The sequence below is a fragment of the Streptomonospora halophila genome, assembly GCF_039542725.1.
Lineage (GTDB): Bacteria > Actinomycetota > Actinomycetes > Streptosporangiales > Streptosporangiaceae > Streptomonospora > Streptomonospora halophila.
In genome coordinates, this window is record NZ_BAABIK010000006.1 from 171219 (window position 1) to 227111 (window position 55893).

General features: G+C 68.7%; 61 protein-coding genes (2 of these 61 running past the window's edge). 28 read left to right on the forward strand and 33 right to left on the reverse strand.

Annotation, left to right across the window (positions count from 1 at the left end):
• From ABEA15_RS07570 to ABEA15_RS07585, 4 genes are all read left to right on the forward strand, one after another.
• Window positions 1–1113 carry the final stretch of a type IV secretory system conjugative DNA transfer family protein gene (locus ABEA15_RS07570; protein WP_345556024.1) on the forward strand. 1203 nt of this gene lie to the left of the window's left edge, so the window shows 1113 of its 2316 coding nt (coding positions 1204–2316); the start codon falls outside the window, past its left edge; it ends in the stop codon at window positions 1111–1113.
• Between the two features lie 14 nt (window positions 1114–1127).
• Complete coding sequence (locus tag ABEA15_RS07575) at window positions 1128–2027, forward strand: replication-relaxation family protein (protein ID WP_345556025.1); 900 nt, start codon at window positions 1128–1130, stop codon at window positions 2025–2027.
• Window positions 2020–3081, forward strand: a complete 1062-nt coding sequence (locus ABEA15_RS07580; RefSeq protein ID WP_345556026.1) for a C40 family peptidase — start codon at window positions 2020–2022, stop codon at window positions 3079–3081. The genes ABEA15_RS07575 and ABEA15_RS07580 overlap by 8 nt, the downstream gene beginning before the upstream one ends.
• 103 nt (window positions 3082–3184) lie before the next feature.
• Window positions 3185–3337: a hypothetical protein gene (locus ABEA15_RS07585; RefSeq protein ID WP_345556027.1), complete on the forward strand. Its 153-nt coding sequence runs from the start codon at window positions 3185–3187 to the stop codon at window positions 3335–3337.
• A 431-nt stretch (window positions 3338–3768) separates the two neighbouring features.
• Here ABEA15_RS07585 and ABEA15_RS07590 read toward each other — a convergent pair whose 3' ends face one another.
• From ABEA15_RS07590 to ABEA15_RS07710, 25 genes are all read right to left on the reverse strand, one after another.
• On the reverse strand, window positions 3769–4368 hold the full coding sequence (locus ABEA15_RS07590) for a hypothetical protein (RefSeq protein ID WP_345556028.1): 600 nt from the start codon (window positions 4366–4368) through the stop codon (window positions 3769–3771).
• Window positions 4365–4562, reverse strand: a complete 198-nt coding sequence (locus tag ABEA15_RS07595) for a hypothetical protein (protein ID WP_345556029.1) — start codon at window positions 4560–4562, stop codon at window positions 4365–4367. The genes ABEA15_RS07590 and ABEA15_RS07595 overlap by 4 nt, the downstream gene beginning before the upstream one ends.
• 160 nt (window positions 4563–4722) lie before the next feature.
• On the reverse strand, window positions 4723–5238 hold the full coding sequence (locus ABEA15_RS07600; protein WP_345556030.1) for a hypothetical protein: 516 nt from the start codon (window positions 5236–5238) through the stop codon (window positions 4723–4725).
• A gap of 56 nt (window positions 5239–5294) precedes the next feature.
• Window positions 5295–6203, reverse strand: coding sequence for an N-6 DNA methylase (locus ABEA15_RS07605; protein WP_345556031.1), 909 nt, complete (start codon window positions 6201–6203; stop codon window positions 5295–5297).
• A 72-nt stretch (window positions 6204–6275) separates the two neighbouring features.
• Window positions 6276–6611: a hypothetical protein gene (locus ABEA15_RS07610; protein ID WP_345556032.1), complete on the reverse strand. Its 336-nt coding sequence runs from the start codon at window positions 6609–6611 to the stop codon at window positions 6276–6278.
• A gap of 79 nt (window positions 6612–6690) precedes the next feature.
• Entirely contained in the window at window positions 6691–7590 is a 900-nt protein-coding gene (locus ABEA15_RS07615) for an ArdC-like ssDNA-binding domain-containing protein (protein ID WP_345556033.1), read from the reverse strand.
• 99 nt (window positions 7591–7689) lie between these two features.
• Window positions 7690–8922 carry a DNA polymerase III subunit beta gene (dnaN, locus tag ABEA15_RS07620; RefSeq protein WP_345556034.1) on the reverse strand — a complete coding sequence of 411 codons (1233 nt, stop codon included), beginning with the start codon at window positions 8920–8922 and terminating at the stop codon, window positions 7690–7692.
• A 109-nt stretch (window positions 8923–9031) separates the two neighbouring features.
• On the reverse strand, window positions 9032–9289 hold the full coding sequence (locus ABEA15_RS07625) for a hypothetical protein (RefSeq protein ID WP_345556035.1): 258 nt from the start codon (window positions 9287–9289) through the stop codon (window positions 9032–9034).
• Between the two features lie 278 nt (window positions 9290–9567).
• Window positions 9568–9846 carry a hypothetical protein gene (locus ABEA15_RS07630; protein WP_345556036.1) on the reverse strand — a complete coding sequence of 93 codons (279 nt, stop codon included), beginning with the start codon at window positions 9844–9846 and terminating at the stop codon, window positions 9568–9570.
• A gap of 103 nt (window positions 9847–9949) precedes the next feature.
• On the reverse strand, window positions 9950–10309 hold the full coding sequence (locus tag ABEA15_RS07635) for a hypothetical protein (protein WP_345556037.1): 360 nt from the start codon (window positions 10307–10309) through the stop codon (window positions 9950–9952).
• Between the two features lie 34 nt (window positions 10310–10343).
• Window positions 10344–10697, reverse strand: a complete 354-nt coding sequence (locus ABEA15_RS07640) for a hypothetical protein (protein WP_345556038.1) — start codon at window positions 10695–10697, stop codon at window positions 10344–10346.
• Between the two features lie 104 nt (window positions 10698–10801).
• Window positions 10802–11101 carry a DUF8033 domain-containing protein gene (locus tag ABEA15_RS07645; protein ID WP_345556039.1) on the reverse strand — a complete coding sequence of 100 codons (300 nt, stop codon included), beginning with the start codon at window positions 11099–11101 and terminating at the stop codon, window positions 10802–10804.
• A gap of 753 nt (window positions 11102–11854) precedes the next feature.
• A complete protein-coding gene (locus ABEA15_RS07650) occupies window positions 11855–14248 on the reverse strand; it encodes an OmpA family protein (protein WP_345556040.1) in 2394 nt (797 codons plus the stop codon).
• A 17-nt stretch (window positions 14249–14265) separates the two neighbouring features.
• Window positions 14266–14673, reverse strand: coding sequence for a pilus assembly protein TadG-related protein (locus tag ABEA15_RS07655; RefSeq protein WP_345556041.1), 408 nt, complete (start codon window positions 14671–14673; stop codon window positions 14266–14268).
• The gene (locus tag ABEA15_RS07660; protein ID WP_345556043.1) at window positions 14670–15080 is read right to left on the reverse strand and encodes a TadE/TadG family type IV pilus assembly protein; all 411 of its coding nucleotides are present in this window, start codon (window positions 15078–15080) and stop codon (window positions 14670–14672) included. Before ABEA15_RS07660 ends, ABEA15_RS07655 begins: the two co-directional genes overlap by 4 nt.
• Window positions 15077–15478, reverse strand: a complete 402-nt coding sequence (locus ABEA15_RS07665) for a TadE/TadG family type IV pilus assembly protein (protein WP_345556044.1) — start codon at window positions 15476–15478, stop codon at window positions 15077–15079. Before ABEA15_RS07665 ends, ABEA15_RS07660 begins: the two co-directional genes overlap by 4 nt.
• Before the next feature lie 2 nt (window positions 15479–15480).
• On the reverse strand, window positions 15481–15669 hold the full coding sequence (locus tag ABEA15_RS07670; protein WP_345556045.1) for a hypothetical protein: 189 nt from the start codon (window positions 15667–15669) through the stop codon (window positions 15481–15483).
• A 42-nt stretch (window positions 15670–15711) separates the two neighbouring features.
• Complete coding sequence (locus tag ABEA15_RS07675; protein ID WP_345556046.1) at window positions 15712–16599, reverse strand: type II secretion system F family protein; 888 nt, start codon at window positions 16597–16599, stop codon at window positions 15712–15714.
• Complete coding sequence (locus tag ABEA15_RS07680; protein WP_345556047.1) at window positions 16596–17462, reverse strand: type II secretion system F family protein; 867 nt, start codon at window positions 17460–17462, stop codon at window positions 16596–16598. The genes ABEA15_RS07675 and ABEA15_RS07680 overlap by 4 nt, the downstream gene beginning before the upstream one ends.
• Window positions 17459–18808 (reverse strand): TadA family conjugal transfer-associated ATPase, encoded by a 1350-nt coding sequence (locus ABEA15_RS07685; RefSeq protein ID WP_345556048.1) that lies wholly within the window; start codon window positions 18806–18808, stop codon window positions 17459–17461. The genes ABEA15_RS07680 and ABEA15_RS07685 overlap by 4 nt, the downstream gene beginning before the upstream one ends.
• The gene (locus ABEA15_RS07690; RefSeq protein WP_345556049.1) at window positions 18805–19548 is read right to left on the reverse strand and encodes a hypothetical protein; all 744 of its coding nucleotides are present in this window, start codon (window positions 19546–19548) and stop codon (window positions 18805–18807) included. Before ABEA15_RS07690 ends, ABEA15_RS07685 begins: the two co-directional genes overlap by 4 nt.
• Window positions 19548–20267: an SAF domain-containing protein gene (locus tag ABEA15_RS07695; RefSeq protein WP_345556050.1), complete on the reverse strand. Its 720-nt coding sequence runs from the start codon at window positions 20265–20267 to the stop codon at window positions 19548–19550. Before ABEA15_RS07695 ends, ABEA15_RS07690 begins: the two co-directional genes overlap by 1 nt.
• Before the next feature lie 29 nt (window positions 20268–20296).
• The gene (locus ABEA15_RS07700; protein WP_345556051.1) at window positions 20297–21121 is read right to left on the reverse strand and encodes a hypothetical protein; all 825 of its coding nucleotides are present in this window, start codon (window positions 21119–21121) and stop codon (window positions 20297–20299) included.
• Window positions 21115–21489 carry a hypothetical protein gene (locus ABEA15_RS07705; RefSeq protein WP_345556052.1) on the reverse strand — a complete coding sequence of 125 codons (375 nt, stop codon included), beginning with the start codon at window positions 21487–21489 and terminating at the stop codon, window positions 21115–21117. Before ABEA15_RS07705 ends, ABEA15_RS07700 begins: the two co-directional genes overlap by 7 nt.
• 502 nt (window positions 21490–21991) lie before the next feature.
• Complete coding sequence (locus ABEA15_RS07710; protein WP_345556053.1) at window positions 21992–22507, reverse strand: ATP-binding protein; 516 nt, start codon at window positions 22505–22507, stop codon at window positions 21992–21994.
• Between the two features lie 165 nt (window positions 22508–22672).
• Here ABEA15_RS07710 and ABEA15_RS07715 point away from each other — a divergent pair, with 165 nt between their 5' ends.
• Both ABEA15_RS07715 and ABEA15_RS07720 read left to right on the forward strand, forming a co-directional pair.
• Window positions 22673–23554 (forward strand): helix-turn-helix domain-containing protein, encoded by an 882-nt coding sequence (locus tag ABEA15_RS07715; protein ID WP_345556054.1) that lies wholly within the window; start codon window positions 22673–22675, stop codon window positions 23552–23554.
• A 6-nt stretch (window positions 23555–23560) separates the two neighbouring features.
• Window positions 23561–23752, forward strand: coding sequence for a DUF397 domain-containing protein (locus ABEA15_RS07720; RefSeq protein ID WP_345556055.1), 192 nt, complete (start codon window positions 23561–23563; stop codon window positions 23750–23752).
• Window positions 23753–23848: 96 nt separating this feature from the next.
• Here ABEA15_RS07720 and ABEA15_RS07725 read toward each other — a convergent pair whose 3' ends face one another.
• Window positions 23849–24385: an NUDIX domain-containing protein gene (locus ABEA15_RS07725; protein ID WP_345556056.1), complete on the reverse strand. Its 537-nt coding sequence runs from the start codon at window positions 24383–24385 to the stop codon at window positions 23849–23851.
• A complete protein-coding gene (locus ABEA15_RS07730) occupies window positions 24382–25740 on the reverse strand; it encodes an NsdA family TPR-like regulatory protein (RefSeq protein ID WP_345556057.1) in 1359 nt (452 codons plus the stop codon). Before ABEA15_RS07730 ends, ABEA15_RS07725 begins: the two co-directional genes overlap by 4 nt.
• A gap of 168 nt (window positions 25741–25908) precedes the next feature.
• Between ABEA15_RS07730 and ABEA15_RS07735 the strand changes: the two genes are divergently transcribed.
• The 9 genes from ABEA15_RS07735 (at window position 25909) to ABEA15_RS07775 (ending at window position 37270) form a co-directional block, all read left to right on the forward strand.
• Window positions 25909–26865 carry a thymidylate synthase gene (locus ABEA15_RS07735; protein WP_345556058.1) on the forward strand — a complete coding sequence of 319 codons (957 nt, stop codon included), beginning with the start codon at window positions 25909–25911 and terminating at the stop codon, window positions 26863–26865.
• Between the two features lie 8 nt (window positions 26866–26873).
• Window positions 26874–28592, forward strand: a complete 1719-nt coding sequence (locus ABEA15_RS07740; protein WP_345556059.1) for a carbamoyltransferase family protein — start codon at window positions 26874–26876, stop codon at window positions 28590–28592.
• Window positions 28589–29650: a glycosyltransferase family protein gene (locus ABEA15_RS07745; RefSeq protein ID WP_345556060.1), complete on the forward strand. Its 1062-nt coding sequence runs from the start codon at window positions 28589–28591 to the stop codon at window positions 29648–29650. Before ABEA15_RS07740 ends, ABEA15_RS07745 begins: the two co-directional genes overlap by 4 nt.
• A 72-nt stretch (window positions 29651–29722) precedes the next feature.
• Window positions 29723–30235: a P-loop NTPase family protein gene (locus tag ABEA15_RS07750; protein ID WP_345556061.1), complete on the forward strand. Its 513-nt coding sequence runs from the start codon at window positions 29723–29725 to the stop codon at window positions 30233–30235.
• Window positions 30236–30266: 31 nt separating this feature from the next.
• Window positions 30267–31112, forward strand: coding sequence for a class I SAM-dependent methyltransferase (locus ABEA15_RS07755; protein WP_345556062.1), 846 nt, complete (start codon window positions 30267–30269; stop codon window positions 31110–31112).
• Entirely contained in the window at window positions 31109–31867 is a 759-nt protein-coding gene (locus tag ABEA15_RS07760) for a phosphotransferase (protein ID WP_345556063.1), read from the forward strand. The genes ABEA15_RS07755 and ABEA15_RS07760 overlap by 4 nt, the downstream gene beginning before the upstream one ends.
• A gap of 231 nt (window positions 31868–32098) precedes the next feature.
• A complete protein-coding gene (locus tag ABEA15_RS07765; protein WP_345556064.1) occupies window positions 32099–33175 on the forward strand; it encodes an NAD-dependent epimerase/dehydratase family protein in 1077 nt (358 codons plus the stop codon).
• Between the two features lie 546 nt (window positions 33176–33721).
• Window positions 33722–35605, forward strand: coding sequence for an ABC transporter ATP-binding protein (locus ABEA15_RS07770; RefSeq protein ID WP_345556065.1), 1884 nt, complete (start codon window positions 33722–33724; stop codon window positions 35603–35605).
• A 132-nt stretch (window positions 35606–35737) separates the two neighbouring features.
• A complete protein-coding gene (locus tag ABEA15_RS07775; protein ID WP_345556066.1) occupies window positions 35738–37270 on the forward strand; it encodes an NsdA family TPR-like regulatory protein in 1533 nt (510 codons plus the stop codon).
• On the opposite strand, the gene ABEA15_RS07780 is transcribed toward ABEA15_RS07775, so the two are convergent.
• Window positions 37271–38191, reverse strand: coding sequence for a phosphotransferase enzyme family protein (locus ABEA15_RS07780; protein ID WP_345556067.1), 921 nt, complete (start codon window positions 38189–38191; stop codon window positions 37271–37273). It abuts the gene before it with no gap.
• A 319-nt stretch (window positions 38192–38510) separates the two neighbouring features.
• Here ABEA15_RS07780 and ABEA15_RS07785 point away from each other — a divergent pair, with 319 nt between their 5' ends.
• The 10 genes from ABEA15_RS07785 (at window position 38511) to ABEA15_RS07830 (ending at window position 47756) form a co-directional block, all read left to right on the forward strand.
• On the forward strand, window positions 38511–39935 hold the full coding sequence (locus ABEA15_RS07785; protein ID WP_345556068.1) for a cytochrome P450 family protein: 1425 nt from the start codon (window positions 38511–38513) through the stop codon (window positions 39933–39935).
• 86 nt (window positions 39936–40021) lie between these two features.
• On the forward strand, window positions 40022–41014 hold the full coding sequence (locus tag ABEA15_RS07790) for a cytochrome P450 (RefSeq protein WP_345556069.1): 993 nt from the start codon (window positions 40022–40024) through the stop codon (window positions 41012–41014).
• Between the two features lie 24 nt (window positions 41015–41038).
• Window positions 41039–41173, forward strand: coding sequence for a hypothetical protein (locus ABEA15_RS07795; RefSeq protein ID WP_345556070.1), 135 nt, complete (start codon window positions 41039–41041; stop codon window positions 41171–41173).
• Window positions 41170–41742 carry a hypothetical protein gene (locus ABEA15_RS07800; protein ID WP_345556071.1) on the forward strand — a complete coding sequence of 191 codons (573 nt, stop codon included), beginning with the start codon at window positions 41170–41172 and terminating at the stop codon, window positions 41740–41742. Before ABEA15_RS07795 ends, ABEA15_RS07800 begins: the two co-directional genes overlap by 4 nt.
• A 52-nt stretch (window positions 41743–41794) precedes the next feature.
• Window positions 41795–43171, forward strand: coding sequence for a cytochrome P450 family protein (locus tag ABEA15_RS07805; protein ID WP_345556072.1), 1377 nt, complete (start codon window positions 41795–41797; stop codon window positions 43169–43171).
• Window positions 43172–43173: 2 nt separating this feature from the next.
• Complete coding sequence (locus ABEA15_RS07810; protein WP_345556073.1) at window positions 43174–44298, forward strand: cytochrome P450; 1125 nt, start codon at window positions 43174–43176, stop codon at window positions 44296–44298.
• A gap of 185 nt (window positions 44299–44483) precedes the next feature.
• A complete protein-coding gene (locus ABEA15_RS07815; RefSeq protein ID WP_345556074.1) occupies window positions 44484–45317 on the forward strand; it encodes an SAM-dependent methyltransferase in 834 nt (277 codons plus the stop codon).
• A 351-nt stretch (window positions 45318–45668) separates the two neighbouring features.
• On the forward strand, window positions 45669–45848 hold the full coding sequence (locus tag ABEA15_RS07820) for a hypothetical protein (RefSeq protein WP_345556075.1): 180 nt from the start codon (window positions 45669–45671) through the stop codon (window positions 45846–45848).
• Between the two features lie 108 nt (window positions 45849–45956).
• Window positions 45957–46835: a CPBP family glutamic-type intramembrane protease gene (locus ABEA15_RS07825; RefSeq protein WP_345556076.1), complete on the forward strand. Its 879-nt coding sequence runs from the start codon at window positions 45957–45959 to the stop codon at window positions 46833–46835.
• A 108-nt stretch (window positions 46836–46943) separates the two neighbouring features.
• A complete protein-coding gene (locus tag ABEA15_RS07830) occupies window positions 46944–47756 on the forward strand; it encodes an endonuclease/exonuclease/phosphatase family protein (protein ID WP_345556077.1) in 813 nt (270 codons plus the stop codon).
• On the opposite strand, the gene ABEA15_RS07835 is transcribed toward ABEA15_RS07830, so the two are convergent.
• The 3 genes from ABEA15_RS07835 to ABEA15_RS07845 are packed head-to-tail and all read right to left on the reverse strand — an operon-like array spanning window position 47696 to window position 49012.
• Window positions 47696–48223, reverse strand: a complete 528-nt coding sequence (locus ABEA15_RS07835) for an NUDIX hydrolase (protein ID WP_345556078.1) — start codon at window positions 48221–48223, stop codon at window positions 47696–47698. The genes ABEA15_RS07830 and ABEA15_RS07835 overlap by 61 nt on opposite strands.
• A gap of 16 nt (window positions 48224–48239) precedes the next feature.
• Window positions 48240–48536, reverse strand: coding sequence for an NUDIX hydrolase (locus ABEA15_RS07840; protein WP_345556079.1), 297 nt, complete (start codon window positions 48534–48536; stop codon window positions 48240–48242).
• Window positions 48536–49012, reverse strand: a complete 477-nt coding sequence (locus ABEA15_RS07845) for an NUDIX domain-containing protein (protein ID WP_345556080.1) — start codon at window positions 49010–49012, stop codon at window positions 48536–48538. The genes ABEA15_RS07840 and ABEA15_RS07845 overlap by 1 nt, the downstream gene beginning before the upstream one ends.
• A gap of 392 nt (window positions 49013–49404) precedes the next feature.
• Between ABEA15_RS07845 and ABEA15_RS07850 the strand changes: the two genes are divergently transcribed.
• Genes ABEA15_RS07850 through ABEA15_RS07860 form a run of 3 tightly spaced genes read left to right on the forward strand, consistent with a single transcriptional unit; the run spans window position 49405 to window position 52846 of the window.
• Window positions 49405–50637, forward strand: coding sequence for a methionine adenosyltransferase (locus tag ABEA15_RS07850; protein ID WP_345556081.1), 1233 nt, complete (start codon window positions 49405–49407; stop codon window positions 50635–50637).
• Window positions 50634–51539, forward strand: coding sequence for a sulfatase-like hydrolase/transferase (locus ABEA15_RS07855; protein ID WP_345556082.1), 906 nt, complete (start codon window positions 50634–50636; stop codon window positions 51537–51539). Before ABEA15_RS07850 ends, ABEA15_RS07855 begins: the two co-directional genes overlap by 4 nt.
• A 14-nt stretch (window positions 51540–51553) precedes the next feature.
• Entirely contained in the window at window positions 51554–52846 is a 1293-nt protein-coding gene (locus ABEA15_RS07860; RefSeq protein WP_345556083.1) for a nucleotidyl transferase family protein, read from the forward strand.
• On the opposite strand, the gene gltX is transcribed toward ABEA15_RS07860, so the two are convergent.
• Both gltX and ABEA15_RS07870 read right to left on the reverse strand, forming a co-directional pair.
• On the reverse strand, window positions 52807–54231 hold the full coding sequence (gene gltX, locus ABEA15_RS07865; protein ID WP_345556084.1) for a glutamate--tRNA ligase: 1425 nt from the start codon (window positions 54229–54231) through the stop codon (window positions 52807–52809). The genes ABEA15_RS07860 and gltX overlap by 40 nt on opposite strands.
• 127 nt (window positions 54232–54358) lie before the next feature.
• Window positions 54359–55893: the end of a DEAD/DEAH box helicase gene (locus ABEA15_RS07870; RefSeq protein WP_345556085.1), read on the reverse strand. The gene runs 3319 nt beyond the window's last position; only the last 1535 of its 4854 coding nucleotides appear in the window; its start codon lies off the right edge, out of view — the gene reads right to left on this strand; it ends in the stop codon at window positions 54359–54361.

Genomic DNA, 55893 nt, shown 5'->3' on the forward strand with positions numbered 1-55893 from the left:
ACCACCCTGCTGATGAACATGGCCCTGGACGACATCGCCAAAGGCCGCGGGCTGGTGATGATCGAACCCAAGGGCGAGTCCGACCTGCTGCTGCCCCGCATCCCCGAGGAGGCGATGGGCCGGGTCGTGCTGATCGATCCCGACGACGACGCCTCGCCGCCCGCCCTCAACGTGCTGGCCGGCACCGATCCGGTGCGTACCGCCGACACCATCACCGGGGTGTTCCAGCGCATCTTCGCCGACTCCTGGGGGCCGCGCACCGACGACATCCTGCGCTCGGCCGTGCTCACCCTCGCCGGAACCCCCCAGGCGAGCTTGGCCAACATCCCCAAGCTCCTCGACCAGCCGAGTTTTCGCCGCCGCGCCACCGCCCACCTCGAAGACACCTCCGTTTTGGCCGGGTTCTGGTCCTGGTACGAGGGCCTGTCCGAGCCGGCCCGGGCGCACGCCACCGCCCCGTTGATGAACAAGCTGCGCGCGGTCCTGCTGCGCGACTTCGCCCGCGACCTGCTGGCCGCCCGCCCCCACCACAGCCTGAACCTCGCCCGCGTGCTCGACAAGGACGCGATCATCATCGCCCGCCTCCCCAAGGGCGTGCTCGGCGAAGACACCAGCTCCCTGCTGGGTTCGCTCGTGCTGGCCCAGGTATGGCAAGGGGTGCTGGCCCGGGCCGCCCAACGGGAGTCCGAGCGGCGCGACATGGCGATCTACCTCGATGAGGCGCAGAACTTCCTCACCCTGCCCTACGGGCTGGGCGACATGCTCGCCGAAGCCCGCGCCTACCGCGCCGGACTCACCCTCGCCCACCAGGACCTGGCCCAACTCCCCCGCGAGCTACGCGAGGCCACCTCCACCAACGCCCGCTCCAAGATCTTCTTCGACGTCTCCCCCGAAGACGCCCGCGCCCTGGCCCGCCACGTCCACCCCGAACTCGGCGAACACGACTTGAGCCACCTGGCGCGGTTCCAGGCCGCCACCCGTCTGGTCGCCCACGGCGCGCTCACCCCCGCCTTCACCCTGCGCACCCAACCCCTGCCCGCACCCATCCGCGGGCGGGCCACCGCCGTGCGCAAGGCCGCCCGCACCAACCACGCCCCACCCGCCCGTTCCTGAAGGAGGCGAACCCGTTGTCTGTCGTTCTGCGCCCCGACCACCACGCCCCCATCCGGCCCCGCAGCTCGCCGGAGGTCATCAAGACGCTCGTGGCTCGCCTGACCGAGCGGGATCGGCGCATCATGCGCTTGATCTGGCGCCACAAGGTGCTGACCACCGACCAGCTCACCGCCCTGGGCTGGAACTCCTACAACACCGCCAAACAGCGCCTGGCCACCCTGCACCGGCTGCGCGCCCTGGAGCGCATCCGCCCATGGAACCCCCGCGGCGGCGCCCCCTGGCACTACGTCCTCGACACCCCCGGCGCCGAAATCCTCGCCGCTGAACACGGGCAGACACTGCGCGAGTTCGGCTACCGCCGCGACCGCGCCCTGAACCCGGTCACCTCCGCGGCGCTGGGCCATCTGCGCGGCCTCAACCAGGTCTTCGTCGATCTCTACGCCCACGCCCGCACCGAGGCCAACGACGCCCACCTGGACTGGTGGACCGAGGCCGAGTGCGCCGACCTCTACGGCGACATCGTCCGCCCCGACGGCGGCGGCACCTGGACCATCGCCAACCGCCACGTCGGCTTCTTCCTCGAATACGACATGGGCACCGAACGCCTGCGCCGCCTGGTCGACAAAATCGCCGCCTACGGCGAACTCGCCGCAACCACCGCCACCACCCCCGTTGTGCTGTTACACCTGCCCAACCGGCGCCGCGAGGCCCACCTGCGCCGCGCCCTCGGCACCGGCCCCGCGGTGACGGTGGCCACCGCCACCCACGACGCTCACCCGGCCGAAGCGGTCTGGGTGCGCGCCGACGACCCCCATCTGCACCCGCGCCGCCTCATCGACCTGGCCCCCGACGGCAAGACCGCCCACCAGCCGATGCTGCCCGCCTGGGACGACGAGGAGGAGGACGTTGGCTAGCCTCGGCTGCGGCGCCGCGCTGGGCGCCGCAGCCCTACTCGCCCCTGCCCTGGCCTTCTCCGCTCTCACCGCCATCGCCGACCCCGCCACCACCGCGGGGGCGCCCGCCGACGTCGAAGGGGTGCCCGACCGGCTGCTGAACGCCTACGCCAGCGCCGCAGCCACGCTGCACGAGACCCAGCCGCAGTGCTCCGGGATGCGTTGGCAGATCCTCGCGGGCATCGGCAAGATCGAGTCCTCACTGCTGGCCGGCCACGACATCGCCCCCAACGGCGACGTGTCCCCTCCCATGATCGGCCCCCGCCTGGACGGCTCCGGCGTCGGCGGCAATCTGACCCCGCACTACGACACCGACAACGGCACGTGGGACGGCGACACCGAATACGACCGCGCGGTAGGCCCCAATCAGCACCTGCCCTCGGGCTGGGACACCTACGGCGCTGACGGCAACGGCGACGGCGTCAAGGACCCGCACAACGCCTACGACTCGGCGCTGGCCAGCGCGCGGGAACTGTGCCTGAGCGCCGGCCAGGGCGGCGTCGACTTCACCGACCGCGAGGCGCTCGCCGAAGCGCTGTACCGCTACAACCACAGCGACCAATACGTGGCGGACGTGCTGGAGGCCATCGACCGCTTCGACGCCATCCCGGTATCCGCGGGAAGCGGCGCCGGCAGTTCGCAAGGCCGGGCCGCGGTCCAATGGGCGCTGCGCCAGGTCGGCAAACCCTACGTCTGGGCCGCCGAAGGCCCGGCCGCCTTCGACTGCTCCGGACTCACCATGTGGGCATGGCAGCAGGCGGGCGTGGACATCCCGCGCGTGACCACCGACCAATACCGCATCGGCACCGCCGTTTCCCTCGACGAACTTCAGCCCGGCGACCTCCTCTTCTACGACACCGGAGGCCCCGGCGCCCCGCCCGCACACGTCACGATGTACGTCGGCGACGGGAAGATGGTCAACGCCCCCTCCACAGGCAAGAACATCCGTGTGGAGCCGGTGTCCTCGGACTACTACAGCCCGTTACTCATGGGGATCCGGCGCCCCGAAACGTAGGATTAACCCCCTGGGCCCCATCTATGAAAGCCGTAGTTGCGACCTACCGGAGACGTAATCGGGTCACGTGGTCATCGCTGGTGCACCTCGGCTGGTGAGTGCGATGCCGGCATCCAGCCCGGGCAGCGAAGCCAGCCCCGTAGCCGCGGTCAAGCTCAGCCCTCAAGTGGGTGCGCCCCCGGCATCGCCGCAGCCGACCGACCGGCCGGTGGGTGTGCGCACCGCCGGCGCACTGCCGCTGGACCACACGGTCTGACGCATCGCGGACCGGCACACCCGTTGTTAGGCGGCGATCGAGTCCGCCACGTTCGTGATGCGCTATTCACGAGCTTTGTGGGATCCCGCAACTGCCGCCGAATGCGCTAACATAAGAGCTGGCCATATCACCTTTTGCCTAGTCAACAAATGGTACTGGCCAGGGAGTGGTCGGTCTCGTCCGGCCACTCCTTTTATGTGCGGTCTGCTGCGCAGCGGCGCGCACGCGCAGCGAATGGCAACGCCGCCTTGCACTACAGGATGGCGCCTGGTTCGCTATCTGAGCGTTTCCGCGATTGAGAGTGTCCTTGTGGCTCGTCTCTGTGGACCCACCCGGAACCGCGCCGTGGTGTTCCGCGGCTGGTGCGTACGCACGACGCGCCTCGTGCGTACGCACCACGGCCTCCCTTCGGACGCCCAGGCCGTCGAGCGTCAATCGGATGAGGCCCGCCGGATGGGCGACCCCGCGTCATCGCCCACTGGGCGGGCTCCGGTGCGCACGGCCTGTTCCACGCGGCGCCAGTCCGGTTCGGGCTCGTCCCACAGGACACGGTCCACGAACCGGTGAACGGGCCCCTGGACAGGCTGATCGGGGATGTGGGAGGTAACCACCCACATCTCCTCCGCGGTGAGTACATAGGCCCACTCGATGCCGGCGGGCCCGCAGCCGCTGGGCTCGTGTGGGCAGCGGCACTCCAGGAGCTGGGCGCCTTCGCTGCGCTGACCGTGGCAGTAGCAGGCCGGGTAGTGGCCTCGGATCGGCGAGGTGGCGCTGACGAAGCCGCTGAGGTCGAACTCGGCGCGGGTGAAGGGCCCGTGGGCGTCGGCGCCGGAGTAGAGCAGGCATGACCAGCCGGCCGGGTGGTCGGCGATCAGTGTCTGCGCCATGGCGGTGTGGTCGCAGTCGAAGGTGTGGTGGTAGAGCCGGTACAGCTCGCGCCCGAGGCCGGCGGGGTAGCTGTCGGTGTGGTGGTAGCGGCCCCACCAGCTGCCCTGCTGGGTGGGTAGGGCGATGGCTCCGCGGGTGCTCACTGGTCACCACCTCCGTCGAGGTCGTCGGCGGCGTCTGCGGCGCGTAGGAGCTGGGTTGCCAGCTCCCGGGCGCGCTGGGCAGGCAGGGGTACGAGGTGGGCGAGTTGGCCGGCCGGGGCGATCCAGGCCATGACCTGGCCGGTGGCCGGTTGCACGGCCGCGCCCACGGCGGGTGGTGTCGGTACGCTGGGCATGCTTTGCCTCCGGTTCTTGCGCGTGTGTTGTGTCGGGGACTGTTGGGGGTGAGGCAGGGGTCGACCTGCGGCTTTCAGGTCGGCCCCGCTCGATCGAGGTACGCGGGGCGTTGAGCCCTCGGGGATGTGTGCGCTGCCGGGTATTGGGGATCGGCGGGGGTCACCCGGAGCGGTAGAACTCCTCCCACCGGTCGCCCATCCACAGTTCAGCGCGCACAATGCGCGGCCCCAGGGCCAGGTGGGGTGCGCTGGCGCGGGCCAGCGCGTAGTCGAAGGGCCTCCCCGGCCTGGTGCGGAACTCGAACACCTGAGGGATGCCGGAGGCGTCGAACCCGCGCACCACATGGGTGCGGTCGGCGTCGGCTTGGGCCACGAGCGCGGCGTATTCGTACTCGCCGTCCAGCGCGTCGAGCACCGCTTCCTCGTCGACGGGTTGGCCGTCCCCACTGCGACACGCGGTGACGAACTCCTCGACCACGTGGCGCGCCTGCGCGCTGGCGGGGGTGAACTCCGTGGGACCGCCGTGGCCGGTGTTGGAGATGGTGCCCAGCAGGGTGGAGTCCTCGCACAGCCGAGCCGTCCAGGCGATGCCGCGCGGTGTTTCGAGCTGGTCGACGTGGGTGACGCGGATGCGGGTGTGGGGCACCTGCAGACCGGTGTGGACAAGGGTGATCACGACTTCCTCCGTTTCCTGGTTGTGCGGTCGCTGTCGGGGTGGTGGGTCGGTGGTACTCACGCGGCGTCGCCGCGGGTGAGCCGGTCCAGGGCCTGGAGCATCGCCTTGTCGCGGCGGATGTGGCCGGCCAGGTCGAGGGTGTGGCGGCGCTGGGCCTCAGCGGCGGCGATCCAGTCGTCGGTGAGGATGTCGCCCACGCCCAGCAGCACGCGGGGTCCCAGACCCCACAGCAGCGCGTTGGCCGCCAGGCAGGCGATGGCCAGCGGATCGACATCGACGGCGGCCCACGTGACGGTGGCGGGGTCGCGGCCGTGGTGGCGCATGGCCTGGGCCAGGGCGCGCAGCATCCCGCCGGTGCCGGCGGTGGGCTCGTGCATCTGCGTGCCTTCTTCGGGGGCGCCGAGCATGTGGGCCATCGCATCGGCGACACCGGGAGCGGTGTAGAACGCGCTGTGGGCGGTGGCGGCCTTCCGGCCACGCAAGGTGGTCAGCACGTGGCCGAGCAGGTCGAGAGAGCACCGTAGTTCGGGTTCGGCGCTGAGGTGCCACAGGCCGCGCTGCAGCGCCGCCTTCGCGACCCGCTGGGCCGCGCGCACCGTCGGGCCCGTGATGGCGTTCTCGCCATCCCAGACGCTGACCAGCGGCCAGGCGGGGGTGATCAGGTCGGGGCGGGCGTTGACGAATTGGCCCCATTGGGCGCGCATCAGGTGGGTGAAGACGTCGTTGTCCAGGGCGGCCACCTGGGCGGCGGCGCGGTCGCGCTTGTCCGGCGGTGGGGCGATCAGCGCCAGGGTGGCCACCACCGAGACGGGCACCTGCCAGTCGCCGTGGCCGTGGTCGTTGTGCCAGGTCTCGTCGACGGCCTCGGCGATACGGGCGGCGTAGGAGTGGATGCTGCCGGTCGGCGGGGCGATGCCCAGCGGGTTGTGGGAACGCCCCGCGGGCTGCTTGCGGGACTGAGTCATGGTGATCCCTCGCATCGGATCGCAGCGGTCCGGGCGGCGCCGGAAGACCGCCCGGGCGTGACGGCGGAGAGGTCAGTTGTCGCCGGCGTGGATGCAGGTCGGGCCCGCATACAGGCCCCAGTCCGCGAAGAACACCGGTTCGGCGGCCATGGCCAGGCTGAGTTCGTGGGCGATGGCCTCGGTGGCGGGGACGGCCGAGCACGCCAGGCACAGGGCGTGTATGGTCACGCCGCTCTCGAAAGGGGTGAGGGTGCAGTCGACCACCACGAGGTTGTCGCCGCCTTCGCTGGTGCGCAGCGGCGCTATCGCGTCGGTGAAGCGGTGGCCGATGGTGTCCTGCTGGGCGACGGTCAAGGGGGTGGTGGTGTCGTCGGCGAAGGCGAAGAGTTCCACGGTGAGCACAGCCATCGGGCGGGCTCCTTTGCACACGAGGGGACGGGCCCGGGGCCAGGGGCGGTGCCTGGCCCCGGGGACCGAGATAGCGGTGTTAGGCCGCGGTGCTCTCGGAGTCGGCGGCCAGCGCGGCGGTGATCTGATCGGCCGCGGCGATGACGGTGTGGGCGCTGGCGTGGGCGGTTGCGGCATCGCCGGCCCAGCCGGCGACGTAGGGCACCGAGTAAGGCAGCGAGTCCAGCCCGGCTACATCGGCGACCAGGCAGGCCACCGATTCGGCTTCGACTTCGCGCAGGTTGCGGGACGCGTCGGGGCGTGTGGCGTGTCCGCAGACGATGTGGGCCAGTTCGTGAACCAGCGTCTTGACCGCTTGGGCCGGCTCCACATCAGCGCGCACCCGCACGGTGCGTTTCGCGAACTTGACCCAGCCGTAGGCGGGTCCGCAGTCGCCGCGTTCGATCTCAAAGCCGCGGCTGGTGATCAGGCCGGCGACTTGGTCCCACAGCGCGTCGGGGGCCAGCCCGCGCAGCTCTTGAGGGCGCGCCGGCTCCGTGTCGGGCAGCTCGGCCCCCTCGGTTTGGGCGACGTCGAAGACGCTGACAAGGGTGAACCCCCGCACCTGCCTGCCCGGGCGCTCTGTGGGGTCAGTGTTGTCCGTGTCGGCGGTGTTGTTGGAGTCGTCGGTCTCGGGGGAGGTGCGGTAGCGCACCGGAGCCAGGATCTTGATGGCCTTTTCACCTTTGCGGACATGCCGGCCGGCCTGCTTCCACTGGTTCCAGGGGCGCACGTCGGTGGCATTGGGGCACTGTTCGGTGATCAGCAGGAGATTGTTCAGCGAGTAGCGGCGCAGCCAGGCGCGGGCGGCCAGCATGGACCGCCACCCCTGGCTGCTGGTCAACTGCTCCACGGCCGACTGGAGCTGTTCGTGGGAACGGTTGAGACGTTCGCGGCGCTGCTCGGGGGTGAGTCCGCGCCGGTTCGACGGCTTGGCCATGGCGGATACCTCGCAACAGGAAACACAGGGCGACGTTCCCGGGGCGGGGCCGTGCCCGCGGGTCCGGCCGCGGGCACGGGCACGCGCGTCCCGGGCCGCCTAGGACAGGCGGATGGGCATCAGCAGGTGGCGATAGGCCGTGGGATCGCCGATGCCCTCAGGGGTGTCGGTGAGCAGCACCGGCTTGGTGGCCTTGGTGATGTGCAGCGTCACCATCTGGCCGGTGAAGCTCTCCAGCGCGTCAATCACGTAGCGCGAGGTGAGCCCCACGCAGACGGGGTCGGTGATGCCGTCCACGTCCGCCGACAACGCAGGGGTGCGCACCCGGTCGGAGTTCTCGGCCAGGTGCGGCGCGGCAGTGACCGCGTGATCGGTGAGGGTGAGGGTCACGGGGTTGGCGCGGTCCCCCTTGGCTTCCAGCACCGCCGCCGCCCGGGTGATCTGCCTCAGCAGCGCCGCCCGATCGACCACCACCGTGGCCGCGGCGCTGCGCGGAAGGAACCGGTCGTAGGCGGGAAAGTCCGCGGGCAGCGCGCGCTGGACCACCGTCACCGCTCCCGCGGCCAACGACACCAGTTCGATGTCGCCATGTGCCACGTAGCCCAGCTCGACTTGGTCGCCGGCGAACTGGGGCAGCGTCTTACCCAGCTCACGGCCCGGAACCAGGATCCCCGCGGCGGGGAACCGTTCCCGGTCGACCTCAGCGCCAACATGCGCCACGGCGATGCGGTAGCGGTCGGTCGCGGCCAGCGTCAGCCCATCGGCCCCGGGGTCGATCTTCACGCCGGTCAGCATCGGCAGGGTGTCATCGTGGCCGCACGCGCGCAGCACGCGGCGGCACTCCGCAGTCAGTTCGGTGCATGCCACGCGCGCCACCAGCGGCGGCGTATCGGGCAGAGTCGGGTAATCCTCAAGCGGCAGCAGGTTCAGCGGAACCGTGGTGCCGGCAATCTCGACGGTGGCAGTTGCGCCGTCGTCGGCGCGCAGCGTCACCGAAGCGCGGTCGGCTTCCCGCTTGCCCAGTCCCTTCACGAGAGCCTTGAGCAGCTTGGTCAGTTCCGCGTGGTTGACCAGCAGCCGCCCGGGCGCAACCGCGGCCCCGGTCAGTCGGACGCTGACGGCAGTGTCGTAGTCGTAGCCGCGCACCACCACGTCGGCGCCGTCGGATTCCAGCAGCACACCGGCCAGCACCGGAACGGCCGGCCGCTGGGATATGGCGATGCCGACGGTGGCCAGCGCGGACACCAGTTCCGCACGGTTCGCGATGAGCACCGCCGCGGGCGTTGCGGGGATCGCGGTCGTCGCCGGCGTCGTCTCGGCAATGGTCGTCACAGCAACCTCCCGAAAAGCGGGGATCGGGTTCGGAACCGCGGTCGTGGTTCCGATTGCGGGCCGCAGAACCGGTGTCTGCGGCCCACAAACGCAGCCACGCACCACCGCGCTAAGGGCTTTCGGGCTTCGTGCCGAGAACGAGGAGTTTCCGCAGCTCGCACAGGTCCTGGTGGTAGTACACGCGCGTCTGCCATTCGCCGAGATCGGTAGCGGCGCGCATGCGCGCGCAGTTCTCCGTGATCTCCTGCTCGATCTCGCACAGCGGTCGGTTCCAGTTGTTCCGCTGCACTTGATCCAGTAGCCGGAACACGTCGCGCTCACTGATGAACTCGTGCGCCGATAGGTCGAGTCGCGTCAACGCGTCCATGATCGCCTCCCTACTCTCCGATGATTCGGATTCCGATGCTGTGGCATGCAGGGCACAACGCTTCGCTCGTGTCAGGGTCGGTGGCCACGTCGCACAGTTGGCACACGAAAAAGCCGCACCCCGGGCAGTCACCGAACTGCAAATCGTTGTTCCGGGTTTCGCTGAGATCTTCGCGGCACACCCGGCACTCGGGTGGCGGAAGCGGCTGGTTGCGTGTCGGTTGGAACACCGTCATTGATCGCAGCTCCCACGGTCGCGACAGCGGTTGTCGGGGCCGGCTACACCAAATCGCGGACCGTGGCGAACACGTCATCCCAAACACCGTCATAATCCGGGCAGCAGTTGACCCGGTTGTCGTAAGCCTCGATCACGCCCACCATTTTTCGGTCGAAGTAGACGTTGTAGATATCGCACAGTCCGTCGTTGTCGACACGCTCAACCAGACCGCGCCGTTTGTCACCCCACGTGCGACTGCCACGGGAGTAGATGTGCACCACTTCGGTGATGTCGAAATCGTCGACTTCCACGATCTCTGCGTACAGGTCACCGACCGGCATTGTGCTACTCCTTGTATCGGACGGTTTCTAGCGGGCATGGCGGACGCTCCCGGCGGGAGCGTCACCGAACGCGCTAGCAACCATGGGACTGGTACCGCGATCGTCAGAACGTCTCGGTATGGACACCGAAGCGCGGACCGAAACTCAGCCGGTAGGCAGGGTCACCGACGTACGCCCACCCTTTGCGCCCGGGATCCGGCAGCACCGGATACAGGTCGATATAGGCGTCTTCCGTGACAGAGAAAAACACCTCAGCGTCACACTCGTAGTTGTGTGTGGCGACCATCCCGTCACAGGAGATCGGGTAGGTGTAATGGCACCGGGTTCCGTTGCGTGCGGCCCGCGCGCGCAGCTTACTTTTGGCGTCCTGCAGTGAAAAGAACACTTCGCCTTCAGACGCCACATCACCGAACACGATGTGATCGCGATCGTGGAAGAAACCGACGTATCGAACGATGGACATGACACGCCTCCCATCAACGGAGCGGGTGAAACGGTTAGGCGTCGGCGCGGTAGCGCGTGAGCGTGTCGACGTCGCTGCCGTCGCTTTCGAGCAAGGCCAGCGAGAGGTATTCGGCGCAGGAGTCCAGCCACGCGCGCTGTTGGCCGGTCAGTGGCTCCCGTGCGGATTCGCATTCGTCGGGATCGAGCGTTGCCCAGAACAGCGCGTGCGCGGCAACCTTGTCCTCACACCAGCCGGCCGGAGTGCAGAACTCGCGTTCGGTGAAGATCAGTGCATCGCCGCACCACAGGTGGAAGCGCCACCGTTCGCCACCGGAGAACACTCCGGCCGGCTCCACACTGAGTGTGTGGTCGGCGCTGGTGAATTCGGAGAGGAAAAACGTGCTCACAAAGATCATCCCCTTTGTGTGCGGATATAGCCCTGCAGTGGGCACCACGCATCATGCGGAGATACGTGCTGCGTGGTGCCGGACAACAGAGCCAGGGAACGTGGCTAGTCCAGCCACCCGCGGCACAGTTTTTGATGCCGCGTAGTGGTCACCGAATAGCCCACATCGGGAACGACATATTCGCCGTCGCAGCGCACCCACGCAATCGGGGTCGCATAGGAGTAGACGACGTACGAGATTCCGGGTTCGTCTCGATCAGAACGGTAGGCCGCAACCCACTCGGGCGGCATGCGTCCTGTTTCGGAACGGGGGAAGTCATCGGCGCGCAGAGCGCCGTGCGAGCGGAAGGGTTCGCGCGCTGAGAGCAGGCGGCGCGCATCATTCCGGATCGATGCGAGTGCCATCTGATCACCTTTCTCCTAGTCACTTACTAGGATACCCAAAATGCGCGCACCCATAAACACGGTGACAGCAAATCGGCGGTGATTTTTCCGGGGCAATGCAGGTGCCACGGAACTCACTTAAGCGAACACGGGAGAGCACGGTCATTGCTGGTCAGCATGCAACAACCAGGAAACCCAAACACCCGCAACAGCGAAACCCGAAAGAGAATACAGGGAAACACGAAAGGGGCATTAAAAATAAAGCCCGCTCACACAGAGACGTAAACACAAACCCTAGTACTCAGATAGAATACGAAATTTCCGCGACTCCCCGCCAATTTGTAGCCGCGGCGGCGGCACTAGTCCGGGGATGCGCCGGCCAGGGGGATATCACCCGTGACCTGGGGTTTTCCGGTCGAACGACCTGGCCAGCCAGGATGGCTAGGGGGCGGGCCAGGGGCACGGCTCCCCCAACAGGAACGCTTCGCAGGCGGCCACCCAGAGCACCATACCCCGAATTAATCTAATGAAATGCGAAACACGTTTCCTCGTAAGGGCCCGTAGTTCTTCCCTTGGGGTTCCGCGCCGGATTTTGTGCTCGCCGCGTCGCACCCACCAAAATTAGGGCCCACTCCTGTTCATGACCGTTCACTCCTGCAACAATTATACGGTCCTTCGTATCACACTAGAAGGGAGACACCTCACCATCCAGTCAGGTCTCCCGGATTCGCACGCGAGTTTTTGGATATATCGCTATAGGAGCTGCGGGGCCGACTATTTCGCGTTGGCGAGGAGGTCGCGGATGCGGGCGCTGGGTTCGATATCGATTTGTCGCATGGCGGACTCGTACTGGCGGTACGTCTCGGTGGCCGCGTGCGTGTCGCCGTTGTCCAGGTGCAGCCGGATGAGGGCGTGGTGGGCGTCCTCGCTGTAGGGGTCGATGGCGATCGCCTGCGTGAGGAGGCCGTGGGCGCCGTCGTCGTCGCTGTCGGCGGCGCAGCGCAGTAGGGCGTTGAGCATGCGCCGACGCAGGTGGCGGCGGTGCTCCTCGGCCCAGGGGTAGTCGGCCTCAGCGGCGAAGTCGGCGAAGCCGGCCGCGGCATGGTGGAGCTCTGCACGGGCGCGCGCGTCGGAGGGGGTGGTCTCGACCGTTGTAAGCAGGCTCTGCAGCTCCCACACGTCCACCGTCACCACGGCCGGGTTGAGGCGGTAGCGGCCGTTCTCGTACAGAACGAGCTGATCGTGGTTGGTGACAACGCTGCGCAGGGCGCTGGTGGCGTCGTGGAAGCGGCGATTGGCGCGGTGGGTGGATTCGCCGGGCCACAGGTCTTCGACGGCGCGCTCCAGCGTGGCTCCATCAGGTTGGGCGGCGAGGTAGGCGCCGACCTCCAAGGCGGCGCGGCGGCGCAGCGCTGTCGGCTGGTTGGCGACGGTGAGGGTGATGCGGCCGAGCACGCGCAGCCTGGCGGGGGTCTTCTCGTGGGCGGTCGGTGCCGGCAGGTTGGCGATCAGGGTGCTGAGGGTCTCGGCCTCGGTTCCGGGCCAGTGGGCGCCGGCGAGGTGGTGCAGGGAGGGGTCGGTGGTGGTGATGGTGTGTTCGGCGGTGATGGTGCACGTGCTCTCGGGCCAGGATCCGAGCAGCAGGGCCGCGATCCCGCTGCGGCGCCCGTGGGCGAGTAGGGCACGCAGTTCGTCGGTGTGGTCATCGGCGGGGCTGGCCATGAGGAGGAGGGGCGCCGGCGGCTCCGGGTGCGTTCCATTGGTGGCGTCGTCGTCTTCGTCGTCGGGGCGGGCCAGCAGTTCGGTATGCATCTGTGTGAGGGCGTCGCTCATGGTCGGTGTGACCCTCACGCGCGACGTGGCGCTCTCGACCAGCAGCGTGGCCGTCTCGGTGCCGATCAGGGCCGCCGCGTCTTCGTTGGGAATGATCAGGTGCAGCGGGGGTTCCTGGTCGGTGGTCAGCGCTGCCGCGAGCAGGCTGCGGGCGGCTGCGGGGGCGCCGGGGCCGATGATGCCCGCCCCGCCGGCGCTCACGTCCAGGACGGTCGAGGCATCGACATCGGCAGGGGCATCCGCCGGTTCCTCGGGTGCTGATTGTGGCTGTGCCGGTGCGGTGCGGCCACTGGCCCGTTCTTTTTCGGGTGCGGTGGTGGCGGGCTCGGCCGGGGGCATGGCGCCGCGGTGGCGCCGTCCCAGGGCGAATCCGGCCGCGACTCCGCTGGCGGCCATCGAGGTCAGCACGAACCCGCCGGGTAGTTTCACGACGATGACCGCCTCGTGGCTCTCCGGGTTCGGCGTCTCGGCGTGCCCGGTCTCCTGGGCCGTGGGTGTCGTCTCGGGCTCCTCCTCCGATACTGAGGGGTCGGGGCGGTCGCTCGGGTGCGTCGGGGGCTGCGGGGTGACGGTGTAGGTGACCTGCACCCGCCGCTGGCTCGCTGCATTGGCGCCCTCCAGGAGTTGGCTCTCGCCTTTGCCGTAGGACTCGATCGGTGGAGCGGCGTTGCCCAGCTGGTCGTGGAGGTAGTCGGCGATGGCGTCGGCTCGTCGTTGGGAGAGCTGCTGGTTGTAGGTGGCGTCGCCGGCCGCATCGGTGTGGCCGGTGACGCGGACGACCTTCTCGGATGCGGCGTTAGTGCGGATCATCGACACCACCGGCGCCAGCTCGTCTTTCATTGCTGTGGTGAGGTCGGCGGTGTCGTAGCCGAAGTCGTCCACGACGCGTTCGCGCTCGATGACCTGGGCCTCACTGCCGGGGAGGTCGCCCGGCGCAGTAGGGGCGGGCTCCGGATCGGTGGTGGGTGTCTCGGTGACCGCGGTCGATGAGGGGGTGGCGGCGTGGGCGGCGGGGGTGGCCAAGGTGGCGCCGATCGCGGTGGCGGCCAGCACCTGCAGCGGCCCCAGCGGGCGCAACCGGGGGGTGCGCCCGCGTAGCCAGGCGGAGACTTCACCGATCAGAGCCGAGAGGTAGAGGCCCCAGACCGCCCACAACGCGAGGATGAGCGCGGCGGGGCCGAGGCCAGGCGGGAGCGCCCCGCCGCGCAGGTGGGCGAGCACCGCCGTGATCGACAGGTCCAGGGCGGGCCAATCCAGCAGCACCAGGCCCGTATACGGCAGGCCCACCAGCAGCAGGGCGCTGACAGTTAGGGCGGTGATTCGGCGGAGGATCACGGCGACCTCACAAGGGATCACGGGTCGGCTGTCGTGTTCGGTCCGGCGGTAGCGGTGGCGGCCATGGGGCGAGTGCCCAGGGGCAGCAGCGTGAAGGTGTGGTCGAGGCGGGCGGTGACGGTCACGGTCGCGCCGTCCACGCGGGCTTGGCCGTCGGCGCCGGAACGGCGCAGGAAGGCCTGGGCGGCCTGTTCTGCGGCCGGGGCGTTCAGCGTGGCGGTCTTCCCGGCGCGGTAGGCGGCCAGGTCGAGCTGTTGGGCTCCGGCGCGCGCGGCCTCCTGGGCCAGCGACAGCGCGCGGCTGCGAGTGCTCAACGCGGCGCCGCCCTCGGCCACCAGGGCGAACAGCAGGATAAGAGCGAGGGCGATGATGACGACGAAGGCCGTCACCTGCCCTCGGTCCTCACCCAGGGCCGTGCGGGTCATGGGCCGCTCCGGTACACGTCGACGACCGCGCTCGCCTCGCCACGGACCTCCGAAGTGAGGGGAACACCCAGACCCGAGAGGCCCGCCAGATCCACGTGACAGGTCAGCGCCGCATCCACCGTGGCGCCGGGCTCCAGGCCGGCGATGTCCAGTTCCAGGCTGTAGGCCGCGCAGTCGAGATCGTGCGTACGCAGTGCGTTCGCCACGCTTTGGCGGGCGGCCTGCTCGGCGGCCGCGGGCGTGCGTTGCAGGGTGGCGGCGCGGGCTGCGGCGTGGGCGAGGGTGTTGGCGGTCATCTCGGCCGCGACCATGCGGTAGGCCAGCACGGTGAGCAGCGCGAGCAGGATGAGCAGCGGTGTGAGCACCGCCAGCTCCACCGACGCGCTCCCCTGTTCGCGCCGCCTCACCGCTGCTCCCCCTGTGGGGGAACGATCCGTTCGACCGGGGCCTGCTGCTCTTGGGTGATCGGCCAGGACAGCCCGGGGATGAGCGAGGGCACCTCGGCGCGGACGGCCACCCGGGCGGTGGTCGCACTGCGCTCGATGCGGACGTCGACGTCGGTGAGCAGGTCGCCGCCGAGCTGCCCGGCGGCCTGGTGCGCGGCGGCGTGCCCGTCGGCCTCGCTCGCGCCGACCGCGCGGGTGGCGGCCAGGCTGTGGCGGGCGATGGTTTCGGCGGTGTGGCCGGCGTGGGCCCACAGCGCGGTCTGTACGACCAGCATCACCAGCAGCAGGAGCAGCGGGGTGGCGATCGCGAGTTCGGTGCTGCCCCGATCCCCGCGTGCGTGGTGCCGTCGCTCGCCCACGGCTATTGCAGGGTGATGGATTCGGCCCGGTCCATCACGGCGTTGGAGATCAGCGCCAACGCCGCCAGGGCGAGGGTGGCCAGCAGGGCGATGACGATGACGGCTTCGGTGGAATAGCCGGCATCCGAGCGCGGCGGCCGCAGGCGGTTGGTGATCCGGGTGGCGAGGTGGGCGGTGAGGCGATTGAACATCGAAGCCTCCTCACGAAGGGATGGGCGAACTCGTAGGGGGTGTTACAGGCCGGAGAGGATCAAGCTCAGCGCCGGGAATCCGATGAGGATCAGGAATCCGGCGAACAGGAGCACGACGGGCAGGCTCATGCGTTCGGTGGCGGCTTGGGCGTCGGCGTCCATGGCGGCCAGGTGCTGGGTGCGCAGGGATTTGGCTTTGGCGGCCAGGGAGGCGCGCACGCGGGCGCCGTCGGCGCCGGCCAGTTGCAGGCTGGCGGCCAGTTCGGCGAATTCGTCGAGGTCGTAGCGCCGTCCCAGGTCGCGGAGCGCGTCCCAGGGGGGTTGGCGGCGTACAGCGGCGGCGCGCAGCGCGGTGCGGATGCGGCGCATGGCCGGTGCCGTGCTCGCGTTGGCGGCCTCATCCAGGGCGCTGGTGACGCCGGCGCCGCCCGCTAGGGCGACTACGGCGAGGTCGGCGAAGGCGGCCACGGTGTGGCGCATCCGCCGGCGGCGCTTGGCGGCCTCGTCGCCCAAGGCGAGGTCGGGGGCCAGCCACAGCACCAAGACGAGGATCGCCCAGATGATCAGCCCGTAGGCGCCGACGACGTCGATCCCGGCCACCAGCAGGAGGACGCCCAACAGCGGTGGGACGGCCAGACCCAGCAGGGCGGTGGTGGTCTTCTCGGCCAGATAGGCGGCGGCGTCGCGTTCGCAGACGGCCAGGCGGGTGCGGGTGCGCGCGGTGGGCAGGCCCAGGGCGGCCAGGACCGGAATACCGGGAGTGCCCAGGCGCGCGCTCCATCCGCCCGGCCGGTCGCCCGGCGGGGTGGGTGGGGGCGGTTCGGCCAGCAGCTCGACGAGCCGGGGGCGGGCCAAGCGCACCAGGAGCATCAGCCACAGCCCGGCGGCGAAGACCGTGCCGCCGGCGATGCCGAGGACGAGCGGGCTCATGCGGCACCCGCCTGCGGGCCGGTGGGGGTGAGGACGCGGGGTCCCAGGTCGCTGTGGGCCAGGCGCGACAGCCACACCAGGGCCAGGGCCCACAGGCCGCCGATGAGCGCCAGCACCGCCTGACCCCGCAGGGTGTCGTAGGGCTGGAGGTAGGAGGCGTTGAATACGAGCAGCCCGCAGGCGAGGGCGAGGGTGACGGTGATGATGATGCGCATCGCGGTGCGCACCCGGGCCCGGCTGGCGGCCACGCGCACGAGCATCGCCGCCTGTTCCCGGGCGGCCTCGGCCAGGCTGGACAGCAGGGATCCCAGGTCGGCGGCGTGGCGTCCGGCCGCGCTGGACAGGGCGGCGGCGACCAGGTCGGCGGTGGGCGTGTCCACCGCGTGGGCGAACTCCGCGAGCGCGTGCTGGGGGTCGCGGGTGCTGCGCAGCTGCTCGGCTAGACGTTGCACCTGCGGGCGGATCGGGGCCGGGGCGATGGGGGCGGTGGCGGTGATGGCCTGCTGCAGCCCGGAGGCGCCGGCCATCAGGTCGCGTACCTGCTCGGTCCAGGAGGCCACCGCTTCGATCCGCGCCACCCTCGCCGCATGCGCCCGATCCGGCCCGAGAAGGGTGGGCAGCCACCACAGGCCCGCCCCGGTGAGCAGGACGGCCACCGGCCAGCCGGTCAGCGTCCAGGCCAGCAGCCCTCCCCCGACCACGCCGGCCAGGCGCAGGAGTTGACGCCGGCTCCCAAACAGCCGATAGGTCCCAGCGCCTCGGCCGATGCGGGGTGAGGAAGCGGCTAATGCGAGCACCAGCCAGAGGCCGGCGCCCAGCGCCAGACCGCCGGCAACGCCGAGGATAGCCGCCGCCGTGCTCATGCGGTCCACCCCCCGGGGTTGCTGCCGAGCAGGTGGGTGATGTCGAAGCCGTGCTCGGCCAGATCGTCGATGGTGTCGGGGCTGGGCGGGGCGGCCGGCAGCACCTCCCCGCTGCGGCTGCGGCGATAGATCTCGTTGGAGGCCACCCGCTGGCCCTCGGCACCGACGACTTCGCGCACGCTGGTGACCACCCGATCGCCGGTCGGGGTGGCCGAGATGTGCACGACCAGGTGCACGGCCGCGGTGATCAACAGCGCGGTCGCCTCCAGCGGCAGCCGCTCACTGCTTTGGGCGGCGTAGGCGCCGATCTTGGTGAAGGCGCCGTCGGAGCTCGCGGCGTGCAGGGTGGTCAGGGAGCCGTCGTTGCCTTGGCTCATGGCGTTGAGCAGCGGCACGGTCTCCGACCCGCGGGTCTCACCGACGATCACCCGGTCCGGCGACATGCGCAGCGCCGAACGCACCAGATCGGCCACGGTGATCTCGCCGGCGCCCTCCACGTTGGGCGGGCGGGCATACAGCGCCACCGCGTCGGGGTGGGCGTCGCGGTCGCGGTGCAGGCCGAGTTCGGCCACGTCCTCGACGGTGACGATCCGCTCCGAGGAGGCGATCTCCGCGGCCAGGGCGCGAAGCAAGGTGGTCTTGCCGGCGTTGGTGCCGCCGGAGATGACGATGTTGCGCCGGGCCCGCACCGCCGCGGACAGCAGCGCCACGAGGGGTTCATCCAGGGTGCCCAGCGACCGCAGCTCGGCAAGAGTGGTCGTGCGGTAGCGGTGGCGCCGAATCGAGACGGCGGGTGCATGGGCGATGTCCATGACCGCGTTCAGCCGGGAGCCGTCCGGCAGGGGCATGTCCAGAATGGGCGCGGCCGGGTCGAAGCGCCGCTCGCCGGCCGGTGACTCGGCGGCGATGCGGCGCACCAGCGCGACCAGTTCCTCCCCGCCGGAGACCAGGGGCGGGCGGTGTTCGCGGCGCCCGTCGGCGTAGCGCACCCACACGTCGGTGCCCGTGAGGTTGATGTTTTCGATGTCGGGCTCATCCAGCAGCTCCTGCAGCGGCCCGAGCCCGCACACCTGGGCCACGGCCCGTTGGGTCACCGCCTGTTCGGAGGCCGAATCCAGGACGGGGTGTCCTTGGGAGAGCAGGCGCTGGGCGGCCTCGTCCAGGATCTGGCGCACGGTCTGCTCGGCGCGGCGCCGGTACTCCTCCCCGGCCAGCGGAGCGTCTTCGGACGCCAGGGCGGTGCTAAGGCGGCGGGTGGCCTCGCCGGCGACGAAGCGCACCCACTCGGCCAGCGCGGCCTCGGCCGACGTGTTGACCGTGAGGGGGTGCTGCTGCGGGCGGCTCATCCGCGACTCACCTCCACCGCCGAGGCCTGCGGCGCTGTGCTGGCCAATTCGTCGGCGAGGCGGCGGGCCGAGCGCAGCAGCGGACGGCGAAACGGGCGAGCTAACCCGCTCTCGCCCCGCAGAAAGGCCGCTGAGCGTGGGTCGGTGGGGATGCGCTGCAACACCGGCATCCCCAGTGCCTCCTGCACCTGTGCGTCGCTGGTGCGGGCCCCGGTCACCACCAGGCCGAGCTTCTCCACGCCGGTGCGCAGGGCGGGCAGGGCCGCCTGGGCGCGTTTGAGCTGAGCCAAATCATCGGCCACTACCAGCAGCGCCACATCAGCGGCGGCGGCCAGGTGGGCCGCGGGCGAGCGCGGCGCCAACCGGCCGGCATCGACCACCCCCACCGCGCCGGGTGCGCGCAGCACTTCGGGATGGTGGGACACGAGGTCCACAGCGCCCGCGGCCCGATCGGCGGTGGCCGGGGCCAGGCACACCCGCTGGCCGCCCGCCAGCACCTGGGCGCATCCCAGCACCGGTGCCGCGGCTGCGGTCGCGGTCTCGTCGGTGCGGGCGGTGGCAGCCAGCTCCGCCACTCCGGGGGAGGTCGGCATGCGTCGCCATGCGGCCAGGTCGCCGCCGGAGGTGTCGGCCTCCACCAGCACGCTGGGGACCGGTTCGGGCCAGGCCGCGGCCAGAGCAAGGGCGAGTGTGGTTACGCCGGGGGCACCGCTGAGGGAGAACGCGACGATCATGGGCATCAGTTCTGTCCCTCGGCGACTTCCACCACGGTCAGCGCATCAGCTGAGGCCGCTCGCGCTACTGCCGCGGCGTCGGCGGCATCCACCACCAGCTCCACCCGTGTGGTCTGTCCGCCGCTGGCCTCGTCGGGCCGGTCGACCGACTGCACCCGACCCGCGATCGCCTCCTCAGGCGGGGGCGAGGTCGCCGCTGTAGCGGCGGGATCCTCCTGCGAGGTGGCCTCACCGCTCTCCCTGGAAGGCGGGGCAGTGATCACCAGAGCGACCTGGGCCCCCGCCTGTAATGAGATGGGCACTTGGTTGTCGGCGAGACTTGCGCCGATAACGGCTTCGTCTTCGGCCGGATGGTCCGTGTCGCCACCGAGTTCCGCGGGGGCGATGAGCGCGTTCTGGCTGATGGGCGATAGGACCGTCTGCCCGATCATCCCGTCGATCCGCGCGGCCGGGATGGCCGCCAGCCGCTCGCCGCCGGCGATCTCGACGACCTGCAGGTCGCCTTCGGCCACCACATGGCCGCCCGGAAGGTCCCGCGTGGCGGCCACTACCCCGCTGCGCGCATCGACTTGGCCCAGCGCGGCGGCCACCGCCGTTGCTCCCATCGCCATCAGCGCGGCGCCGATCGCCAGCCACCGCCATCGCCGCGGTCCCGCTCCCAGCAGCCGCTGCGGCGCCGCACCCTGGTCCTGCTTGTGCTCGGTCCTTCCTGCTACTGCGGCCATGCGGCCTCCCGCTGCCGTCGTGTGTGTGCTTACCGGGTCGGCTCCACCAACCCGTGGGACTCCACGACCTCCACCTCAGCCGCGGCCGTGGTCACGAGCGGATCGAGCTCGCCGCCGCCCTCGCTGGACTCCCAGGTGACCTCCCACGCGACCTCCACCCCGAGGTCGTAGACCTCGCCGGGCTGGGCGGTGGAGGCGCGGGTGTAGGTGTGGCCGCACTCCGGCGAGGCCGCCGCCGGATCGTGGCGACCCGCGACGTAGGGAACCCCGGGACCGTCGCAGGTGAGGGTGGTGTCATCGCCCATCGACCAGCGCGCCTGATCCGGGGTGGCCGTCACTGATACCGCCCCGCCGGGCACCTCGGCCCGCGCCGTCTCCGGACGCCAGGTGTCCTCATCGATCCACAGCCACACCGGTACCTGAACCAGCACCGGCTGCTCCGCCGCCGGCGACGTGGCGATCTCCGGCTGCGGCAGCTCCATGGCATCGCGGGCGTCCTCGGCTACCGCCACCGCAGACACGATCACGTCCTCAGCGCCCAGGTCCTCCTCGGTCAGCGTGGTCTCGCACTCCTGCTCTCCAGGGGCGACCTGCTCGCAGTTGGGCTCCGCGGCGGCCTGAGAACTGCCGCCTGATTCCGGCTCCGCACCGCCACCGCTGTTGTCGCCGCCCTGCGCTGCGGAGCCGGGCGCGTCTTGGCCGGACTCAGCCGAGACGTTGCAGCCGGGGCCACCATGGGTTCCGCACTCGGCTCGACCGAGGAACTCTGGGCCATCCGCCCAGGCAGACGGGATCGGCACGACCGTGACGCCGCTGACCGTCAGCAGCACGAGGACCACCCGGCGCCTCAGCATGTCCCCTGCTCCCAGATCCTCAACTGGGAAACCTGCCATGTGAGTCCATCGTGGCGAACGGTCGCGTCGACCTTTCGGGGCTGGTCTTCCCCAGGGTCAGGGCTCTCCGACTGAGCTCCGGACTCTTCCTCGGTCCATCCCGAATCGTCGACACAATCGAGAATGGTGACGGTGTCAGGGGCCTTTTGCGGTGAGATGTCGGTGACCTCGGGATCGAGGACTGGTTCGCCGACGACCGTCACATCGTCGTCGTTGGCGCTGCGCAGCGTCTGCCGCATCAACGCAAGCGCGTCGCCGGTTGCGTACCGATCAAGGTTGGCAGGATCGGGGTCGCTGTTGTGCGAGGCCTCCACGACCACGTCCCACATGCGCTCATAGACAGCCAACGCGGTTTGTTCAGGGCTGCGGGGAGAGGCTGACGTGGTCGAGGAAGACGTCGGGCTGACAGGCGGGGACGGGGAATCGTCGTTCGTCGCAGTGCACCCTGAGATCACGCAGACTGCCAGTACCGCACCGCCGATAGCGGGCCCACAGCGCGCACGAGCCATCGGACACCCCGTGACTTGCCTCTCGTCCCGACCGAAAATCCGACTCCCGAGAGTAATACTGCGATCACGGGCACCATAGGGGATTGCGCGCCAGCAACGGAGAAAAAGCGGATACTCACCGCAAGGTAAGGAGATTTCGCGAGTAGCACGGGCGCGAGCTCGCGTTTTTCCTCAACTTCTCTAGCGACCCCGCCCCGTAAGCACAGAGCACGCGGTCCGCGCTCGTCTACGACGCCTCACGCTGAGGTTGGTGGGATGGGGGCCGTGGCCGCAGGTGTCGGCGCCATCGCACGCGCTGATCGGATCCTGCGGCCACGGAGTCTCACAGCAGGCGCGGTCCTGCCAGCCGCCCCCGATGGCCGGAACCATGGCGAGCGTGAATCCGTGCCCTGATGCGAGGAGCCAGGGCCGAGCGGGGCACCGAAGCGTCCGAGGTGAGCGCCAGGCCGAACCACACCGACTTGCCGTGCAGCGGAAGGGCTTCGACTCCGCAGCATCGCTGCGATAGTCGGGTGACCAAGGGTAGCCCGCGACCAGCCGCGTCGAGCATATCGACCTCGGAGAGGGAACGGGGCGCGGGCAGTGCAGGAATGTCGGGATCGGTGTCGTGTACCTCCACCACGACGCAGTCGGGTGCACATGACCAGACCAGCACTGCGATCGGGCACGCCCCGTGCTGCAGGGCGTTGGTCACCAGTTCGCTGATCATCAGTTCGGCTTCGTCGAGTGAATCGCCGCGAAGCCCGTAGCGAGCGAGTGCCGGTAGGGCCGACCTCCGCGCCGTGGCCGCGAACCGGTAGTCGGGTTCTCGACAGCGTTCCACCACATCCGTATCCATGGGTTCTCCCGAAGGGGGCTACGAGCAGTCACGCGGTGGCCACCACCCTGCGCAGCATGCCGTCGTGTACTCCGTTACGCAATATTCCCGGAGAGAAAAATTTACGGTAAGCAAGTGTGGCAAGCTGGATATAGCCACGCGGATACCGGGAAGCGGAGGTGCACGGTGATCGATGAGCCATCGCTGCGACAGCGCTGGATAGGCACACGTCTGGCGGCACTGCGCCACGATGCAGGACTCTCGCTACAGCAAGCCTCCGACGCAGCCGAACGTTCGACCGCCTCACTGAGCCGCATCGAGAACGGGCTCGTCTCGCTGCGACCGCGGGACCTGCGCCCGCTCCTGGACGCCTACGGCGTCACCGAAGGAGATCTACGCGAAACCCTCATCGCGGTGGCCGGCGAGATCCAGGCCGAGCGACGGGGCTGGTGGGTCGAACACGACGACGACCTCTCGCCCTCCTACCGCGACCTGCTGCGCCTGGAATCCACAGCCACACACATCCGCACCTACGAGACCACCGTGTTGCCCGGTCTTCTCCAACACGAGGACTACGCTCGGGCCGCCGTACGCGCCACCGGTGCCGACGACCTCAGCGAAGACGACCTCGACCATTTCGTGGCCATCCGCAAACAGCGCCAGCACATCCTCACCTGCGAGGAGAACCCGGTCGCTTTCCACGCCGTCCTCCACGAAGCAGCGTTGCACGAGCACCTCGGCAAGCCTGCGGTCCTGCCCGCCCAGGCCGAGCACCTCAGGAACCTTTGCGAACTGCCCAACGTGAACGTACAACTGCTGCCCCTGGCAGCCGGCGCCCACCCGGCGCTGACCGGCGCCTTCACGGTACTGAGCATGAGCCACCTCGACTTCGCCCACGTGGAACTCATGACCAGCGACGTCTACGTGGAGGACCCCGTCGGCGTACAGCGCTACCGCGACGCTTTCCAAACCCTCACCGAGCGCGCCCTGCCACCCGATGAGTCGGCCCCCGCCATAGCTGACAAAATCACCATGACAGCAGAAAGCACCCCGAGAGCTGCAAGGTAGAGGACGATGGCCGAGCCCCACTGGCGCAAGAGCAGCTACAGCACCGCGACAAGCAACTGCGTCGAGGTCGCTGAACTGGCAGCCGGCCACTACGCCGTCCGCGACTCCCAACACCCCGATACCGACCCGCTGGCCTTCGACGGGCACGCCTGGATGGCCTTCCTGACCGCCGTCAAGACGGATGAATCGGGGTCGTAGGCAACGCCACCGCATCCGGCCTATCCACCAACTGTGGCGGATCTTCGTCAGCAGGACCCAAGCTCGAAGCGGCGATCTTGCCTCCGCAGCGAGCTTTCAGGCTTCCTGCCCACCGTGGAGATAGACCCTGGACGGGGTCTGTTTAGAGGCGAGTGCGGCCCGCGTCCTTTGCCATACGTAATCACGTAGCCGCTCTTGCGCTTGGGGATAGGCGAAGAAGGCGAAGTCGGCCAACTCACCATCCGTAGGCGTCAGCTCTGCGGCTTGCTCGGCCGTGAGCGTTCCGCCGTCGAAGACGAACACCAGAAGGTCATCCCACGGGCCGTGAGGCTCAACCCAATCAACGCACAGCAATCCGTGGAGTTCGATCTCAAGACCGAGTTCCTCCCGAAGTTCGCGGCGCGCTGCATCTGCCGGCGGCTCGTTGGCCTCGACCATGCCGCCGGGCAAATCCCAGTCCGGCTTGTAGGAGGGATCGACCAAGAGCAGTCGGCCAGCGCCGTCGTGGATGATCGATTGGGCCGCAACTCGCTTCCGCGGCTGGGTCCGGTTGCCTTCGGCGAGGTGTGCATACCAGGCGCCAGGGTCGCGTCGGTAGAGAGGATCCTCCGGCGCGCCACCAGCAGCGTTCATGCCTCGTCCTTATCCCGCTCCGCCGCCAACCAGTGATACATCCTCTTGTGCTGACTCACGGTCTGCTGAAGCCGAGGAAGCATTCCCCCCACTTCGCGAGTGGCCGCGAACGGCACCAGCCCATGGACAGCCTGGGCGAACTGATCGGCGACGACCAGAGAGCCGACCGGCCCCGTAGACTCGCCCACCTCCAAGGTAATGGTGCACGCCCGCTCGATCTCCCCCTGTCCGACCAAAGCACGAGCTAGCACCAAAGAGGCAAACGTCCGAGCACGCATGCGCTCCGGAGCACGGGCTTCCAGCGCACGGGTGGCGAAGCTGGCTGCTGCGGCGAAGTCCCCAACGTCACACATGGATCGAGCGGCTTCGCTTGCCAAAGACCCTTCATCAAACGGGCTGGCCCACTGAGACCCGTACCGCAGCGAGGAACTGGTCAACACCCGCTCCGCCTGGTCCAGTGCCTCCCGACAGGCCGCAGCATCACCGCGGACGGCGTGTGACCGCGCACGCATCGCGAGAAGTCGGCCGCGCACTGCTGTGTCCTCACTGCCGTCAAGAAGCTCGTAGCCGCGTTCTGCTGCGAAGAGAGCGGTATCTCCATCATGGCGGTGAAGTGAGAGGTGACTATGGCTGGCCCACACCTGGGCGGTGAGAGCAGGTGACTCCGCAGCCTGGGCGAGCTGAAGGGAGCGGTGGAAATGCCGCGAGGCCGCGTGGTCGCGACCGGCGTCATGCGCCATCCAACCCGCCATCTCGGTCAGGCCAGCCGCGGCGACGAAGGGAGCGCCTGCGCTTTCGGCGACGAGTTCCGGGCCGACCTGCGTGGTCAGGTAGTGCAACACGGCGGCGTACAAGTGGCCGCCACCCATGCGCCGATCGGCGAGGCGAAACGACTGGACCACTTCCACGGGCGCCCCTGGCGCCGTCGTCGACGGGCTGGCTCCCATGAACTGTTCCGTGCCGTCGATGCTGCGGGCCGACTCAGGTGGGCTCGCGGGCAGCGCCGTCGTTCTCTGGAGGGCGGCGGGACTTGCGGCTGCTGGCCGTGGCGCGGGTGGCGCATCGGCTTCCCACGGCCGCGGCAGAAGCCCGAGGAGGCGCCCGGGGATCCGCAGGCCGTCGGCGATCTGCAAGATTTTTTCGTGGCTGGTGATAGCACCTTTCCCGCGCGCTAGGACACCGACCCGCTCCGGTTTGATGTCGCACGTCAGAGCAATCTTGCTGTAGCTGATCCCACCCCATTTGCGGGCCAGGTAGAAGAGTCGACCGAAGTCTCTTCGTGCGAGTGCTTGTTGCACGTCCGGGCGCTGGAGCACCTCATCGGGCAATGCAGCGGGCGAAGTGGGAACGCTCATCGGTTGTCTCGCAAGCGCATTCGCGGGGCGGGGGAGGTTCCGATCCTACCCATGGCAGGGATACCCGGTTCGGGCAAGACTGAGCTGCCTCGGATTTGGTGAAGTCCGTCGAGCCAGTCACGCCCATGACTGGCGGACAGGAGGATCACCGCCATGGCATCGCCACGTATGACACACCTGAAGGCCGAAAGCATCGCAGAGTTGTTCTCCGGAGCCGCCAGCCTGGCCCGGTCCGGCGAAAGGGTCAGCCCGCGAGGGATGACTACTCGGGAAGTCCGCGACGTCCACATGCTGCTCACCCAGCCGCGGGCGCGACTGCTGTACGCGCCTCCGGCCCGAATTCTCAATCCGGCGTTCGCCGTGGCCGAGACCGTCTGGCACCTATCCGGTTCGGACTCCCCGTGGATCTTCGACTACAACTCGCAGCTGCGGCAGTATGCCGACGACGGCGTACTTCGTGGGGCCTACGGGCCGAGAATGCGGAACTGGGCCGGCAAGGTAGACCAGCTGGGCCATGTCGTGAAGCTCCTCAAGCAGGATCCCGACTCACGGCGGGCTCTGGTCCAGCTCTACGACCCGGCCCAGGACGCGGCCGGACACAAGGACGTGCCCTGCACCCTGAGTTTCCACTTTCATTTGCGCAGCGGCCGACTGCACATGGCGACCACGATGCGCGGCCAGGACGTGTGGATCGGCATGCCCTACGACATGTTCTTCTATACCGTCCTGCACGAACTGGTCGCCGGATGGGTCGACGCGGAGCCGGGCGAATTTCACCTGCATGTGGGCTCGCTGCACATCTACGAGAACCATCTCGACCAGGCCGAACAAGTGACCTCGATTGCGACAAGTCCGATCATGCCCGACCTGAGCACCCCCTGGAAGGGGTTCGACGACCTGCTTGGCCGGGTTCAGAAGGGGGAGCAGACAGGCCATCCGGGCTGGGACGTGATGGCGCAGACGCTGCGCAGCTACCGGCTGTGGAAGGAGGGCGCACGGGAGGGCGCCTGGCGGGCAGCCGATGGGATAGACGGTCCCCTCGGTCAGGCACTCACCGCCTGGTACGACGAACTGAACCGGCGCGCCCGCACGTCGACCGCGCCCGCGATCGCCGGGGCGAGGTGAGCGGGGGCATGAAACACCCGCCCTCGGTCATCCTCGGCCTTTGCTCCTACACCCATGACTCTTCAGCTGCTCTGCTGGTGAACGGTGAGCTGATCGGCTTCGTCGAGGAGGAACGCCTCTCCGAGCGCAAACACACTGCGGACTACCCGGCTCGCGCGATCGCGTGGCTGCTCGCCAGAGCCAACCTCACCGCTGCTGACGTGGACGCCGTCGCCTACAACTTCCAACCGTCCCGCTACCTCGCGGAGGTACCTGCTGCCCTGCAGCTCACGCTCTCCCCGGCGGCTCGGGACCGGGCGTTGGCGAGAGCACGGGGATTCGCCAAAGTCGCGGTGCGTACCCAACGGCGGATCCGCCGGCTGAGTCAGAAGTTCCCTACCGCGCGGGTCATTCCCATTCCGCACCACCGCGCCCACCAGCTGACGGCCTTTGCCACCTCAGGCTGGGACGAGGCTGCTGTGCTCGTGGTCGACAGCCTCGGCGAACGGCAGACCACCACCATGGCCCGGGGTCGGGATTCGCGCCGGCCCCGCACCCGCATCCTGGAGGCGATCACCGATCCAGCCTCCCTGGGGTATGTGTACGGGGCCGTCACCGAGCACCTGAGCTGGCGCCGGGGCGACGAGGAGGGGACCGTGATGGCGCTGGCCGCCCTCGGCGACCCTGCCCGGTTCCGGTCCCTGTTCGCCCGAGCCGTCCCCACGACGCCAACGGGCTTTCGTATCGACCCCGCCTACTTCCCTGTGCGCACGTTGTTGTCGGGATACCAGCGGACGTCCCCCCGCTTCATCGCCGAAGCCTGCCCCGAAAGGGACCCTAGCGAGCCGCTGACAGACGTGCATCGCGACCTAGCTGCTGCACTGCAGGAGCGCACCGAGCACGTGATGATGCACCTGGCCCGACGGGCGCGGATTCGCACCGGCTTTCGGCGTCTGTGCGTGGGAGGCGGGGTCGCGACCAACTGTCTGAGTATCGGAAGGATCATCGAGGCCGGCATCTTCGACGAGGTGTTCGTGCCGCCCGCACCCGGCGATGGCGGAACGGCAATCGGCGCTGCCCTTGCCGTGCATACCGACAGCAGCAGTCGGCAGCCGGTGCTCGGCATCGCGCGCTCGTGCTACCTCGGCCCGTCATACGAGGGCCAACAGCTCGACCTCACACCGTGGCCCGGCTTTCGCCAGAAGGAGTTGGGCACTGAGGCCGCCGATTTCCTCGCCGACCAGTTGGCTCACGGAATGATCGTCGGTCTTTTCCACGGGCGGATCGAGGCTGGGCCGCGCGCGCTGGGCAACCGCTCGATCCTCGCCTCGCCCCTGGAGCCCGGGTTTGTCGAGCGGCTGAACGCGACCGTGAAGTTGCGCGAGCCGTTCCGTCCCTTCGCGCCCATGGTCCTAGCCGAACGCGCCGACGAGTTCTTCACTCTTGGCCAGGAGGCGCCCTACATGTCTATGGCCTCCGGCGTGACGGAACAGGCTCGCGAACAGGTCCCAGACATCGTGCACGCCAACGGCACAGCACGGCTACAGACCGTCGCCCGGACGCAGAATCCGTTCATGCATGCGGTACTGACCGCCTTCGCTCACCGCACCGGCGTTCCCGTGCTGATCAACACCTCACTCAACGTCAAAGGCAAACCGATCTGCGGCACACCCGAGATGGCCCTCGACTGCCTGGCCAACTCCGGACTCGATGCCCTGCTCCTCGAAGGGCGGTGGATCTCCAAGTGAGAATCGGATACAGCTTCTGGGGTTTCCTCGGCAACGGGATCACCGATACTCCCGACGGAGGACGTAGCCACCGCCGCCCTTTCATCGACGCCCTGCTCGACCGCGGGCATGGCATCGTCTTCCTTCAGGAAGACCGCGACCGGTTGGAAGCCGGCGACGAACTCGGGGACGCTTACACCTTCGCCAGCGGGTGCCCCGACATCGATGTCTTGTTCCTGGAGTGGCGCTGGGCAGTACCCGGCCGCAATACGACCATGTGCGGTACTGAGGGGCACACCTGCGACCTGCATCGCCAAACCCAGCTCCTCGACCACTACACCGTGCGACACCAGATACCCACTGTCATCTGGGACAAAGACCGCACTCTGGAAGCGGACAGCGTGTGGCGCCGAACAGCACACGTGGCCGAATGCGAGGCCGCCCTCGAACCGACACCGGGCGCGCACTCCCTGCTCTTCCCTGTCGCCGACCACCACATTGCCCAAGCCGACCCGGTCACCCTCGCGGCACACCCCCGGGATCTGGCACTGGGCTACGTCGGCAACCAGTACGACCGCGACACACCGTTCGACCGCTTCTTCGCCCCGGCCGCCGCCCTCTTCGAACACCGGGTTGCCGGGAAATGGGTCAGTACCGACCGCTGGCCGCACATCCGCTTCCTCGGCCGGATTCCATTCGAAACCGCAGCCAACATCTACGAGCGGTCTCTTGCCACGGTTCTCCTGCTCCCCGAGCGATACGCCGCCGTCGGGCAGGTGACACAGCGCATCTTCGAAGCGGTCCTCGCCGGGTGCCTGCCCCTCGCCCCGTCAACGATCCGCTACGTCAACCGCTTCGTGCCAGACGAACTGATAGTCCACTCCGGACACGACGTAATCGACCGGCTCTCCCACCTCCGTGCGATCGCCGGCACCGCGCAGCACGCCTCCCTGATCGCCGCCTGCTTGGACCGCCTAAAGCAGTTCAGCTTGAGTACGCAGCTCGAAAACCTGGACAGAGTGCTGCACGAGCTGATTCCTTCGACCACTGCGGATCGGGGAGCCACCCGGTGCTCATGATTCGCCACATCGCATGCATGAGCTCAGCCCGTCCCGCAGCCACGCAATCGCACGGCTCTACCCTGGAGCACCATGAAGAAGGTCGCCATCATCGGCTGCGGCGGCAGCGGCAAATCATACCTGGCCCGCGCACTGGGCGAGATCCTCGACGCCCCGGTCACGCACCTCGATGCCGCGTTCTACGACGACGAGTGGAACGCCCTGCCCATGGACGAGTTCGCCGACCTGCAGCGCGAGCTGGTCTCCCAACCTCTCTGGGTGATCGACGGCAACTACAACTCGACCCTGCAGATCCGACTCGAAGCCTGCGACACGGTGGTCTTGATGGACGTCTCAACGATCGCCGCGCTCTACGGGATCTTCTCGCGGCAGCTCCGGCACGGGGCCGGGCACAAGGGCAACGGAGTGCACAACCGCATCCACGGGGGCGTGCTCAAATACGTCGCGACGTATCGCCGCAAGATGCGGCCGCGCGTGATGGCGAAGATCGAGGAGTTCGCCGCCGACCGGGCCGACGTGGTTCTGCTGGCCAACCGGCGCCAGACGCGACGCTGGCTGCGGGAGGTCGCCGCCGAACAATCCTGACCGCTCCACGCCCCGACAAAGGGGGCGCCGCGTGAGCCACCTGAACCCGTTCCTGGACCCGTCCCGACAAGAGGAGCTGTACGGGCGCGCCTCGCGGTTGACTGAACGCACGAGCACCCTGATGCGAGCGAAGAGGGCCGGCCCGCCAGTGCCAGGGACGGTCGTCGATCTGGTCCGATCTCATCACGCTGACGCCGATGAGCTTGGTGTGGTACTCGACATCGGCTGTGGCCGCGGCACCAGCAGCCTGGTTCTCAAACGCCTGTTGAGGCCGCGGCGCCTCGTGGGCCTGGATTCCTCATCCTCCCTGCTCGCGCAGGCCCGCCAGCGTGTCCAGGAACCGACTGGCCCCCACGTGGACTTCCTTCGCGGCGACTTTCACGCCCTCCCTCTGCCCGCCGAGGTGTGCGACGTGATCGTCGCTGCGTTCTGCCTGTACCACGCATCGCGACCACACGATGTCCTCGCGCAGTTCGCCCGGGTTCTTGCTCCCGGTGGTCTGGCCGTGCTCGTCACCAAGGGGATCGACAGCTATCGCGAGATGGACGAACTGGTTGCGGAAATCGGTCTCGACGTACGGGCCACACAGCACGAGAGCCTCTACGCCGCCGCACACAGCAGCAACCTCGCCGGCCTGGCCACCTCCTCACTCGATGTGGTCACGATCCACGACGAGGACCACACCTTCGTCTTCGACGGCAATGATCACCTGGCGCAGTACCTGGCGACCACCCCGAAGTACCAATTCGGGCCGGACCTCTACGGCCGTCCCGAAGCACTGAGCGCGATCCTGCACGAACTCCGTCCCGATCAGCCCCTCACGACGCGTTCCCTCATCACTTTCGTCGTCGCCGGGCGGAAGGGGGAACGAGGGTGATTGACACTCAATTCGCGAAGCACTACCCGACGCCGGGACGCGCCGCTGCGGCCGTCCGCAACTACCGGTGGATTGCCCAGTACGCGCCACCGCTACGGCAGCCGGAGCTCCGTCGCACCGGCCCCCTCAGCTTGACGTTCGAGCAGGTCGAAGGCCGCCCCGCCGGTCCACACGACCTGACTCGCCTAGCAGAGCTGCTGGGTAACGCACACGGAACCGCCTGGACAAAAGACCTGGCATTCGCCACATTGCGCATCCCGCACCGATTTCGGGACGGCGCCGTGTTCGAGGACTATCTCCGCCCCCGCCAGGTGACCCTGCGGCGACGGCTGGAGCAGGGTTACCTGACCAGCACCGAAGCCCTGCACACCACGCTGACCCTTCTGGACAAGACCGCGGAGGGGCCCTGTGCCTTCTACAAGGACAGCAATCTGCGCAACTTCATCATCACCGCGGCTGACGAACTGGTCACGGTCGACACCGACGACCTGACGCTCGCGCCGATGGGCTACGACCTCGCGAAACTGGTCGCCACTCTCCTACTGACGCATGGCGCCCTATCCAGAGATGCGATCGACGAGGCCTTGGCGGCCTACAACGGGGCTGCGCGCAGGCACGACGCCCAGCTCGGCACCACGGATCGCGAGCGCCTCGACGCGTTTTTGGCGCTGCACGCCACCTTTACCGCCCCCTACATCGGCCGGAATGGCTACCGCCACAGCTGGCCCGACGTCTGTCCCCAGGAAACCTCTTGATCACGAGCGAACCTGTCCTCGTGCGGCACGGCCAGGATCAATGCACCGCCGAGGGACTCGTCGGCGGCCCCCGCGTCTGCACCGGACTGACCAGACTCACGCGCAGGTCGACCTGGCCAGCGAACGCCATGGTCGAAGCCACGCAAAAAGCGACCTCGCCCTCGACACGCACCACCGGCGCGCCCTGGCCCGGTTCCCCTAACCCTCGCCCACATTCCTTCTGGAGACCCCGTGTCACAGCACGCGCCCAACCTGAGGATCCCTGTCCTGCGCAGGGTGGTCGTCACCGGCTCCGCCGGCTTTATCGGCTCCCGCCTCGCACACGCCCTCGTCCAAGCCGGCACTGCCGTCATCGGCGTCGATCGCCGTGACGCAGCTACCGACCCGCTGGCCGCCGCCAATCTCGCGCCTCTGCTCGGCCAGCCCGAGTACGAGCACGTCACCGCCGACCTGCTCAGCTGTGCAATCGAGCCGCACCTCAGCGATGCTGATGCGATCTTCCACCTCGCCGGAGTCCCCGGCGTGCGCCCATCCTGGGGGCCGCGATTCGGCGACTACCTCGCATCCAACGTCCTGGCCACGCACCGGGTCCTTGAAGCCTGTTCCCGCATCGGTCTCGCGCGGGTGGTTGTCGCCTCGTCCTCCAGCGTCTACGGCCCCACCGACGGCGGCGCGAGCGTCGAAACAGACAGTCCGCAGCCAGCATCTCCCTACGCAGTGACCAAGCTCGCCGAGGAGCAGCTCTGCCTCGCCTATGCTCGCCGGCTTGGCGGGCCGAGCGTCGTCGCCCTGCGGTATTTCACGGTCTACGGGCCGCGGCAGCGACCCGATATGTTCATCCACCGTGTCCTGCATGCCGCCCTGACCGGGAAGCCACTACACCTGTACGGAGACGGCCTCCAACGCAGGGACTTCACCTACATCGACGACGCGGTCGCCGCGACCATCGCGGCAGGGATCGCGCCCGCCGCACGTGGTCCGATCAATGTCGGAGGCGGAGCAACGGCGTCTCTACTGGAAGTGATCGACATCGCCAAGAGCCTCGTCGGCCGGGAGATCCGACTCCACCAGGGCCCGGCGCCCAACGGTGACATCGTCACCACCCGAGCCGATCTCACCCGCACCAGCGAGGTGCTCGGATGGCGACCCCACGTCGACCTTCACAGCGGAATGCACTCCCACATGGAGGTTCTGGCTTGTCAGCTCGGAGCTTCGGGCGAGCGGCCTGACGAGCCATCGCTGGCTAGCACGCACCGTCTCTCGCGCGTCCTGGCGTCTGCATGGAACCAGGAGACCGCCTCCGCGTAGCGGCAGCCAACGACAGCAGTCAAGTGCTCAGGGCGGCGCGTGGATCTGCAGTGTGCGGAGATCCCCCCACGATGGGTATAGCGCGCGTAGGCACGACGGGCAGGCGCCGCGCCACGACGATGGGTGGAGTGACTGCCCCACCGTCGAACGCCTGCCCCGGCGTATCCCGCCGCCGTATTCGCGATGCGGTTCCGCTCACCGACACCGCGCAGGGACCGGTGTAGATGCGTGGTCAGACCGGTCCTGCGCCCTGCTCGGCATGCAGGCTTCCCTACCTCTGGCAACTCGCGGGGCGGAGCCAAGCGGCACTTCCGGGGCCGCTGCGTGAGGGCGTCGCTGTGCTGGCCGGGAGGAGACAGAAGTCCAACCCTTCCGGCTGTCTGCGGCAGGGCACAACAATCACGGCTCCCGCGCGCCCTTGCGCTGCGACGCGGCGCACGAAGACATGAACGCCCCGAGGACACCCGTGCCCGGCCACTCGACCTCGTCTGGAGTGCAATGAAACGGCGCCACCGACAGCGACCCGCCTCCGGTTCCCCGGCCGGAGTGCCGCAGCTGGCCGCCAGCCGCTTCCACCCCTGGTTCGCCGACCTTGCCCACCTGTCTCTGTGGCACATGCTCACTCGGCTGCCCGCCCTCATCGCCACCGCGCTGCGCTGGAGTTGGAAAGCCAGTCCTCGCGACACTCTGCTGACGTTCGGACTCAATGTCGGCGCCGGCGTGTTCTCAGCCGCCGTCCTCACCGCTGTGGTCGGTATCCTCCAGGGACTCTTCGCCGAAGGCCCTACTCCCGAACGGCTGCAAAACGCCCTGCCCTCGCTGCTGCTGGCCGGTGGCGCCGTCTTCGCCCGCGCCGCTCTACGCTCCGGAGCGATCTGGGCCCAAGGTCGGCTGACCCCGATGGTGGAACGGGCCGTGGAGGTCGAACTGGTCACCCTGGCCACGGCCACCCGGCTGGAGGCCTTCGACGACTCCGAATGGTGCGATCAACTCCACCGCGCCCGCAGCATGGGCACCTCCGAGGCCGGGCGCATGACCGGCTACACGGTCGACATCGCTACCGAGACCGTCAGCCTGCTCGCCGTGGCCACGGTCGTCACGGTCCTGCACCCTCTCCTTCTGCCGCTGCTCGCGCTCACCGTCGCCCCCGTCGGGTGGGCCGCCGTCCGCTCGGCACGGATGCGCTATGAACGGATGCGCCAACTCAGCACGTCGCGGCGACTGCAGTACATGTACACCCACGCCATGACCGAACGCGACTCCGCAGCCGAGCTGCGCGCCTATGCGATGCGTCCCATGCTGTTGGAGGAGTTCGCCCGGGTAGCCGACCACGTGCGCGATGCGATGGTGGCCGTGGCCGCTCGCCAGACGAGTACCCGCGCCGTGGGCGACGTGCTGGCCGGTATCGCGACCCTGGCCACCTACGCCGCCCTGGTCGCGCTGCTGTTGGGCGGGCTGATGCCGCTGGCGGTGGCCGGGGCCGCCTACGTTGCCTTGGGCCAGGGCAAGGCCGCCCTGGACCGGCTCATGAGCGCCGTCAACTCCTGCTACGAGTCTGGGCTGTACCTGTCGGACCTGTTGGATGCCTTCGCCGAAGCCCGACGCCGCACCCGACCCGCCACGGTCGGCAAGGACCCGGGGCCGCTACAGGAGCTGCGGGTGCAGGGCGTGGACTTCGCCTACCCCGGCGCGCAGGCCAACGCGCTGACCGGCGTCGACATCACCGTCAACCGAGGCCAGGTTGTGGCTCTGGTCGGCGAAAACGGCTCGGGCAAATCCACGCTGGCCACCCTCATCTCCGGGCTCTACACCCCCGACGCCGGCGGCATCACCTGGAACGGCACCGACATCGCCGACCTGGCCGCGGACCGGTTGCACGCCCGTATCGGGTTGATCCGCCAGCAGTACCAGCAGTGGCCCTTTTCGGCCGAACGCAACATCACCATGGCCGCGGCCGAGGCCACCGATCCCGACCGGCTGAAGCGGGCCCTGCGTCTTAGCGGAGCAGACCAGGTCGTCGACGAGCTGGCGCTGGGCCTGGCTACACCGTTGGACACCCGCTTCGAAGGCGGCGAAGACCTCTCCGGCGGGCAGCGCCAGCGCATCGCCGCCGCCCGCGGCCTCTATCCCGAGGCCGATCTGGTCATCGCCGACGAGCCCACCGCCGCGCTGGACGCCCGCGCCGAGGAGCGACTGTTTGCCACCTTCCAGGCCGCCGCCGAGGGGGCGGCGGTCCTGCTGATCACCCACCGGCTGGCCAGTACCCGCAGCGCCGACTGGATCTACGTCCTGGACCACGGCCACGTGGTCGAGCAGGGCACCCACAGCGACCTGATGACATACGGCGGGCTCTACGCCGAGCTGTACGGCATCCAAGCCGCCGCCTACCACGCACCATCGCCACATCTGAGCTACGACGACACACCGTGATGCGAGCTATGCCTATCGTCGCGTTCGGTAAGGACTCTGTCACTGGCGTCATGCGGTCAGCACGAAGACATTCCCGCGGAGGGCGTATATCGTTCTGGGTCACGCAAGCCACCGGGAATGCGGAGGGATGCCGTGAGCTATGTGCCGCGCGCAGCGCTTCCCGCGCGTGTGCTGTATCGCGAGGACGTGCAGGAGGCGCTGGTCCGGCGCGATTTCGGCCGGGTGTTCGCTCTGGTGCGCAGGTGGGGCGGGATCAGCTTCAGCGCCATCGCCGAGTCTTGCGACGTCAAGCCCGAGCGGGTCGGCAAGCTCGCCCGTGGCGAGGGAGAGGTGACGAGCTTCGACAAGGTTCTGCAAATCTCCGACGGCCTGCGCGTCCCCGGCCACATGCTCGGCCTCCTTCCTCGGCCTTGGGAAAGCGAAGAACCGGCCGGCTCGTCCGACTCTCCTACCTTCCATGGGGCGGGCCGTCCACCTGCTACGGCAGACCACGTCGAATCCCCGGCCCCTCATGCCTGGCAGTCGTCACTGCTTGACCGAGCTCTGTCCCTCTCGTTCACTCCAGGCGGATCGCGTCAGCCCGTGGACAACGCCAGTGCACTGTGGCAGACCGACGTGCACCGGTTTACAGAAGTCCGCGAGTCCTCCGTCTCGGCGGACGAGATCACGCCCGAAGTCTTGCGGTGGCTCGTGGCCCCGCCTGCGGTGCGTGATCTGCCGGCGTCCACAGCGATTGCCGTCGCAGAGGACGACATCGCGGCCATCCGGCGCGCCTGCGGCCTCTTCGAGGCGTTGGACCACGAGTTCGGGGGCGGCCACGCGCGCGCTGCCGCCGTGCAGTACCTGCACAGCGAGGTCGCTCCGCTGTTGTATGGCAGCTACACCGCACCGGCGCAGCGCGACTTGTTCTCGGCAACGGCCCACTTCTCCTACAAGGTCGGCGCAATGGCCTACGACGCGGCCCTGCACGGGCTCGCGCGTCGCTACTTCCTCCAGGCGCTCAACTTCGCCCATATCGCCGCTGACACCGCGCTGGCCGGCAAGGCCCTGGCGCTGATGAGCCACCAAGCGAACTTCCTTGGCGACTTCCGCAGCGCGGTCGACTTCGCCCGCTCGGCCAAAGCCGGTACCCGAACCAAGGTGACGCCTGGGGTCTATGCCATGTACTCGGCGATGGAGGCACGCGGGCTCGCTTCCCTCGGTGAGGAACGCCAATGTGCAGCCGCCTTGCGCGAGATGGAGGACAGCTTCAGCCGTCGCGACGATGAGGAACCCGCCTGGCTCGACTACTTCGACGCGGCTGAAGTCCACGATGAGTTCGCCCACTGCTACCACGACCTCGGTCACGCCGAACGGGCAGCCCAGCACGCCCGCGCCGCCATCACCGCAACGCGTCGGGAGTACCGGCGCAGCCGCACCTTTGCCGGCCTCACGCTGGCTAGCTCCTGTCTGATCGGTGCCCGCGGGCGCGATGTCGAGCAGGCGTGCGGGCTCGCTGAGGCCGCGCTGCACGAGGCGGGCTCCCTACGCTCAGCGCGTGTCCACGCCTACGTATCCCGGTTCGACCACGGTTTGAGGCCCTATGCCGAGACTGCGGCAGTGCAACGGTTCCGCGAACAGGTACTACCGGAGCTTCGTTTGTCTGCGCCCATGCACGACCGGTGATCACACGCCCGGCGTCCACTCCTGCGAGCGGGAGGAGTCCCGCAGCGTCGCGATGCGCTGAGTGGCCTCAGCACGCAACCGCGGCTCGCGTCCGGTCCGCGAGCACAACCATGCCGTCATCCGCAGCTTGCGGATCTCCAGCAGCGTCGGAAACCCCGCCCAGTTGCGGACATCGCTGCCGTAGGCAGTGATGAATGCGGTGTACTCCTCGGGCGTGTACCAACCAAGGTGGGCGTAGGTGGCGGCCACGATCGTGTCCCATTCGCGCGGGCCGATGGAGACGCGCTCCAAATCCAGCATCACCACCCGGCCCTCACCGCTGCGGACGATGTTCTTTCGGTGGGCGTCACCGTGGATGGGACCTGCTGGCAGGGCGAAGTCCAGCCGCGCATAGGCGGCGCGGAGTTCCTCCAGCTGACGGCGGAGGAAGGCCATATCGTCGGCGTCCAGCCCCTCGGCGGAGTCGAGATAGTCTTCCACGCCGGCCAGCGGCTCAAGAGCGGGCAATTCCATCTGTGTGGGCGCCTCCAGTGCGTGCAGACGCCCCAGCATCTCGCCGAGATCACCGGTCGAGGCGATGGTCGGGTCCGGGATCTCCTCCCACAGCGTGGCCACACGGCCGTCCACGGCTACCGGGCTCGACCGCAGCGGGCGCACGACCGGAATCCCCTCGGAAAGGAGCCACTGGGCGACACGGATCTCCCGCAACGCCCGGCGAGTGTGCTCTGCAGAAGTGATCCGCAGGACGACGTGGGCGGCGGGGGCGAGGAAGGTCGCATTCGCCCCGACCGGCCCGAGCCGGTGCAACCCGACGGAATCGAGGTTCTCTCGCGCGCACACGATCCCGGCGAGGCGTTCCGCGGCGGCCGTATCCAGATTCCTACGGGACCGCCCGCGTTCACTCACCGTGATCTTCTCCATCGCTCTCGGGTCGGCAGCACGGGAAGGCCTCGATGGGCTGTGTTGGCCGGGATCCACCACGGGAGGGGTGGATCAGCGCCGTTGCAGCCGAAGCCGTGTACAGAGCCCATGAGCCAGGATAATCCGCTGTGTGCCACACCTGCCTGAGCGCCTAGCGTAACCCCGGCACCAGCAGCGGAAATACCCACGATGGGGGTAGCCCGCGGGGGCAAGACACCCACGCACTGCGTCGCAACGATGGCGACGTGATGACGAAACACCTCCCGCGATGCGGCCTGTCTTTCGCTGCCGCCCGCCACAGTGAAGCGGGGTGGCGGTGATGGAGGATCGCGCTCCCCGCGCCGAGCCGCCCGAGCGCTCAGTGCCGGTGTCCGACCTGCACACCGCAGGCACCCCCATCTACGCCGACGCGCTCGACGAGGACCTGCCCGCGGTGCTCGAAAGGCTCCGCCAGAGGCACGGTGCCCTCGCTCCCGTGCAGGTCGCCCCGGGCGTGGGCGCGTGGGTGACCCTGTCCTATGACGTCAGCCTCGACGTTTTGCGCGACCGGGTGCGCTTTCCGCGTGATCCCCGCCGTTGGCGCGAGGCGCGCGAGGGCCGCGCTACCCCCGAGACCGTGCCGGGGCCCTTCTGGTACTTCCGCAACGCCTTGGCTTCCGACGAGCCGGACCACTCCCGCTACCGCAGCGTCATCGTCGACGCGCTGGCCCGGATCACGCGGGACGGCACCCGGCTGGCCATCGCTGACATCGCCGCGGACCTGCTCGCCGCACCGGGTGCAGCCGGGCGCATCGACGTGGTCGCCGACTACGCCTTCCGCCTGCCGCTGCTCTTGCTCAACCGCTACTTCGGTTTGGACGACGCCCACGGGCGGGAGCTGACCGAACTCATGCGCTGCGTGTGGGACGGCGGCGCCGACGCAGAGCAGGCGCGCATGGACCTGTTCGGCTATGCCCAGGCCGTCACCGCCGCGCGGCGGGCCCAGCTCGGCGCCGACGTCGTCTCGCGCATGATCGCCCATCCCCACGGGTTGGACGACGAGGAGGTGGCCCACCAGCTCATCCTCGTCATCTCCGCTGCCCACGACCCGCTGATGAACCTCATCGCCAACACGGTCCACGTGCTGCTGACCGATCGCGGGATCCGTGCGGACGTGGCCGGGGCCCGTACCCGTATCGACGAGGCGATCGACACGGTGCTGTGGCGCTCGCCGCCGATCACGCTGCTGCCGGGCCGCTATGCGGCCCGCGACATGGAGGTGGCCGGCGCCCGGGTGCGTGAGGGCGACTGCCTGATCATCGGCTACGGCCCCGCCCACGCCGACCCGCAGGTCGCCCCGGGAATTGACACCGCCGCGCTGTCGGGTTCGCGCGCGCACCTGGCGTTCGGCGCCGGGGCCCACCAGTGCCCGGCTCACAACCTGGCGCGCCAGATCGGCATCGACGCCGTGGCCGCCCTGCTGCACCACATGCCCGACCTGCGCCTGGCCGTGGCTGCTGAGGATCTGGTGCGGCGCCGCTCGCCGTTTGCCCACGGCCTGCACGCGCTTCCCGCCGCGTGCACGCCCATCCAACGCGACGCCGACTCCTCCCCGTTGTTCCCCTCTGCTGGAGGTGCCCCGTGCCCGCACGCCCCGAGCCCATCGTCCTGGTCCCGGGACAGGCCCACGCCCAGGCACGCGAGCTCCACGAGGCCGGCCCGCTGGCGCGCGTGGTGGTCGCGGATCTTCAGGTTTGGGCGCTGACCCACGGCGCGCAGTTGCGCGCCGCCCTGGTGGATGGGCGTTTTCGCCGCAACTGGCGGGCCTGGTCGGCCTTGGCCCAGGGAGCGGTGCCCGCGGATCACCCGGTGGCGGCCATGGTGGGGCTGGACAACATGCTCACCGCCGACGGCGCCGACCACCGGCGCCTGCGCGGACTGATCTCCCAAGCCTTCACGCCCGGCCGGATCGGGGCTTTGCGTCCCGCGATCTGTGGGCGGGCCGAGAAGTTGGTGGAGGAGCTCGCCCTTGCCGCAGGGCCGGTGGATGTGAAGGCCGCCTTCGCCTACCCGCTGTCCCAGCAGGTCTTCGGGGACCTGTTCGGCATCGGCGAAACCGACCACGGCCGGATCCGCGCGATGGTCGACACCGCCTTCTCCACCGCGCCCCCGGACGAGGTGCGGGCGATGCGGGCCGAGGTCGACGCCTACCTCGACGAGGTGATAGCCGCCAAACAGGACATGCCCGGTTCCGACGTGGTCTCGGCGCTCATTGGGGCCCGTGAGGGCGGCGAGCGGCTGAGCACCCGCGAGCTGCGCGACACCCTGTGGCTGCTGCTCACCGCCGGCTATGAGACCACCGCCTCCGCGCTGGCCAACGGCATCGAAACCCTGCTGGGTTCCCCTGAGCAACTCGCGCGGTTGTGTGCGGGCGAGGCGGCCTGGCTGGCGGCCGTGGAGGAGATCCTGCGCGCCGCGACCAGCGTCGCCACGCTGCCGTTCCTCTTCGCTTCCGAGGACGTCACCGTCGCCGGCCACACCATCGCCGCGGGTGAGGCGGTGCTGCTGTGCTATCTGGCCGCCAACCGCGACCCCGCCCGTTACGGCGAGGCCCAGGCCCTGGATCTGGGAGCGATGCGGCCTCGCCACCTCGGCCTGGGCCACGGGCCCCACGTGTGCCTGGGGGCCGCGCTGGCGCGCGCTGAGCTGGAGATCGGCCTGTCCACTCTGTTCGCCCGGTTCCCTCGGGCCCGCCGGGTCGAGCCCGCCCCGCCGCGGCTGGGGTCGGTGTTCATCAACTCCCCCGCCGCGCTGCCGGTGCATCTGGAGCCCGCCGCCGCATGACCCCCTCGACGCAAGGAGCACGCAATGGTCTACCCCGCACGAACCGTCCCCGGTTCCGCCTCCTCGACGCGGACCCCAACGGCCGCCGCCGCGGACGAGGACCCCACGGTGCTGCCGGTCGCGATCGGCAGCGGCGCAGGGCTGGCGGGTGCCCAGTGAACCGCGTCGACATCGCCGGCGTCGTGGCGCGTCTGCGTCGTGATTACCCGCAGTGGACCGTCACCCACCACGCCACCGCGGCCGCCCCGGGTGGGATCTTCCTCGCCCGCCGCCCGGTGCCCACCGACGACGGCCCCGAGGCCTTCGCCGCGGCAGCCTCTGACGAGCAGGAGATGCGTCGGCGCCTGGACATCCAGGAGAGCCTCGCCCAACGCTTGATCAACCTCAGCCGCGGCTCCCTCGCCCTGGACCACGATGCCGAGGTCGCCGCGGTGATCGCCGACCTGGAGGACGCCCACCCGCGCTGGCGCCTCAGCTACGAGATCGGCTCCCTGGGCGCAACGTTCACGGCCCGGCGAACTCTGCCCCCGCACCATGCCGACCTGGGGCTGTTGGGGACCGTGACCGCCCCGAGCGCGCAGGAGCTGAGCTGGCGCCTGGCCTCCCAAGACGCGCAAATCGCCGCCGTGTCCATGGCTGAGGGGCCCGAGGCGGATCCCGCCGAGAGCCTCACCGACACCGTGGCTGGCTTCGAGGACCTGCTCCGCCGCGCCGCCGGCGAAACCTGACCCGAGCCCTCGACACCCGTCCGGCCCTCCCCCTGACCAACTGGTGCCCCTGATGACGATCAAACCCTTCCCGCTGTATGCCCACACCGGCCCACCCGCCGAGCTCTGGCCCAGCCTGCGCGCCCGCTACCCCTCCGGTATCGCCCCGGTCATGCTCGACCCCTACACCCGGGCCTGGCTGCTACTCAGCTGGGAGACCAACAAGCAGGTGTTCCGCGACCCGCTGGAGGTCTACTCGGTAGACCCACGGTGGTGGCGCGAAGGCACCGACGGCACCGTGCCCGAAACCTCGGGACTCAAGGCCATCTACCGCCCCCGCGACAACGCCCGCCACCACGACGGAGCCCGCCACCGCCACTACCGCCAGGCGCTGGAGAACGCGTTGGGCGCGATCGACCAACGCCGACTGATCGCCGAGGTGGGCGAAGCTGCCGACCTACTCGTCGCGCGCTTCGCTGCCCGCGGGTGGGCCGATCTCATCGAGGACTACGCCGCACAGCTGTCGGCGATGGCCCTGACCCGTTTGCTCGGCCTCGACGACGAGACCGGTGCCCGGGCGTGTACGGCCATGCGCCAACTGTGGGACGGCGGCGGAGGCGGCGACGCCCTGGCCGGTTGGTACGACCTCTATGCCGTGCTGGCGGAGTCAGCCAAGCACCAGCGGGACGTGCCGGGCGACGGGGTGATCGCCGGCCTGATCGACGCAGGACACACCGACGAAGAAGTCGCCGACCAGGCATCCCTGGTCGTCTCGGTCACCCACGATCCCGGCGCGCACCTGATCGGCAACACCATGCGGGCGCTGCTGACCGACCGGACGCTGCGGGGCGAGGTCTGGGGGGCACGTACCCGCACCGCCGATGCGCTGGATCTGACGCTCGTGCGCGACACCCCGATGCGCACCCTCATCGGGCGCTGGCCCCGCGCTGAGCACCGCATCGGCGACTACACCGTCCACCAAGGCGACATGGTCGTCTTCGGCCTGGAGTCGGCCAACCAAGACCTCATCGACAAAAGCGGGATCACCCACCCGCAAGGGGCGCCGGCCTACATCGCCTGCGACACCCACGCCCTGGGCGCCGGCACCCGTGCCCACCTGGCCTGGGGAGTGGGCGCCCACCAGTGCCCGCACAACAGCCGTGATATCGCCACCACCATCGCCGAACACGCCATCGACCGGCTGCTGGCCCAGCTGCCGGACATGGCGCTGGCCGTCGACTCCACGGCGCTGGTGCGGCGGATGTCGTTGACCATCAACGGCCTTGAACGCCTCCCGGTCCAGTTCCAACCCACCACGATCACCAAGGGACAAACATGGCAGAGCCCCGCCCGCCCCTCGCCCTCGCACCCGGCACCAGCCACGCCGACCTCGCACCGCACCTCCTCGCCCATGGCCCGCTTGCTCAAGTGGATCTTCCCGGAGGGATAAGGGTGTGGGCCATCACCCACTACGACGCGCTGAAAGAGGCGCTGCGCAACGAGCCCGAGGCCTTCGTGCGCAACATGACCAACTGGCGCGCCCTGGCCGAGGGGGACATCGACCGGGCCAACCCCATGGTCGCGATGCTCGATGGCATGGACTCCATGCTGCAGTCCAACGACCCCGACCACGCCCGGGTGCGGCGCCTGGTGCAGAAGACCTTCACCCACCGGCGGATCCAACACCTTCGTCCGCAGGTGGAGGCGGTAGTGGCCGACCTGCTCGACCGGTGGGAGGAGGCCGCGGCTGAACGCGTGGTCGATTTCAAGTCCGAGTTCGCGGTACCGCTGCCCATCCGGGTGATCTCGGACCTGCTGGGCATCCCGGAGCAGGACTCGGGCGCGATCCAGGACCTGACCACCCGCGCCCTGTCAGGGACCCATCCGGGGGTGATGGAGGAGTTCTGGGCCTTCATCGACGACACGATCGAGCGCAAACGCGCCCGCCCCGACGAGGGCCTGATCAGCGCGCTGATCGCGGTGCGCGACGAGGACGACGCCCGGCTCAGCCCCAAGGAGCTGCGCGACAACATCCTGCTGTTCTACGTCGCGGGCTATGAGACGACCATGGGGGTGCTGACCAGCGGGGTGCAGGCGCTGCTGGAGCACCCCGACCAGCTGGAACTGATCCGCACCGGGCAGGTGGCGTGGTCCCAGGCCATCGAGGAGATCCTGCGCTGGCAACCCTCGGCGGCCACTCTGCCGATGATGTTCACCGCCCGCGACGGGGTCCGGATCGGTGACGTCGTGCTGGACCAGGGTGAGCCGCTGCTGCTGGCCTACCTGGCCGCCAACCGCGACCCGGCTGTGTGGGAACACGCGGAGGAGTTCGACATCACCCGCGAGGCCCAGGCGCACCTGGCCTTCGGCCACGGACCCCACCACTGCCTGGGCGCACCGCTGGCCCGAATGGAGCTGGCCGTCGCCCTACCCGCCGTCTTCGAACGCTTGCCCGACCTGCACCTGTGGGGCGAGCGCCCCGGCCCGGCCCCCAGCCTGCTCATGCACCACCCCGCCACGCTGAAGGTAATCCTGGCCCGCCATGTCGGCCGCGGCGCCTCCATGATCGCCGCCTGACCACGGCCACCGCTGAGACGACCGGGCCACGTGCTCCGCGCCGGCCGCGCCGATACACCCGTCGATCCGTATCGGCGCCGGCCCCAGGGGAGACAGCGCGTCGAGCCGGTCCCGGTCCCGGTGGGGCGCTCGGCCAGCCCCTGGCGCCCCACCGGCTCCTCCCCCTACTGCAGGAAAGGCCCCCGATGAACAACACCGGCCCTGAGCCGACTTTCGCGCTGCCCACCGTGGCCAGCCCCGCCCGCCTCTACGACGTCTACCTCGGCGGCAAAAACAACTACCCCGTCGACCGGGACCTGGCTGCACAGATCGAGGCCGAAGTCCCCGAGATCAAACCGATGGCGCGCGCCAACCGGCGGTTCCTCGGCAGCACTGTGGACCACATGGCGCGCCAAGGGGTGGACCAGTTCCTCGACATCGGCTCCGGGCTGCCCGCCCAGAACCCGGTGCACGAGGTCGCCCGCCACCACCACCCCGGCGCGCGCGTGGTCTATGTCGACTACGACGCCACGGTGCGGGTCCACGCCGAAGCGCTGCTGGCCGAGGAGCCCGACATCACCGGGGTCGTCCAAGCCGACATGCGCGACCCGGAAACGATCTTCGCCCACCCCGAGCTTGTCGACCGCCTCGACCTGGAGCGGCCGGTCGGGCTGCTCCTGGTGGCGATGCTGCACTTCCTCACCGACGACGAGAACCCCGCCGGGCTGCTGCAGCGCTACCTGGACCACCTGCCGACCGGCTCCTACGTCACGATCAGCCACGTCGAGTCCGACACCGCCCCCGACCGCGCAGCCGCCCTGGAACACTTCTACGAATCCGCCACCTCGGCGCTGCGCGCCCGCTCCCATGCTGAGATCGCCCGCTTCTTCGACGGGCTGGAGATGGTCGACCCGCCCGGATTAGCCCACATCGGCACTTGGCGCAGCCGCCTCACCCCGATGACCGACGACGAGACCCCGATCCCTGCTGAGCAGGCGTGGGGACTGGGCGGCCTCGCCCGACTCACTAGCCGCCGCTGACGAACACGGCCACGCCCACACACACCGCGGCCGTGTGTCTTCCGGGGGCGCTCTGCAGTGCCGTCCTGCACCCCCGGGATGCCGCACTGCTTGCTCCCAGCCCCGCGGTGCGTCCCCGCGCCCTGGCCCTTCTCTCTGAAAAGGCGGGGCCCTTCTTGCCGATCCAGCCCGCCGGCACCGAAAGTGCCTCCCCTACTACGAAAGGTCCTCCATGGCCGGTCCGCCACCGCTCCTGCGCCACAACCTCGCGGAACTGGTCCCCGGCATCTACCGCGTGCACATCCCCGCCCTAGGGCTGCAACAGACCGACCACCGGCGGGTCCCCGCCACCGCCGCCCTTACGCGACGCTCATGAGCCTGCCCGCCACTGTGATCGCCGCCGTTGCACTCGGGGTGCTGCTCATCGGCGCCTTCGCCGGACGAGCCCGCCACGACGGCGCGGACAAAGCCTTCTACCACGTGCTGTTTCCCGCCACCGCCGTCGTGCTGGGCGTCATCGCCGCGCTGGCGTACCTGGCCGGCTGGTGGTGAGCACCATCCCACCGATCCGCGCCCCGCCCGCGGGAGAACCAGCACCCCACTCCCGTGCCCGAGCGACTCCGAGCCCTTCTTCCACCACTGTCGAGACAGAGACCGATCGTGACGACACCCCCCTCAACCGCCACCGCCCCCGCAAGGACCTCCGACCCGCCGGTGCGCGGGTGGCGGCGCCTGCTGCTCGAACCCACACCCGCCTCTGCCCTGCCCCGCTCCCGGCCGATGCCGGCCTGGCTCGCCTACACCGCCCTCGCCGCGGCCTACCTTGCGACCTTCGGCTACTCGCTGGTCGGCATCGTGGCGGCCTACCTCTTCGGCGGCACCGCACCGGTCACCCACCCGCCCACAGCCGAGAACTTCTGGTCACAGGCGCTGCCCGGGTGGATCCAGCACGCTGTGCTCCTTCTCGTGGTCACCGCGATCGTGTTGCTGGTGGCTTGGCGGCGCCGCATCCGCGTGCGCGACCTGTTCGCTCCCGAACCGCCCTCGGCCCCCGCCCCGGAGAACAAGCGGCGAGCGCGCCGCCAGGCCCGGACCGTGTTCGCCTGGGCGCTGGCCGGGATGACAGCCTGGATGGTGGCCTCCTCCGTCATCGGCCAACTCGTGCCCGCAGGCCTGGCCGGCGGGTTCGCCATCGAGAACCGCAGCGATGCCATGTGGATCGTCGGGCTGCTGGGACCGACCCAGTTCACCACCGCCCCCATCGAGGAACCCGTCGTCGTGGCGGTGCTGGTGATCCTGCTCAGTGCGGCCCACCGACCGGCCGCCGAAATCTACACGGTCGGGGCGATCGCCAAGGTGGCCTACCACGCCTACTACGGGCCCGTGGTGCTGCTGCTGATCCCCGAGGCGCTGCTGGTGCTGTGGCTGTATCGGCGCACCGGGCGGCTATGGCCCGTCATCTGCGCCCACGCCGCCTACAACGGCGCCTACTCCCTCCTGGTGATCGCCTGGCCGCCCGTCGCCACCTACATGGGCTGAGCACCCACGCCGCGGTCCCCGCACGAAGCCCACCCCCTCGCGCGGGGACCCTCCGCACCCCTGCCTTCATCGACCTCGCTGCCGAACTTCCCACCACAGGAAGCATCCATGACACCGCCCTCGAAACAGATCCGCATCGCGTCGCAGAACCTGAAACACGGCGGCATCCAGACCGGCGACGGCCGCCCCGACGACCGGTGGCCGACCATCGCCGCCGATCTCCGCTCGGTGCAGCCCGACATCGTGTGCCTGCAGGAGTGCCACGGCTGGAGCGACCACCTCCGCGCCCAGGTCTACCGCGCCGAACAGGACCTCGGCATGCGCCTGGCCGGGCTCGTGCGCGGCCGCGCGGTCGGCGGCAACGCCGTCTTCTACCGACCCGAGGCCATGGCTCAGTGCGGGTGGGCCGACGCCTACACCCAGGAGACCTACACCGGCCTGGGAGTCGCGCTCTTCGACGTCGACGGCTGGTCCCAGCGGCTGGCCGTGGCCAGCACCCACCTGACCACCACCAGCGCCGAAGCGGCGATCGACGAGGCGATGCGGGTGGCCGACCGCATCACGCGCTACAGCGCATACGGGGTGATGATCGGCGACATCAACACCCACCCCTTGCGCGACGGCGGTAGGGTCCCCGATCCGGCGGCCGTGAAGCCGCTGGACCGGGCGGCACGCTGGGACAGCGACGACCAGCCCGACCGGCGTGTGGCCCACCGCCTGCACCGTGCCGGGCTGGTGGACGCAGCCGACCACCTCGCCCAGAAATCCGGTGACACCCGTTTGTACGCACCGACGGGCCGCGGCGGCATCCGCGTTGACCAAGCGCTGGTGACATCGCCGCTGGCCGCGAAGCTCGCCACCTACGAACGGGTGGAGACGGCCAGCGACCACGCCGGGATCGTGATCGGAATCGACCTGTAGGCCACGCGCGCCGGGTGTGCCCTGCCGACGCTTCCCGGGCTCGCACTCCCGTTCACCAGAACAGGTGTGCAGTCGCCGCTGAGGTAGCGTCGGGCGGCGATGAACATCCGCAGGTACAGCTGATCGACGCTGCGGTAGCCCGGGATCAGGTCCTCCCGCCTCAGCGCGCCGTCCCGGATCCGGCGATGACCGTGCCAGCCCTCGCGCACCAGGTGCCGGGCGGGCGCCTCGGTGGTCTCGCCGCGGACCAGGGCGATGGCGTCGTCGAGGCGACTTCGACGAGCCCGGAGGCTTCGATGTCCTCCGGGGATGTCGGCCACGTCGAGGCCGAGGGGAATCAGGTGCCAGAACTGGAACTCGTGCTCGATCCAGTCGGGGGCGAGAGTGACGGCGGTTTGGCGGATCCCCAGCGGCTGAAGCTCGGCGTAGGGCGTGTCGAGTCCGAGTTCATCACCCAGCTCCCGCACGCCCTCGGGGACGGCCTCACCGGCCTGGTAATAACCGCCGACAGTGGAAGTCGGCGTAGTCAGGCCGGTCGAAGACGTAGCGTCCGGAACTCTTCTTCTGCAGCAGCACGGTCGCTGTGTCGGGGTTGAAGGCCAGACAGGAGAAGGTGCGGTGCCACAGGCCGCGCTCGTGGGCGATCCTCTTGTCCGCGGTACCCACGTGTTCGTTGCAGTCGGTGTAGATATCGATCAGCACGGGGCTGGGCTTCCCGGTTGCGGTGGTGTGGCCGTGCCTGCGGCGCAGGGGCAGCATGGCGGTGGGGCGGGAAGCCATCAGGCGACGGAGGCCGCTTCGGTGAGCAGCGCCGCCCGGTTGGCCAGTACGAACTCCTTCAACGGAGCCGGCTTGAGGTCGACCGCGGCGAGCGCATCGCCACGCAGCGCGACCCGGTCGAGTTCGTAGCCACCGCGTTCCGGGTCGCTGTACTCCGCTCCGGTCCGGGCGGATGCGTCCAATGCCGACAACCGGGAAATGAAGAAGTGGTGCACGACGTCCCCGTCTTCGCCGGCGTAGCTGAACAGGAACACGTGCGAGGCGACTACCGCTGTCGCGCCCAACTCCTCGGCGAGTTCACGATGCAAGGCTGCCTCGACCGATTCGTCTGAGTCCTCGACACTGCCACCTGGGGTAGTCCAATACGGCGACTCATTCGGCTTCGTCCGCTTAATCAGCAACAGACACCCTTGCTCATCGACCAGAATGGCCCGCGCCGCACGCCGCTGCACGCTTCCGCCCGTCTGCTCAGTCATAGCCGGACAGGCTACAGCGGCGAAGGCGTGTCTCCGCCGCCTCACCCACGCGTGGCGACGAAACGATCATGTCCGTCTGCCCTGCTGCGACTCGTATCCCCTTGTTTTCAGCTGGATGTCGCCCCCGCCAACAACGTTCGTCAGAACCCCTCAGCACTCAGACCCCCCTGGCGCATCCCAAAGATCATTTAGCACCGTGAGGACGCAGTCACCAGGCTATTTTCTTGACCGTCTCATGCCTTGCCCGCTCATAACGATATAGCAATCGATAGACACATGCTGCACCATTCACATATGTTTCTACTTGCTTGGTCGGTTCTGCCCCCTTTCGCGTCTGTCTCCCTGATCACCGCGCACGCTGTCCCAATCAGCTATAAGCACCAGGAGCTTTCGTGCACATCCAGGTCAGCGATGGTCTACAAGAAGTTGCGCCCGCCGGTGGAGTCGAGGTCATCGAGCGCAAAGGCATCGGCCATCCGGACTCACTTGCCGACCTGCTCGCCGAAGCCTTCTCCCAGAGGTACTCCCTACACGGCCTGGAGACCTTCGGTGATATTCCCAATCACTGGGTCGATAAGACCACGCTCGTCGGAGCACGCTCCGAGGTGCGTTTCGGCGGTTACTCCATCGAAAGCGCGGTGCAGGCCCACCTCTTCGGCAAGATCACCAGAACCGTCGGTAATCAACCCATTCCCATCGAAGAACTCTTCCGCGGCGCAGTCCATGACCTCCTACCGTCTGCCACCGGCGCGTCCTCGATCGCCTCCCACGTCGAGCCGGCAGTGGAAAACACCGCAGGCATCGCCGCCGACCATCCTGCCGCCTTCTACCGCCCGTCACAGGGTGGTGACATGTCTTACACCGACGGTCTGCGCGCCAACGACACCGTCTTCTGCTCGGCCTACGCCCCCGCCACGGCACTGCAACGCCTGGCCATCAGCCTGGAGAACTTCGCGACAGGCCCTGAGCTCGGCGCCGACCTGCCGACCGGGCGCGATGTGAAGGTCATGCTCGTGCGCACCGGCGCCTGCGTGAACATAACCGTGTGCCTGCCGGTCCACCCCGAGCGCGTCTCGTCCCTTGCTGAGTACTCCCGGGTCGTCTCCGAAGCCCGCCAGCGTATTGAGGCCCACTCCTCAGCTCGCGCGGCGGAGTCGGCCACGGGGTGGCGGCTGCAAATCGCCGTGAACACCAAAGATCAGGAAGGCGGGGCCTATCTCGCGCCGTGGGGCACCTCGCTGGGCAAGGGCGACTGCGGTCTGGTCGGCCGCGGCAACCGGGCCAGCGGGATCATCGCCGCCGACCGCGGCAGCAGCGGGGAGGCGATCGCGGGCAAGAACCCGCTGCACCACGCCGGCAAGCTCTACACGCTCGCCGCAGAACGGATCGCCCACCGCATCGGACTGCCCAACCACACCGTCCTGGTGGCCCGCAACGGCGACCGGCTCGACACGCCGTCTTTCGTCGGTGTGCGCATCCGCGAGAAGGGCGGTTCCGCACAACAGCGCCGCATCTCCGACGTCGTCGACGAGGAGATGTCGACGCTCTCCCGGTTGTCCAAGTGGCTTCTGACCACCCCGGTTCTCGACCGGTTCCGCACCCCCGACCTGCTCTTGGAGGCGTGAGCGTGGATGCTGATCTCGCCACGCGCGACGTGGTGCTGGTCACCCTGGACTCCTGCCGCTACGACACCGCACGCGGCGCCCACCTGCCCGCGCTTTCCGCGCTGGGGCCGCTGCAGCGGGCGGAGAGCCCGGGGACCTTCACCCTGCCCGCCCACGCCGCCATGTTCACCGGATTCCTGCCCCGTCCGGTCGAGGGCCACTTCGAGATCGGCGGGCAGCGCCTGGGCAGCATTTGGCGCTCCGCCGCCGCGCGGGCGCGCCCTCTCGACGGTGGTATCGCGTTCCGCGCACCGTCCCTGATGGATCACTACGCCGACCAGAGCTATCGCGTCCTCGGCGCCGGCGGCGTCACGTTCTTCGACCCCACCAACCCGTGCAACAGCCTGCCCACCCGGTTTTCGGAGTTCCGCTACTTCGGCCGAGACGCGGCCTCCCCGGCCGACGCCGCCACGCGCGTGGTCGACCGGGAGGCCTCGTTGACCCTGGCCCACGTGGACGAACTGGCCCAGGCGTGTCTGCAGGCCAGGCGGTTCTTCTGCTTCATCAACTGCCCGTGCACCCACATCCCCTACACCAGCCCGGCAGCCGTGCTGACCGAGGAGACCACCACGCTTCTTGAACGCCTGTACCACCTCCACGACGCCAAGACCCCGCACCCCGAGCATCGGCCGCCGCTTGAGGCTACCGAAACGGCCACGCTGCGTGACATGCAGCGGTGTTCTCTGGAATGGGCCGATGCCCGGCTGGGCCGACTCTTCGACCACCTCGCCCACCGGCGCCCGCTGGTAGTGGTCTGCAGCGACCACGGCGAGGAGTTCGGCGAAGACGGCCGATACGGACACGGCCACCCCCACCCCACCGTCACCACCGTCCCACTGTGGTGCGGCCTACTCGACCGGTGAACGAGGACGGGAGCATGGAACCGCTGAGCCGACGCAACGCCCCCGCAACGGCCCTTGAGGGGGCCGAGCCCGTACGTACGCGCCTGGGCGTCTCGCCCAACCACGCCTCGTTTCGCGTCGGCGTGCTCCGTACCCACCTACTGACCGCCTTGGCCGCCCACGCCGCCGCCGCACGCACCGGTGCCACCGCCCAGGTCCGCGTGCGGTGGGACGACACCGACCCCTCCCGCACCGACCGGCGGCATGAACCCGACCTCCTCACCGAACTCGCTGATGTGGCTCAGATCCCCGTCACCGACGCCGACCTGCGCCAAAGCCACGGCGCACCCCGCTACCGTCAAGCGCTGGCCCACTTACAGGAGTCGGGCGTCATCCGCGACGAGGGCGGCACCGCCTGCCTGGACATCGCCGCCGCCGACCACGTCCTGAAACGCCGAGGCCAGGATCCGGAAGGGGCCACGACTCACGCCGCCGTCAACACCCGTGTCCAGCTCCAACCAGCCCAAGCCCGCGTGCGCCTTCTCCGCTCCGACGGCCGTGCCCTGTGGCACCTCGCCAGCGTCGTCGACGACCTCCACCAGCACACGACACTGATCGTGCGCGGCTCGGACAAAACCAATGCCACCGCCATCCAAGTGCGCTTGTTCCAGCTGCTGGACGCAGCCCGCCTCCCGGCATTCCTCTTCCTCCCCCGGCTCCGAGACACCGACCACGCACCATCCCGCGTCGCCGCCCTGATCGAAGCAGGCATTCGGCCTTCCGCCCTGCGGTGGTACCTGGCGGAACCGTTCCTCGCCCCTACCCCCGGTGCCGGGCCGCAGACGTTCACCCAACTGGCGGCCCGGCTACGCGATCCCCTGCCGGCGGGGTCGGATGCCCGATTCGACCAGCAGCGCCTGGCGGCACTGGACCGCAAACTCTCCGGAGCCCTGCACAACAGCATCGCCCGCGACGAACTCCGCCGGGCGGGAGCAACCGCCCACCCGCGCGTGCTCGACTGGGTCGTCGACCACTACCGGCGGCCACTGCCCCACCAGCGGCGGCTCTGCGCCCTGCTCGACGAGGGGACACACGCATACGAGCCACCGCCTCCACGCGCCGCCGAAGCCGTCAGGTGGCTGGAGCGGCGCCTGCGCGGTGAAGCCGAGGCGCCGCCACCTCCGGACTTGGCCTGGGTCCTTACCGGCGAGACCAACCTGCCCGGGCTCGGCCCGGGCGTGGATCGGCTGCCGGACGAACTTCTCAAAGCCAGACTCATCGCGGCCCGTCAGGCGTTGAGCCGCGCCAGCGCCGCATCGATGCGCTGACGCGTGCGGCCGCGCCCCAACAGCTCCAACGACTCGAACAGCGGCAGGCCCACCGAGCGGCCGGTGACCGCCACACGCACCGGCGCCTGCGCTTTGCCCAACTTCAACCCGTGGGACTGGCCCACTTCCTCCAGAGCGGTCTTCAGCGCCTCGGCTTCCCAGGCAAGCCCGGGATCGGCGAAGCGCTCCAGCGCGGCGGAGAGCATCTCGGCGCCCACCCCGGGTTTCATCGCTTTGGTCCACGACTGCTCGTCGAAGACGGGCTCGTCCAGGAACAGGAAGTCGACGTTGGCCACGATCTCGCTGAGCACCGCCACCCGGCTCTGGGCCAGCGGCGCGATCGCGCGGAAGGCGTCCTCGTCGTAGCCCTCCTCCGGCCACGGCGCCACCTCGGGATCCAGCCACGGCCGACAGCGGTCGATGAACTCTTCCGTCGCCAGCGCGCGGATGTACTCGCCGTTGAAGGCGCGCAGCTTCTTCTCGTCGAAGAACGCGCTGGAGCTGTTGACGTCGGAGACAGCGAACAACGGCTCCATCTGTGACCACGGCATGATCTCGCGATCCTCGCCCGGCGACCACCCCAGCAGCATCAGGTAGTTCACCATCGCCTCGGGCAGGAAGCCCTCCTGCTGGTAAGCCTCCAGGGCGACCTTGTCGCGGCGCTTGGACAGCTTCTGCCGCTTCTCATTCACGATCACCGGCAGGTGCGCCCACCCCGGTGGCGTGTGTCCCAGCGCCTGCCACAGCAGCTGCTGCTTGGGGGTGTTGGACAGGTGTTCTTCACCGCGCACCACCTGGGTGATGCCCATTTCGACGTCGTCGACGACGTTGGCCAGAGCGAACAAGGGCGACCCGTCGGCGCGGGCGATGACGAAATCCTCGATCGAGGTGTGGTCGAACTCCACCCGCCCGCGGATCGCGTCCTCGACCACGGTCGGACCGCCCTCGGGCACCCGGAACCGCAGCGCCCGGCCGGGGCCGGGTTCCAGCCCGCGGTCGCGGCAGAAGCCGTCGTAGCCCAGGTTGGGGTTGTCCCTCCGCTCCTGCACCTGCTCGCGGGTGCAGTCGCAGTAGTAGGCGCGCCCTTCCTTGTAGAGCCGCTCGGCGGTCTCGCGGTGCTTTCCGGCGTAGGAGGACTGGAAGTAGGGGCCCTCGAAGTGCGGGTCGGAATCGCCGATGCCCAGCCAGGCCAGCGCCTGGACGATCCCCTCGGTCCACTCCGGCTTGTTGCGCGCCGCATCGGTGTCCTCGATGCGCAGCACGAACCTGCCCTCGTCCTGCTGCCGGGCCAGCGCCCAGTTGAACAGGGCGGAGCGGGCGCTGCCCACATGGAACATGCCGGTCGGGGACGGCGCGAAGCGGGTGCGGATTGGGTGTTCAGTCAACGTGGCATCCCTGGCAAGTACTCGTAGTTCGATGGATTCGCCGCGCGGCATCGATGCCGGCTTTCTCAGCCCGGTTCATCGCGGCTCCCAACCGCCGCAGGCGATGAGGGCTCGGACGTGAACGCTGCTACTGCTGGTCCAAGATCTCCAAGGGCGGGAGGTCGTCGACGATCTTCATCGTCTCCAGGCTGACCGTGACGATCCGACCGAGTAGGTCGAGAATGTAGCGAGGGTCGTCCGACCAGTCGTTGGGGTCGTTCACGATCCCGCTTGCCTTGTCGGTCTTGACCTGGTAGCGATCGATGATCCACTCGATAGCCGAGCGGGCACCCAACTGGTAGCGGTGGGCCTCTTCGGGGATTCCGCTGACCGTCACTCGGTTGTTGTAGACGATTGTCGAGCGGTCTTCCTTGCTCTTGAACTTCATCTTCTCCACGCGGTACAGCTCGTCCCGCGGCACTGGCGTGGAATACGTGACTTTTTCTTCCAGTGGATAGGGCGTCACGCTCTCGTAGCCCACGTGAAGTTTGGCGAGCGCACGGCCAGCATCAGCGAAACTGTTGAAGTCAGCAACCATCGGGATGCGAGGAAGCGACCTTCGGAGATCGGCCGCAAACCGCGTGCGGTAGTCGGGTGAGTGCAGGAGCCCGTAGACGTAATAGAAGACGTCGTCCTTGGAGACCAGAGGACCGTAGCTCTTCTGAAAGGAGGCCAATCCCGCGTCGGTGATGTTGTCGAGGCGCTCGAAGCCAGACTCCTCTGCGGCGCTGAACAGGTCGTTACCAGAGCCTGTCTCGCGGTAGGTATACCTGGGAAAGAATTGGCCTCCGCTTCCCGCGCCAGTCACGTGAAGGTCCGGGAGGCCATCGATCATCAACACCGAGAACGGAACAGCCGATCCCGCGCCCACATAGTAGAAACCAAAGTTGTCAACCCCAGAAAACGGAAAGTATTTCGACAACACACCCGTACGATGATTAAACATGCCATCAAAATAGACATTCTGGCTAGAAAATACGCGATACACCCCCTTCCTGACGTTTTCCCCAGAGAAGTACCCCCGGATACCTCGCTGCGCTTTCGACATTAAACTAGAAGACCAACTAATCTTAGTTGGATCGTTATCTAGAAACCCACCCACATCTTGCGCAGATGGCCTACTAATGCCATTCGATTCACAGTAATTATGGAACGCATCGATTTGCATATTATAGAAATCGATCATGCGTTCCATATTCTTCAGAACATGGGATTCGCTATAGTTGTATACCCATGCGTCGCGCGTTGTTTCTAGTCCACGCGAGTGTGATACGAAGATGCCTTTTTCAATTTCTTCGCCTGCCACGGGTAGGTGCGCGGAGAACTGCGGATCGCGCTGGTTGACCCAGTCACCCTCGTGGGTCGGTCTAATTTCTTGCCAATTGATGGTGTCCAGATTGCTCTCGGCGACGATGCTCAGCTTCTGCTCGCGAGTGAGGTAATCACCGATGTCTTCGTAGAATAGCCGGCACGACCCGACAGATGTACTGTCCTTGACCAGCAGGAGGATAGCGACGGTGCTGCGACTACCGGAACCGAACACCTTACCGCCTTCCATACGCGATTGCTCGCCGGCGGTGCGCTGGTTGCCGCGCAGGTTGAAGCAGTAGATCGTGCTGAACT

What these genes read in the sequence shown, in the direction of transcription:
- ABEA15_RS07585 (WP_345556027.1), top strand. Translation starts at nt 3,185, where the DNA reads ATGCCGGCATCCAGCCCGGGCAGCGAAGCCAGCCCCGTAGCCGCGGTC.
- ABEA15_RS07595 (WP_345556029.1), bottom strand. Translation starts at nt 4,562, where the DNA reads ATGCCCAGCGTACCGACACCACCCGCCGTGGGCGCGGCCGTGCAACCG.
- ABEA15_RS07605 (WP_345556031.1), bottom strand. Translation starts at nt 6,203, where the DNA reads ATGACTCAGTCCCGCAAGCAGCCCGCGGGGCGTTCCCACAACCCGCTG.
- ABEA15_RS07610 (WP_345556032.1), bottom strand. Translation starts at nt 6,611, where the DNA reads ATGGCTGTGCTCACCGTGGAACTCTTCGCCTTCGCCGACGACACCACC.
- ABEA15_RS07615 (WP_345556033.1), bottom strand. Translation starts at nt 7,590, where the DNA reads ATGGCCAAGCCGTCGAACCGGCGCGGACTCACCCCCGAGCAGCGCCGC.
- ABEA15_RS07625 (WP_345556035.1), bottom strand. Translation starts at nt 9,289, where the DNA reads ATGGACGCGTTGACGCGACTCGACCTATCGGCGCACGAGTTCATCAGT.
- ABEA15_RS07630 (WP_345556036.1), bottom strand. Translation starts at nt 9,846, where the DNA reads ATGCCGGTCGGTGACCTGTACGCAGAGATCGTGGAAGTCGACGATTTC.
- ABEA15_RS07635 (WP_345556037.1), bottom strand. Translation starts at nt 10,309, where the DNA reads ATGTCCATCGTTCGATACGTCGGTTTCTTCCACGATCGCGATCACATC.
- ABEA15_RS07645 (WP_345556039.1), bottom strand. Translation starts at nt 11,101, where the DNA reads ATGGCACTCGCATCGATCCGGAATGATGCGCGCCGCCTGCTCTCAGCG.
- ABEA15_RS07655 (WP_345556041.1), bottom strand. Translation starts at nt 14,673, where the DNA reads ATGACCCGCACGGCCCTGGGTGAGGACCGAGGGCAGGTGACGGCCTTC.
- ABEA15_RS07670 (WP_345556045.1), bottom strand. Translation starts at nt 15,669, where the DNA reads ATGTTCAATCGCCTCACCGCCCACCTCGCCACCCGGATCACCAACCGC.
- ABEA15_RS07675 (WP_345556046.1), bottom strand. Translation starts at nt 16,599, where the DNA reads ATGAGCCCGCTCGTCCTCGGCATCGCCGGCGGCACGGTCTTCGCCGCC.
- ABEA15_RS07680 (WP_345556047.1), bottom strand. Translation starts at nt 17,462, where the DNA reads ATGAGCACGGCGGCGGCTATCCTCGGCGTTGCCGGCGGTCTGGCGCTG.
- ABEA15_RS07685 (WP_345556048.1), bottom strand. Translation starts at nt 18,808, where the DNA reads ATGAGCCGCCCGCAGCAGCACCCCCTCACGGTCAACACGTCGGCCGAG.
- ABEA15_RS07690 (WP_345556049.1), bottom strand. Translation starts at nt 19,548, where the DNA reads ATGCCCATGATCGTCGCGTTCTCCCTCAGCGGTGCCCCCGGCGTAACC.
- ABEA15_RS07695 (WP_345556050.1), bottom strand. Translation starts at nt 20,267, where the DNA reads ATGGCCGCAGTAGCAGGAAGGACCGAGCACAAGCAGGACCAGGGTGCG.
- ABEA15_RS07700 (WP_345556051.1), bottom strand. Translation starts at nt 21,121, where the DNA reads ATGCTGAGGCGCCGGGTGGTCCTCGTGCTGCTGACGGTCAGCGGCGTC.
- ABEA15_RS07705 (WP_345556052.1), bottom strand. Translation starts at nt 21,489, where the DNA reads ATGTGGGACGTGGTCGTGGAGGCCTCGCACAACAGCGACCCCGATCCT.
- ABEA15_RS07710 (WP_345556053.1), bottom strand. Translation starts at nt 22,507, where the DNA reads ATGGATACGGATGTGGTGGAACGCTGTCGAGAACCCGACTACCGGTTC.
- ABEA15_RS07720 (WP_345556055.1), top strand. Translation starts at nt 23,561, where the DNA reads ATGGCCGAGCCCCACTGGCGCAAGAGCAGCTACAGCACCGCGACAAGC.
- ABEA15_RS07725 (WP_345556056.1), bottom strand. Translation starts at nt 24,385, where the DNA reads ATGAACGCTGCTGGTGGCGCGCCGGAGGATCCTCTCTACCGACGCGAC.
- ABEA15_RS07730 (WP_345556057.1), bottom strand. Translation starts at nt 25,740, where the DNA reads ATGAGCGTTCCCACTTCGCCCGCTGCATTGCCCGATGAGGTGCTCCAG.
- ABEA15_RS07735 (WP_345556058.1), top strand. Translation starts at nt 25,909, where the DNA reads ATGACACACCTGAAGGCCGAAAGCATCGCAGAGTTGTTCTCCGGAGCC.
- ABEA15_RS07740 (WP_345556059.1), top strand. Translation starts at nt 26,874, where the DNA reads ATGAAACACCCGCCCTCGGTCATCCTCGGCCTTTGCTCCTACACCCAT.
- ABEA15_RS07750 (WP_345556061.1), top strand. Translation starts at nt 29,723, where the DNA reads ATGAAGAAGGTCGCCATCATCGGCTGCGGCGGCAGCGGCAAATCATAC.
- ABEA15_RS07780 (WP_345556067.1), bottom strand. Translation starts at nt 38,191, where the DNA reads ATGGAGAAGATCACGGTGAGTGAACGCGGGCGGTCCCGTAGGAATCTG.
- ABEA15_RS07785 (WP_345556068.1), top strand. Translation starts at nt 38,511, where the DNA reads ATGGAGGATCGCGCTCCCCGCGCCGAGCCGCCCGAGCGCTCAGTGCCG.
- ABEA15_RS07795 (WP_345556070.1), top strand. Translation starts at nt 41,039, where the DNA reads ATGGTCTACCCCGCACGAACCGTCCCCGGTTCCGCCTCCTCGACGCGG.
- ABEA15_RS07805 (WP_345556072.1), top strand. Translation starts at nt 41,795, where the DNA reads ATGACGATCAAACCCTTCCCGCTGTATGCCCACACCGGCCCACCCGCC.
- ABEA15_RS07815 (WP_345556074.1), top strand. Translation starts at nt 44,484, where the DNA reads ATGAACAACACCGGCCCTGAGCCGACTTTCGCGCTGCCCACCGTGGCC.
- ABEA15_RS07820 (WP_345556075.1), top strand. Translation starts at nt 45,669, where the DNA reads ATGAGCCTGCCCGCCACTGTGATCGCCGCCGTTGCACTCGGGGTGCTG.
- ABEA15_RS07830 (WP_345556077.1), top strand. Translation starts at nt 46,944, where the DNA reads ATGACACCGCCCTCGAAACAGATCCGCATCGCGTCGCAGAACCTGAAA.
- ABEA15_RS07840 (WP_345556079.1), bottom strand. Translation starts at nt 48,536, where the DNA reads ATGGCTTCCCGCCCCACCGCCATGCTGCCCCTGCGCCGCAGGCACGGC.
- ABEA15_RS07845 (WP_345556080.1), bottom strand. Translation starts at nt 49,012, where the DNA reads ATGACTGAGCAGACGGGCGGAAGCGTGCAGCGGCGTGCGGCGCGGGCC.
- ABEA15_RS07860 (WP_345556083.1), top strand. Translation starts at nt 51,554, where the DNA reads ATGGAACCGCTGAGCCGACGCAACGCCCCCGCAACGGCCCTTGAGGGG.